The sequence below is a fragment of the Methanoregula sp. genome (assembly GCF_052325125.1).
In the GTDB taxonomy this organism is placed as follows: domain Archaea; phylum Halobacteriota; class Methanomicrobia; order Methanomicrobiales; family Methanospirillaceae; genus Methanoregula.
Genome location: NZ_JBKQWO010000002.1, coordinates 1 through 55,415, shown reverse-complemented (window position 1 = coordinate 55,415; position 55,415 = coordinate 1). Strand labels below are relative to the sequence as shown.

Annotated in this window: 57 protein-coding genes; 21 read left to right on the top strand and 36 right to left on the bottom strand. The window is 55.7% G+C overall.

Going from position 1 to position 55,415, the window contains the following annotated elements; genetic code table 11:
- The first annotated feature begins 42 nt into the window (after positions 1–42).
- Both ACLQMU_RS00860 and ACLQMU_RS00855 read left to right on the top strand, forming a co-directional pair.
- The gene (locus tag ACLQMU_RS00860) at positions 43–669 is read left to right on the top strand and encodes a flavodoxin family protein (protein WP_422149983.1); all 627 of its coding nucleotides are present in this window, start codon (positions 43–45) and stop codon (positions 667–669) included.
- Positions 666–1,271 (top strand): flavodoxin family protein, encoded by a 606-nt coding sequence (locus ACLQMU_RS00855; protein WP_422149982.1) that lies wholly within the window; start codon positions 666–668, stop codon positions 1,269–1,271. The genes ACLQMU_RS00860 and ACLQMU_RS00855 overlap by 4 nt, the downstream gene beginning before the upstream one ends.
- A gap of 74 nt (positions 1,272–1,345) precedes the next feature.
- Here ACLQMU_RS00855 and ACLQMU_RS00850 read toward each other — a convergent pair whose 3' ends face one another.
- Positions 1,346–2,008 (bottom strand): peptidase M50, encoded by a 663-nt coding sequence (locus tag ACLQMU_RS00850; protein ID WP_422149981.1) that lies wholly within the window; start codon positions 2,006–2,008, stop codon positions 1,346–1,348.
- A gap of 106 nt (positions 2,009–2,114) precedes the next feature.
- Between ACLQMU_RS00850 and ACLQMU_RS00845 the strand changes: the two genes are divergently transcribed.
- Positions 2,115–2,414, top strand: a complete 300-nt coding sequence (locus ACLQMU_RS00845; RefSeq protein ID WP_422149980.1) for a chorismate mutase — start codon at positions 2,115–2,117, stop codon at positions 2,412–2,414.
- 60 nt (positions 2,415–2,474) lie between these two features.
- Here ACLQMU_RS00845 and ACLQMU_RS00840 read toward each other — a convergent pair whose 3' ends face one another.
- From ACLQMU_RS00840 to ACLQMU_RS00810, 7 genes are all read right to left on the bottom strand, one after another.
- Entirely contained in the window at positions 2,475–3,341 is an 867-nt protein-coding gene (locus tag ACLQMU_RS00840; RefSeq protein ID WP_422149979.1) for a cytochrome c biogenesis CcdA family protein, read from the bottom strand.
- A gap of 218 nt (positions 3,342–3,559) precedes the next feature.
- Positions 3,560–3,961 carry a thioredoxin domain-containing protein gene (locus tag ACLQMU_RS00835; RefSeq protein ID WP_422149978.1) on the bottom strand — a complete coding sequence of 134 codons (402 nt, stop codon included), beginning with the start codon at positions 3,959–3,961 and terminating at the stop codon, positions 3,560–3,562.
- Between the two features lie 77 nt (positions 3,962–4,038).
- The gene (argB, locus tag ACLQMU_RS00830; protein ID WP_422149988.1) at positions 4,039–4,911 is read right to left on the bottom strand and encodes an acetylglutamate kinase; all 873 of its coding nucleotides are present in this window, start codon (positions 4,909–4,911) and stop codon (positions 4,039–4,041) included.
- A complete protein-coding gene (argJ, locus tag ACLQMU_RS00825) occupies positions 4,911–6,068 on the bottom strand; it encodes a bifunctional glutamate N-acetyltransferase/amino-acid acetyltransferase ArgJ (protein ID WP_422149977.1) in 1,158 nt (385 codons plus the stop codon). The genes argB and argJ overlap by 1 nt, the downstream gene beginning before the upstream one ends.
- Positions 6,069–6,113: 45 nt before the next feature.
- A complete protein-coding gene (locus ACLQMU_RS00820; RefSeq protein WP_422149976.1) occupies positions 6,114–6,590 on the bottom strand; it encodes a CBS domain-containing protein in 477 nt (158 codons plus the stop codon).
- A 12-nt stretch (positions 6,591–6,602) separates the two neighbouring features.
- Positions 6,603–7,589, bottom strand: coding sequence for an N-acetyl-gamma-glutamyl-phosphate reductase (argC, locus tag ACLQMU_RS00815; RefSeq protein WP_422149975.1), 987 nt, complete (start codon positions 7,587–7,589; stop codon positions 6,603–6,605).
- Positions 7,590–7,704: 115 nt separating this feature from the next.
- Entirely contained in the window at positions 7,705–8,616 is a 912-nt protein-coding gene (locus ACLQMU_RS00810) for an ADP-ribosylglycohydrolase family protein (RefSeq protein WP_422149974.1), read from the bottom strand.
- A gap of 217 nt (positions 8,617–8,833) precedes the next feature.
- Between ACLQMU_RS00810 and acs the strand changes: the two genes are divergently transcribed.
- Positions 8,834–10,732, top strand: a complete 1,899-nt coding sequence (gene acs, locus ACLQMU_RS00805) for an acetate--CoA ligase (RefSeq protein ID WP_422149973.1) — start codon at positions 8,834–8,836, stop codon at positions 10,730–10,732.
- A 73-nt stretch (positions 10,733–10,805) separates the two neighbouring features.
- Positions 10,806–11,399: an acetate uptake transporter gene (locus ACLQMU_RS00800; protein WP_422149972.1), complete on the top strand. Its 594-nt coding sequence runs from the start codon at positions 10,806–10,808 to the stop codon at positions 11,397–11,399.
- Between the two features lie 60 nt (positions 11,400–11,459).
- On the opposite strand, the gene ACLQMU_RS00795 is transcribed toward ACLQMU_RS00800, so the two are convergent.
- The 3 genes from ACLQMU_RS00795 to ACLQMU_RS00785 all read right to left on the bottom strand — a co-directional run bounded on the left by ACLQMU_RS00795 (position 11,460) and on the right by ACLQMU_RS00785 (position 15,067).
- Positions 11,460–12,557, bottom strand: a complete 1,098-nt coding sequence (locus ACLQMU_RS00795; RefSeq protein ID WP_443673490.1) for an ATP-NAD kinase family protein — start codon at positions 12,555–12,557, stop codon at positions 11,460–11,462.
- 16 nt (positions 12,558–12,573) lie between these two features.
- The gene (locus ACLQMU_RS00790) at positions 12,574–13,932 is read right to left on the bottom strand and encodes a TrpB-like pyridoxal phosphate-dependent enzyme (RefSeq protein WP_422149970.1); all 1,359 of its coding nucleotides are present in this window, start codon (positions 13,930–13,932) and stop codon (positions 12,574–12,576) included.
- Between the two features lie 265 nt (positions 13,933–14,197).
- Positions 14,198–15,067, bottom strand: a complete 870-nt coding sequence (locus tag ACLQMU_RS00785) for a TrmB family transcriptional regulator (protein WP_422149969.1) — start codon at positions 15,065–15,067, stop codon at positions 14,198–14,200.
- A 319-nt stretch (positions 15,068–15,386) separates the two neighbouring features.
- Here ACLQMU_RS00785 and ACLQMU_RS00780 point away from each other — a divergent pair, with 319 nt between their 5' ends.
- The 4 genes from ACLQMU_RS00780 to ACLQMU_RS00765 are packed head-to-tail and all read left to right on the top strand — an operon-like array spanning position 15,387 to position 19,336.
- A complete protein-coding gene (locus ACLQMU_RS00780) occupies positions 15,387–16,529 on the top strand; it encodes a hypothetical protein (RefSeq protein ID WP_443673489.1) in 1,143 nt (380 codons plus the stop codon).
- A 13-nt stretch (positions 16,530–16,542) separates the two neighbouring features.
- Complete coding sequence (locus ACLQMU_RS00775) at positions 16,543–17,214, top strand: ABC transporter ATP-binding protein (RefSeq protein WP_422148420.1); 672 nt, start codon at positions 16,543–16,545, stop codon at positions 17,212–17,214.
- Positions 17,211–18,416: an ABC transporter permease gene (locus ACLQMU_RS00770; RefSeq protein ID WP_424039416.1), complete on the top strand. Its 1,206-nt coding sequence runs from the start codon at positions 17,211–17,213 to the stop codon at positions 18,414–18,416. Before ACLQMU_RS00775 ends, ACLQMU_RS00770 begins: the two co-directional genes overlap by 4 nt.
- 56 nt (positions 18,417–18,472) lie before the next feature.
- Complete coding sequence (locus ACLQMU_RS00765; RefSeq protein WP_424039417.1) at positions 18,473–19,336, top strand: class I SAM-dependent methyltransferase; 864 nt, start codon at positions 18,473–18,475, stop codon at positions 19,334–19,336.
- 210 nt (positions 19,337–19,546) lie between these two features.
- Here the strand turns inward: ACLQMU_RS00765 and ACLQMU_RS00760 are convergent, their stop codons facing one another.
- Entirely contained in the window at positions 19,547–20,959 is a 1,413-nt protein-coding gene (locus tag ACLQMU_RS00760; RefSeq protein ID WP_424039419.1) for an MFS transporter, read from the bottom strand.
- A 98-nt stretch (positions 20,960–21,057) separates the two neighbouring features.
- Between ACLQMU_RS00760 and ACLQMU_RS00755 the strand changes: the two genes are divergently transcribed.
- On the top strand, positions 21,058–21,471 hold the full coding sequence (locus ACLQMU_RS00755; protein ID WP_422149362.1) for a pyridoxamine 5'-phosphate oxidase family protein: 414 nt from the start codon (positions 21,058–21,060) through the stop codon (positions 21,469–21,471).
- Between the two features lie 214 nt (positions 21,472–21,685).
- Here ACLQMU_RS00755 and ACLQMU_RS00750 read toward each other — a convergent pair whose 3' ends face one another.
- Genes ACLQMU_RS00750 through ACLQMU_RS00735 form a run of 4 tightly spaced genes read right to left on the bottom strand, consistent with a single transcriptional unit; the run spans position 21,686 to position 24,874 of the window.
- Complete coding sequence (locus tag ACLQMU_RS00750; protein ID WP_424039421.1) at positions 21,686–22,825, bottom strand: pyridoxal phosphate-dependent aminotransferase; 1,140 nt, start codon at positions 22,823–22,825, stop codon at positions 21,686–21,688.
- The gene (ribH, locus tag ACLQMU_RS00745) at positions 22,822–23,241 is read right to left on the bottom strand and encodes a 6,7-dimethyl-8-ribityllumazine synthase (RefSeq protein ID WP_325409073.1); all 420 of its coding nucleotides are present in this window, start codon (positions 23,239–23,241) and stop codon (positions 22,822–22,824) included. Before ribH ends, ACLQMU_RS00750 begins: the two co-directional genes overlap by 4 nt.
- Before the next feature lie 44 nt (positions 23,242–23,285).
- Positions 23,286–23,747: a riboflavin synthase gene (gene ribC / locus ACLQMU_RS00740; RefSeq protein ID WP_422149364.1), complete on the bottom strand. Its 462-nt coding sequence runs from the start codon at positions 23,745–23,747 to the stop codon at positions 23,286–23,288.
- The gene (locus ACLQMU_RS00735; protein WP_422149365.1) at positions 23,744–24,874 is read right to left on the bottom strand and encodes a pyridoxal-phosphate-dependent aminotransferase family protein; all 1,131 of its coding nucleotides are present in this window, start codon (positions 24,872–24,874) and stop codon (positions 23,744–23,746) included. The genes ribC and ACLQMU_RS00735 overlap by 4 nt, the downstream gene beginning before the upstream one ends.
- A gap of 55 nt (positions 24,875–24,929) precedes the next feature.
- Here ACLQMU_RS00735 and purE point away from each other — a divergent pair, with 55 nt between their 5' ends.
- Positions 24,930–25,322 carry a 5-(carboxyamino)imidazole ribonucleotide mutase gene (gene purE, locus ACLQMU_RS00730; protein ID WP_422149366.1) on the top strand — a complete coding sequence of 131 codons (393 nt, stop codon included), beginning with the start codon at positions 24,930–24,932 and terminating at the stop codon, positions 25,320–25,322.
- A 57-nt stretch (positions 25,323–25,379) separates the two neighbouring features.
- Entirely contained in the window at positions 25,380–25,817 is a 438-nt protein-coding gene (locus ACLQMU_RS00725; RefSeq protein WP_424039424.1) for an LEA type 2 family protein, read from the top strand.
- 12 nt (positions 25,818–25,829) lie between these two features.
- Here ACLQMU_RS00725 and thiC read toward each other — a convergent pair whose 3' ends face one another.
- Positions 25,830–27,116 carry a phosphomethylpyrimidine synthase ThiC gene (gene thiC / locus ACLQMU_RS00720; protein WP_422148637.1) on the bottom strand — a complete coding sequence of 429 codons (1,287 nt, stop codon included), beginning with the start codon at positions 27,114–27,116 and terminating at the stop codon, positions 25,830–25,832.
- 25 nt (positions 27,117–27,141) lie between these two features.
- Here thiC and ACLQMU_RS00715 point away from each other — a divergent pair, with 25 nt between their 5' ends.
- Genes ACLQMU_RS00715 through ACLQMU_RS00705 form a run of 3 tightly spaced genes read left to right on the top strand, consistent with a single transcriptional unit; the run spans position 27,142 to position 28,749 of the window.
- Positions 27,142–27,744, top strand: coding sequence for an MBL fold metallo-hydrolase (locus ACLQMU_RS00715; protein ID WP_424039427.1), 603 nt, complete (start codon positions 27,142–27,144; stop codon positions 27,742–27,744).
- The gene (locus ACLQMU_RS00710; protein WP_422148417.1) at positions 27,737–28,198 is read left to right on the top strand and encodes a GIY-YIG nuclease family protein; all 462 of its coding nucleotides are present in this window, start codon (positions 27,737–27,739) and stop codon (positions 28,196–28,198) included. The genes ACLQMU_RS00715 and ACLQMU_RS00710 overlap by 8 nt, the downstream gene beginning before the upstream one ends.
- A complete protein-coding gene (locus tag ACLQMU_RS00705) occupies positions 28,195–28,749 on the top strand; it encodes a flavodoxin family protein (RefSeq protein ID WP_422148416.1) in 555 nt (184 codons plus the stop codon). Before ACLQMU_RS00710 ends, ACLQMU_RS00705 begins: the two co-directional genes overlap by 4 nt.
- 11 nt (positions 28,750–28,760) lie before the next feature.
- Here ACLQMU_RS00705 and ACLQMU_RS00700 read toward each other — a convergent pair whose 3' ends face one another.
- Positions 28,761–29,180 carry a pyridoxamine 5'-phosphate oxidase family protein gene (locus ACLQMU_RS00700; protein ID WP_422148419.1) on the bottom strand — a complete coding sequence of 140 codons (420 nt, stop codon included), beginning with the start codon at positions 29,178–29,180 and terminating at the stop codon, positions 28,761–28,763.
- Between the two features lie 103 nt (positions 29,181–29,283).
- On the bottom strand, positions 29,284–30,372 hold the full coding sequence (gene cofH, locus ACLQMU_RS00695) for a 5-amino-6-(D-ribitylamino)uracil--L-tyrosine 4-hydroxyphenyl transferase CofH (RefSeq protein ID WP_424039429.1): 1,089 nt from the start codon (positions 30,370–30,372) through the stop codon (positions 29,284–29,286).
- A gap of 117 nt (positions 30,373–30,489) precedes the next feature.
- Between cofH (ACLQMU_RS00695) and ACLQMU_RS00690 the strand changes: the two genes are divergently transcribed.
- Positions 30,490–30,789 (top strand): YunC family protein, encoded by a 300-nt coding sequence (locus ACLQMU_RS00690; RefSeq protein ID WP_422148414.1) that lies wholly within the window; start codon positions 30,490–30,492, stop codon positions 30,787–30,789.
- A gap of 70 nt (positions 30,790–30,859) precedes the next feature.
- On the opposite strand, the gene cofH (ACLQMU_RS00685) is transcribed toward ACLQMU_RS00690, so the two are convergent.
- From cofH (ACLQMU_RS00685) to ACLQMU_RS00675, 3 genes are all read right to left on the bottom strand, one after another.
- The gene (gene cofH / locus ACLQMU_RS00685) at positions 30,860–31,948 is read right to left on the bottom strand and encodes a 5-amino-6-(D-ribitylamino)uracil--L-tyrosine 4-hydroxyphenyl transferase CofH (RefSeq protein ID WP_422148413.1); all 1,089 of its coding nucleotides are present in this window, start codon (positions 31,946–31,948) and stop codon (positions 30,860–30,862) included.
- Positions 31,949–31,975: 27 nt separating this feature from the next.
- Positions 31,976–32,935, bottom strand: a complete 960-nt coding sequence (locus ACLQMU_RS00680; protein ID WP_424039432.1) for a S26 family signal peptidase — start codon at positions 32,933–32,935, stop codon at positions 31,976–31,978.
- Positions 32,936–32,997: 62 nt separating this feature from the next.
- Positions 32,998–33,630: a LysE family transporter gene (locus tag ACLQMU_RS00675; RefSeq protein WP_424039434.1), complete on the bottom strand. Its 633-nt coding sequence runs from the start codon at positions 33,628–33,630 to the stop codon at positions 32,998–33,000.
- 132 nt (positions 33,631–33,762) lie between these two features.
- Here ACLQMU_RS00675 and ACLQMU_RS00670 point away from each other — a divergent pair, with 132 nt between their 5' ends.
- Positions 33,763–35,160 carry a DNA-directed DNA polymerase II small subunit gene (locus ACLQMU_RS00670; protein WP_424039435.1) on the top strand — a complete coding sequence of 466 codons (1,398 nt, stop codon included), beginning with the start codon at positions 33,763–33,765 and terminating at the stop codon, positions 35,158–35,160.
- A 175-nt stretch (positions 35,161–35,335) separates the two neighbouring features.
- Here the strand turns inward: ACLQMU_RS00670 and ACLQMU_RS00665 are convergent, their stop codons facing one another.
- Positions 35,336–37,750 (bottom strand): PAS domain-containing protein, encoded by a 2,415-nt coding sequence (locus ACLQMU_RS00665; protein WP_424039437.1) that lies wholly within the window; start codon positions 37,748–37,750, stop codon positions 35,336–35,338.
- A 400-nt stretch (positions 37,751–38,150) separates the two neighbouring features.
- Between ACLQMU_RS00665 and ACLQMU_RS00660 the strand changes: the two genes are divergently transcribed.
- The gene (locus ACLQMU_RS00660; RefSeq protein WP_422150032.1) at positions 38,151–38,636 is read left to right on the top strand and encodes a cupredoxin domain-containing protein; all 486 of its coding nucleotides are present in this window, start codon (positions 38,151–38,153) and stop codon (positions 38,634–38,636) included.
- Positions 38,637–38,888: 252 nt separating this feature from the next.
- Here ACLQMU_RS00660 and ACLQMU_RS00655 read toward each other — a convergent pair whose 3' ends face one another.
- Both ACLQMU_RS00655 and ACLQMU_RS00650 read right to left on the bottom strand, forming a co-directional pair.
- Positions 38,889–39,479 (bottom strand): acetate uptake transporter, encoded by a 591-nt coding sequence (locus ACLQMU_RS00655; RefSeq protein WP_443673488.1) that lies wholly within the window; start codon positions 39,477–39,479, stop codon positions 38,889–38,891.
- A gap of 328 nt (positions 39,480–39,807) precedes the next feature.
- Positions 39,808–41,292: an adenosine deaminase family protein gene (locus tag ACLQMU_RS00650; protein WP_422150030.1), complete on the bottom strand. Its 1,485-nt coding sequence runs from the start codon at positions 41,290–41,292 to the stop codon at positions 39,808–39,810.
- Between the two features lie 308 nt (positions 41,293–41,600).
- Here ACLQMU_RS00650 and ACLQMU_RS00645 point away from each other — a divergent pair, with 308 nt between their 5' ends.
- A complete protein-coding gene (locus ACLQMU_RS00645; RefSeq protein WP_422150029.1) occupies positions 41,601–41,810 on the top strand; it encodes a hypothetical protein in 210 nt (69 codons plus the stop codon).
- A gap of 35 nt (positions 41,811–41,845) precedes the next feature.
- Here the strand turns inward: ACLQMU_RS00645 and ACLQMU_RS00640 are convergent, their stop codons facing one another.
- The 11 genes from ACLQMU_RS00640 to ACLQMU_RS00590 all read right to left on the bottom strand — a co-directional run bounded on the left by ACLQMU_RS00640 (position 41,846) and on the right by ACLQMU_RS00590 (position 52,534).
- Complete coding sequence (locus tag ACLQMU_RS00640) at positions 41,846–43,528, bottom strand: PAS domain S-box protein (RefSeq protein WP_443673487.1); 1,683 nt, start codon at positions 43,526–43,528, stop codon at positions 41,846–41,848.
- 797 nt (positions 43,529–44,325) lie between these two features.
- Complete coding sequence (locus ACLQMU_RS00635) at positions 44,326–45,675, bottom strand: hypothetical protein (RefSeq protein ID WP_424039441.1); 1,350 nt, start codon at positions 45,673–45,675, stop codon at positions 44,326–44,328.
- 349 nt (positions 45,676–46,024) lie between these two features.
- Positions 46,025–46,324, bottom strand: coding sequence for a type II toxin-antitoxin system PemK/MazF family toxin (locus ACLQMU_RS00630; RefSeq protein WP_443673486.1), 300 nt, complete (start codon positions 46,322–46,324; stop codon positions 46,025–46,027).
- Positions 46,321–46,914 (bottom strand): hypothetical protein, encoded by a 594-nt coding sequence (locus ACLQMU_RS00625; RefSeq protein ID WP_424039442.1) that lies wholly within the window; start codon positions 46,912–46,914, stop codon positions 46,321–46,323. The genes ACLQMU_RS00630 and ACLQMU_RS00625 overlap by 4 nt, the downstream gene beginning before the upstream one ends.
- Positions 46,863–47,189 carry a transcriptional regulator gene (locus ACLQMU_RS00620; protein WP_422149231.1) on the bottom strand — a complete coding sequence of 109 codons (327 nt, stop codon included), beginning with the start codon at positions 47,187–47,189 and terminating at the stop codon, positions 46,863–46,865. Before ACLQMU_RS00620 ends, ACLQMU_RS00625 begins: the two co-directional genes overlap by 52 nt.
- A 223-nt stretch (positions 47,190–47,412) precedes the next feature.
- Positions 47,413–47,829 (bottom strand): 4Fe-4S dicluster domain-containing protein, encoded by a 417-nt coding sequence (locus ACLQMU_RS00615; protein WP_422149230.1) that lies wholly within the window; start codon positions 47,827–47,829, stop codon positions 47,413–47,415.
- Between the two features lie 8 nt (positions 47,830–47,837).
- Entirely contained in the window at positions 47,838–48,917 is a 1,080-nt protein-coding gene (locus ACLQMU_RS00610; RefSeq protein ID WP_424039444.1) for a hydrogenase large subunit, read from the bottom strand.
- A complete protein-coding gene (locus ACLQMU_RS00605) occupies positions 48,902–49,282 on the bottom strand; it encodes an NADH-quinone oxidoreductase subunit C (protein WP_422149228.1) in 381 nt (126 codons plus the stop codon). Before ACLQMU_RS00605 ends, ACLQMU_RS00610 begins: the two co-directional genes overlap by 16 nt.
- A complete protein-coding gene (locus tag ACLQMU_RS00600; RefSeq protein WP_422149227.1) occupies positions 49,283–49,771 on the bottom strand; it encodes an NADH-quinone oxidoreductase subunit B family protein in 489 nt (162 codons plus the stop codon).
- Between the two features lie 4 nt (positions 49,772–49,775).
- A complete protein-coding gene (locus ACLQMU_RS00595; protein WP_422149226.1) occupies positions 49,776–50,633 on the bottom strand; it encodes a respiratory chain complex I subunit 1 family protein in 858 nt (285 codons plus the stop codon).
- The gene (locus ACLQMU_RS00590) at positions 50,630–52,534 is read right to left on the bottom strand and encodes an NADH-quinone oxidoreductase subunit 5 family protein (RefSeq protein WP_424039447.1); all 1,905 of its coding nucleotides are present in this window, start codon (positions 52,532–52,534) and stop codon (positions 50,630–50,632) included. Before ACLQMU_RS00590 ends, ACLQMU_RS00595 begins: the two co-directional genes overlap by 4 nt.
- A gap of 488 nt (positions 52,535–53,022) precedes the next feature.
- On the opposite strand from ACLQMU_RS00590, the gene ACLQMU_RS00585 reads away from it, so the two are divergent.
- Both ACLQMU_RS00585 and ACLQMU_RS00580 read left to right on the top strand, forming a co-directional pair.
- The gene (locus tag ACLQMU_RS00585; protein WP_424039449.1) at positions 53,023–55,068 is read left to right on the top strand and encodes a sodium-translocating pyrophosphatase; all 2,046 of its coding nucleotides are present in this window, start codon (positions 53,023–53,025) and stop codon (positions 55,066–55,068) included.
- 136 nt (positions 55,069–55,204) lie between these two features.
- Positions 55,205–55,415, top strand: a 211-nt coding sequence (locus ACLQMU_RS00580; protein ID WP_443673485.1) for a hypothetical protein, incomplete at its 3' end; no start/stop codon positions are given.

Here is a 55,415-nt window from a genome sequence, read left to right as displayed (position 1 = left end):
CCCATCCAATGATTTTTCAGCCTCCATATCCAAGCATCATCTATGGCCGTGAAAGTCCTCGCATTTGCCGGGAGCCCGCGCCGGTTTGGCAATTCGGAGACCCTGCTCGACTGGATGCTTGCATCTATGGCGGAAGATCCTGACGTTACTATCGAGAAGGTCCCGATCACTGATGCCAATATCAATCCCTGCCGGGGATGTAATGCGTGCGAAAAACTCAATAAGTGCATCCAGCGGGACGGGATGGACATCTGGCACGATAAGATTGTCGAAGCGGACTGCATCGTCCTCTCTTCTCCCATCTTTTGCATGGGGCTCTGTTCGCAGGTCAAGGCTCTCGTTGACCGTGCACAGGTTTTCCGGTCCCGAAAATATGTTCTCAAACTGCCGATCGTCCCTCCCGAACGCAAGGGCAAACGCCTGGGAGTGTTCCTTGCGACAGCGGGACAGACCTGGCCGTACGTCTTTGATGCTGCGGTGCCCTCGGTCAAGTGCTTTTACCACGTGATCGACATAAAGGACGCAGACATCAGTTACCTGATGGTAAACGGCGTAGACGAGAAAGGGGCGATCGAGCACCATCCCACCGCCCGCTCTGATGCCGAAAAACTGGGAAAAACGGTCATTGCTGAGGAAAAAAAACGGCTGGGCGCAGGGATTCAGATATGACTATCTCGGTCCTTGGTATTTCGGGAAGCCCGCACCGGCATGGTAATACCGAAACCCTGCTGGACAGTTTCCTGGATGGTGCAAGAGCGGCGGGAGCCTCGGTGGAAAAAGTGGCGCTTGTCGATCTCGATTACACACCCTGTCGGGGATGCAACGCCTGCCACAAGACCGGTGAATGTATTGTAAAAGACGAGGCCCCGGCCCTGTACGACCGTATTCTTGCCGCCGACTGTGTTGCAATTGCCTCCCCCATCTACAGCATGGGGATCACTGCCCAGCTCAAGGGGTTCATCGACCGGGCACAGTACCTCTGGGCACGGAAGTTTATCCTCAAAACGTTGGACTTCTCCCCGGAACACATTAAAAAACACCGGGGCGTTTTCATCTCGACTGCGGGGCAAAACCTTGCACACGTGTTCGACAGTGCCTTCCCGGCAATTTCGGCCCTCTTCCATGGAACGGGATTTGACTATTCTGACAATATTGTCGCCAACAACATGGACCGGTATAACGGAATAAAAAATCACCCGACTGCACTCAAAGAGGCATATATGAAGGGCCGGCAGATCGTTCAGGAGCTGGAAACAATCAAAAATATGTGAAAACCCGGGATTGCCTCCCGCGGGATTCCGCGTCCATCTCCCATGCCATGCTTTTTTCGGGTTTTAAAAAATGATTATGCGGTGAAAAGATAGAACGATGCCACAAGAATACCAAACGCGGCGACAATCAGGGCAATAAACACCACCGGGTTCCACGCGAGCACCTTCCTGCCGTCGAGCACGCTGACAGGCAGCATGTTGAACGCAGCGATCATCGCGTTGACCTGGAGCCCGACTATTCCGACAAGGAATAAGAGGTTTGAGCCGGAACCGGAGGAAAGACCCCCATAAAGGAGCAACCCGGCAAATGGTATACAGAGGATCAGGTTCGTAATCGGCCCGGCAGCCGAGATCTTCCCGTTCTCCTCACGGCTGATCATCCTGCCATCAGCCCGGGTATTGTAGATAACCGTCGCACCGGGGGCAGCAAAAACGATACCCACAAGTGTGGCAAGGGCAACTGCGACAAGCAGCATCATGTTGTCCTTGCGGAACTCTGCCCAAAACCCGTATTTAATCGCGGTAAACTTATGCGCCATCTCATGGAGGATGAAACCGAAAAGGACCACCACCAGCGATACCCCGAAATATTCGAGTGCAGTTAAGGCACTGACACGGGAGGAACCAAAATTCAGGAGGCCGCCGGGCGAGATGAAAATAATTGCAAATGAGATGGATATTGCAATCCACGCGATAAAGAGGTCAGCTTCCTCGCGCCGGGTAATTCGTTCGAGCATGAAACCACCGGATCAGATAGGGCGTTTCTGTCATATCTGTTTTCGTGTGGTACGCCAAACGGCAGCGTGATCACGTTTATCCCTTTTTCCGGCGATGTACTTTCCTATGACTATTGAGGAAGTCCGGGCGGAGATCACCCACATCGACGAGGAGATCATCCACCTCATCGCACAACGGCAGAACCTTGCCGGAAAAGTTGCAGCAATCAAACAGAAAGAGGGCATACCGGTCCATGACAACCAGCGGAAGACTGACGTGCTGGAGTACGTGATGAAACTCGCAAAGGCAAACCGTATCGATCCCGTCCCGGTAAAAGCCATCTTTGAAACACTGATTTCGATGAACGAGAAAGAGCAGCGTGCCGCTATGGGAAAATCCGTGCCGCCGCGGAAGCTCGTCAGATAATTTGTCAAACTTCCTGCCTGATACTTTTTTATTATAAAAAAGGACACCGGGGCCGTGTGCCTACAGGAGCCCGGGCCCGACAATGATGAGTATTCCCACGAGAATCATCGCCAGACCTATCGCAAACCGGAGCATCCTGCGGTTTTCCAGTCTCCACGTATGGACGCGCTCCGGCGGGATGCCCAGCACTACCACGAGAAGAATCAGGATCAGCGGCAGGATAAAGATGAGGTTATAGAGGAGCAGGTAGGGGATCCCCTCCGAGAGCGTCATGGTGCTGCTCATCAGGCTGAGGATCGCAAGGTAGATCCCCCCGGTGCAGGGCAGCTCAAAGATCCCGACAAGGACACCCAGCACAAAAGCCGCTGGAAGCGTTGCCGTGCTGATATACCGTTCGATAACCGGTTTTTTCGACTCGGGGATGGCAAGAATAAATCCATCTTTCTTCCATGCAGCATCAATGATATTGACCAGACCGAGTACGATTGCGATAACCGCAGCCACCGTTGCGATCAGGCTCGAAACACCGGATAAGTGCACAAATGAGAAGATTCCGATACCGGAGAGGAAATAAAACAAAAAGACCGCCAGAATATAGGTGACTCCGACCATCATTACCTGACGGCGGCTCTGGAGCGCGATGATCGAGAGCAGGAGGATGATCAGAACCGAAAATGCGCAGGGATTTATGCTATCGATACCAGCGCAGAAGATCACCAGAGGAACTGTCAGGGTAGTAAAGGTGCCGGGGCAATTTTTGGCTGCTGTTACATTCACATTCCTGTCTGCTTCGCCTGCCGGGAGGGCCTGTTCTTCGAGAATCACCTGCTCCAGCTGGTCTCTTATCTGGTCCTCACCGACAAGCGTATGGTTCCCGATGATGATGGTGGGAACTCCTGCCGAGGTGAGGCCAAGATTCTGATCCATCGCAAGGAACTGGGCCTGGTTAGTGGCATTGTGGTAGACCTCGAGTTGCTTAAGATCGAAATCCGGGTACCGGGACTGTATCTCTGCAATGAACGGTTTTACAGCATCGCAATGGCTGCACCCCTCGCCGTAGAAAAAATACCCGGTAACAGTATGGTTTGCACCAGCTGAAAAAAGAGGAGCGATGGAAGAGTTGCCCGCCGGTGTCAGTTCAGGTGCTACTTTTTTTTTTCAATGGCCTGAAGATATCCCTCAAGTTTATCAGGTATGTCCTGTTGCCCGATAATTACCGTTTTTCCGATCACAACTTCCGGGACTCCCGGGGGAGAAATGCCTGCCTGAGCATTTACCTGTGTATAGACCTGCTGGTTGGTCTGGTTATACCAGACTTCGAGCATCCGGATATCGACATCGGGATATTTTGTTGTCATATTTTCCATAAATGGTTCGACAGCCGCGCAGTGCGGGCAACCCTGGCCGTAGAAATAGTAGACGATACTGTCGTTTGCACCCGATGACGCGGCTGCAGGGGCCGGCGCAGCAGCGAAAATAAGATAGGCAACGCTCGCTGCAGCGATGACAACAAACAGTGCAACAACAAATTTTATGACCCTGTCCATCCAGTGACTCCTGTCCGCAGTTCCCTGAAGCGTTTGGTTATTCTGTACTTGAATGTTGCCGCGGCGTGCAAAAAAACCTACTGGAGGGAGATCATCGTCCCTATGCCATCACGGGTAAAGAGTTCGAGGATGAGGTTGTGCTCCACGTTGCCATTGATGATGTGGGAATAACAGACGCCGTTTTCCACTGCTTTTATGACCGAGGTCACTTTCGGGATCATTCCTTCACCGATTGTACCTGATGAGAGGAGGGCGCGGGCTTCATCTATGGTGAGTTTGCGGAATACATGGGTTCTTTTCGCGTCCATCACGCCATCGACATCGGTCATATTGATCAGCTTGAATGCCTTGAGCGCCACGGCTATATCACCCGCCGCGGTGTCTGCGTTGATATTGAGGCTGCCCCCGAACCGGTCAATGGCAATGGGCGAGATGACCGGGATATAGTCGCGTTCGAGCAGGGTGTTGAGGAGCGCGGGATCGATCCATTCGATCTCGCCGACATGGCCGAGATCTACTTCCTGTTCGATTCCCTCCACCCGGACCTTCTGGAGATCCATCTTCTTGGCGATGATGATATTGCCGTCGCTTCCCGAGAGCCCGACACCCTTTGCGCCGCACTTTGCAATCAGGGAGATAATCCCCTTGTTGATCTTTCCGACGAGCACCATCTGGGCGATCTCCAGCGTTTCCTGGTCGGTAACCCGGAGGCCCCCGACAAAGACCGATTCCTTCCCGAGCGCCTTCATTTTCTCGGTGATCTCCGGCCCCCCGCCGTGGACCAGCACGACGCGGATCCCGACATAGTGGAGGAGCACCGCATCCCGTATGGCATTTTCAAGAACAACAGGGTCGACCATTGCGTGGCCGCCAAGTTTGATAACTATAGTTTTGCCATGGAACTGCTGGATATAAGGGAGTGCCTCCATGAGGACGTCCTCACGTTTCATCATGTGGTGTACCTCCCGTTGATCTCGACGTATTTCTCAGTAAGGTCACAACCCCACGCCGTAGCCTCTTCTTTTCCGGCCGCAAGGTCAATCACGAAGACGACCCGGTTCCCATGCATCGCTGCCTTGGCTTTAGTCAGATCGGCGATGATCTCGCCGGATTTTACCAGCGGGTACTGGTTGTTTCCGTCACTGATCCAGAGCGAAACCGCGTTCGGGTCAAACTTCACGCCGGCGCGACCGGCTGCCGCAACGACACGCCCCCAGTTGGGGTCTTCCCCGTACACCGCCGTCTTCACGAGGGGAGACTCGATAACGACCCGGGCGACCTTTGCGGCCGCTGCTTCCTTTGGGGCGCCGCGGACCGTGACTTCAAGCAGCTTACTCGCGCCTTCCCCGTCAGCCGCGATCTGCTGTGCAAGAGAACGGCAGCACGCTTCGAGCGCGGAAGAGAACTCCCCTGCGTTAACTTTCCCGGACTCGCCGGTCGCGATGCAGAGCGCGATGTCGTTGGTGCTTGTGTCACCGTCGACCACGACCCGGTTGAACGTCCGTTTGGCGGCCATTTTGAGCGCTTCTTTCAGGGGTTTTGCTTCGATCTGTGCATCGGTATAGATAAACGAGAGCATTGTACCCATGTTGGGGGCGATCATGCCGCTTCCCTTGGCAATCGCCCCGATCGTAAAACCTTCGTTTTTGATGAGCGCGTGTTTTGGGCGTTTATCGGTTGTCATGATTGCGTGCGCTGCGCGATCCTCTGCATCCGGAGTCGAGATGAGGTTGAGTGCCGCGTCGGCACACTGGCGCCGGATCAGGGAAAGATCGAGATACCGGCCGATGACACCGGTGCTTGCCACACCGACTGCCACGCTATCCACACCAAGGGCAGACCCGGCGTACTCCGTCATGGTGACGGCATCTTCGTATCCCCTCCTGCCGGTATAGGCATTCGCACAACCGCTGTTGGCGATGACCGCTTCAAGTTTTCCCGCTTTTATCTGCTTGCGCATCAGTTCGATCGGCGCCGCCTTCACGAGGTTCTCAGTGAACACGCCCGCCGCGGTTCCGCTTGCACGGATCAGGGCCAGCCCGAACTTTCCTTCCTTTACCCCGTACGCGGTGACACCTTTTACCGCACAGATACTCTTTATGACCATATGCCTGTTCCCTCCGATGGTAATCGTGATTGAACTTTGGATGAATCAGCCTGAATAGGAAGCGCCGACCGCCTGTACGATATCGGCACGGGTGAGAATCCCGACCAGTTTTTTTCCTTCGAGCACCGGCAGCCGCGCGATGCCCTCTTTAAGCATAAGTGCGGCAGCGGCTTCGATATCCATATTCCCTGTGGCAGTAACCACCCGGTGGGTCATCACCTTTTTTACCGGCAGATCTCCGATATTGCGCAGGGCGTCCTTCGTCTTCTCCCAGTTGATATATTCCCGGATAGGGATCTCAATAATCTCAAGGGGTGACGGGAGCCAGAGATCTTCGGATAATTTCTGGGTCTCAAGCTGTGCGATAACATCGGATTCCGTGATGATCCCGGCGAGGGCGTCGCCGTCAAGCACCGGCAGTCCCCCGATGTGGTGCTGACGCAGGATCGCAACTGCGTCGCGGAGCGGGGTATCAACAGTGCAGGTCAGGGGGTTTTTTGTCATTGCTTCTGAAACAAACATTGTGTATCACCTTTATGGCAGCATCCCGGCTGCAACAAGACCATCGGTCTCCTTGAAACCGCACATGATGTTCATGTTCTGGATGGCCTGTCCACTTGCACCCTTGACGAGGTTATCGATCGCCGACACCACGACAACCCGAAGCCCTTCGCTCTCGACCATGATGTCGCAGAAGTTACTGCCCCGGACCGCTGACAGCATCGGTTTCTGGTAGCGGATGAAGAACTCACCCTTGTAGAAATCCCGGTACATTTTTTCGACCTCTTTTGTCTCCATGGGCTCGTTTAAGAGGATGTGTGCAGTGGTGAGGATCCCCCGGTTGACCGGGACGAGGTGAGGGGTGAAGTAGCACGATGCCGGGGAGCCAAGCTTGGCCAGCTCCCGCTTCATCTCAGCAAGGTGGCGGTGGCTGGTCCACTTGTACGGGTTGACGTTGTCGCCGACATTGGGATAATGGGTTGTCGCCGAGGGGTTGTCGCCGGCTCCGCTCACCCCGGTCTTTGAATCAAAGATAACAGTATGCGCACGGCGTGCGAGCGGGGCCGCGGCGAGCGTTGCGCCGGTAGGGAAGCATCCGGGGTTTGCCACAAACTTCGCGCTGATGCAGTCCTTACGGTGCAGCTCGGGAATGCCGTAGGGGGCAGGGAAATAATCCGTGTGAGAAACACCATATACTTTCTCGAAGACCTCCTTTGGTAACCGGTAGTCGGCGCTGAGATCGACCACCTTAATTCCCCGCGAGAGGAGTTTTCCTGCGATCGTCATGGCAGCCGTGTGCGGAACCGCAAGGAATGCGACATCCGCATCAATGGCATCGGGCGCCGGGTTCTCGAACCTGAGCTCGGAAAATCCCCTGAGGTGGGGATGTACCTCAGAGAGCGGTGTTCCTGCAAGGCTGCGTGACGTGACACAGGTAACCTCTGCAGAAGAATGGTGGTACAGGAGGCGGACCAGCTCGCCGCCGGCGTACCCGGACGCACCGACAATCGCAACTTTCATGTATGAATCGTTTTATTCCTGAAAACTTAACCTTTTGCGGAGGTTCACGCAGGGATTCCGGCTATACTCAAAAATATTCTAAAAAACGGGTTTAACCGAATTTTAATCTGCATCATCAGGGTTCAAGTTTACGGGTGTAGATATCGAAGATTCGCTGGCCAAGGATCTCAATACGCTGCCGGTCCTCGAGACCCTCAATAAGATCGACCGGAACTGCACCGACACCCTTGCTTGCCCCCAGGTACGCCCCGCAGAGGAAACCTATCGTATCGGTATTCCCTCCGACATGGGCGGCGACGGTCAGGAGATCGGCCGGGCGCTGGTACCTGCTGATCAGGAAAAAAGCGATGGGCAGCGTCTGGTACAGGGAAACGTCGTTGCCGATCTTAAGGATGGCGGTTTCTGTCTCAATGCCCTCTTTTTCCAGATCGATCGCGTTATGGATCTTGCCACCCAGCACCTCGTCCTCGTTCTGGGCCTGGATTAACGCCATCCGGATAGGATCGGAATTTTCGTGGATGGCATAATACACCAGCGTAACAAACGTGGAGACCGCTGCGTGGGCAGCCGGGTGGGTATGAGTGACCGAGCAGGCCCGCACGGCACGCTCGATGGCCTCATGGATATCGGGATAGGCAAGAGCGAACGGGAGCGCAGCAGGGAGGCAGCCGGCGGTTGTTGACTTCACGCCACAGGAAAGTGCCCGCCCGGCAACCATATGATCGCAGGCTGCAGAGACCGACCCGTCCGGAAACCGGAGGATCTCGCGGGCATAGAGCTCTTTTAAGGCAAGGCCGTACCGTTCATCGGTATACCGGCCGTCTGCGAGGAGTGTTGCCACAAGGATCATCATCTGGGTATCATCAGTATACTGGCCTGGGGTCAGGCTATCGTTGGGATGCCCCTTGTACGCCCTGCGGAACCCGTACCGCATCTTCGCGAGGGCGGGCATCGTACTCTCGTTGGGCATGCCGAGCGCATCACCCACCGCCGCCCCGAGCATGCACCCCTTTATTCGTTCCAGCATTGATACAGTATTGAAAGAATCCGATAGATAATGATTCTTATATTTTTCTTTTTTTCATGAGAGCTACGGCACACCATAGGGTAACCTCCCTTAAATCCTGGCGGCCGTAGGGGATTTTTTATACCTTGAAATAAATTCATTGTCGTGCCGATTCCGGATCGCCAAAATTTATATAGAGATTTAACATGATTAATTATGTAGAATTTGGAGAGGGGAGATGAGCGAAAACTTTGATGTCAAGCTCGTGGAGAACGCAAAGTACTACACGCCGGATGCGGCGTACAAGCGTTCATCGTGGATAGGAGACTACCAGAACGCCTACGGGCGGTTCCTTGCTGATCCGGATGCCTTCTGGGAAACTATCGCACAGGAACTCGAATGGATCCATCCTTGGGACCGGGTCTGCGAGTGGAAATATCCCTATGCCCGGTGGTTTGTTAACGCACAGCTCAACATTACCGCCAATTGTCTCGATCGCCATGTGGCCGGAGACCGCCGCAACAAGGTGGCCCTCATCTGGAGGGGGGAGGAAGGCAAAGAGCGGGTATACTCCTACCAGCGGTTGCTGGGCGAAGTTTCAAGGTTTGCAAACGGCCTCAAGAATCTGGGCGTAAAGAAGGGTGACCGTGTCTGTATCTACATGCCCATGGTACCAGAGCAGCTGATTGCCATGCTCGCCTGTGCCAGAATCGGCGCCGTCCACAGCGTTGTCTTTGCCGGGTTCGGAACGACCGCACTGAATATGCGCATCAAGGACGCAGAGGCAAAAGTGGTGATTACCTCAGATATCTCAATCCGGCGCGGCAAGGCTATTCCCCTGATCACCATTGTCAAGGACGCAATAGTCAACGCGCCTTCCGTAGAACATGTCGTCATCTACCGGAGGCGCAAGGAGCCGCCGGTTGAGATCCGCCCGGGGCGTGAACATGATTTTTACGGGATTATGGAGAATGTGTCGGCTGAATGCCCCTGTGAAACGATGGATGCGGAAGACCCGCTCTTCATCCTCTACACGAGCGGTTCAACCGGCACTCCCAAAGGCGTCGTCCACACCTGCGGGGGCTACATGGTCGGAACGTATTACACCACAAAGATCGTCTTCGATCTCAAGGAAAGGGACATCTACTGGTGCACGGCAGATCCCGGCTGGATCACCGGCCACTCCTATATTGTGTACGGCCCGCTTGCGGTTGGCGCTACAGTGTTTATCTCTGAGATCACCCCGGATTACCCGGACCCCGGTAGCTGGTGGAAGCTCATCCAGGAGCAGCGGATCTCGGTGTTCTACACGGCACCGACTGCAATCCGGACCTTCATGAAGGTGGGGGAAGAGTGGCCTGACAGGTACGATCTCGGCTCCCTGCGCATTATCGGATCTGTCGGAGAACCACTCAATCCCGAGGCATTCGAATGGTATTTCCGGGTGATAGGAAAGAACAGGTGTCCTGTCGTCGATACCTGGTGGCAAACAGAGACCGGCATGCAAATGATCACCACAATGATCGGCGAGCCGATGCGGCCCGGGTTTGTGGGAAAAGCGATCCCGGGAGTGGAGGTAGATGTCACCGACAGGAATGGAAAACCAGTCCCCCCGGGAACAGGAGGATTCCTCGTAATCAAGAGGCCGTGGCCGTCCATGCTGCGCACGGTATACAAAAATGATGAGCGGTACCGACAATACTGGGAAACCATCAAAGGGGTGTATGCGGCAGGTGACCTCGCTGTCAAAGGGGAAGACGGGTATATCATGGTGATCGGCCGGGCTGACGACATCATCATCGTCTCCGGGCACAATATCGGGACAGCGGAGGTGGAGAGCGCGCTCGTCTCCCACCATGCGGTAGCAGAAGCTGCCGTGATCGGAAAACCCGACGCCATCAAGGGAAATGTGATCAAGGCTTTCGTCATACTACGGCTCGGGAACAAGCCGAGCGAGAAACTGACCCAGGACCTGATTTACCATGTACGCATGACGCTTGGGCCCATCGCGGTTCCCCATGAGATCGAGTACGTCGACAAGCTGCCCAAGACCCGCAGCGGGAAGATCATGCGCCGGGTCCTGAAGGCAAAAGAACTCGGGATGGATCCCGGAGATGTCTCGACACTGGAAGAATGAAGGGAAATGAATACTGGTGCCGACGATTGAATTACTGATTGATACGAAAAGACTACAACACGGAGATTTGACCATGCAGAATGAAACGATACAACAGGTAACAAGCGTGAAAAATCTGGATATATCTGCAAACCCCGCACCACTCGGGCTGCTCGGGTTCGGCATGACCACCGTGCTCCTGAACCTGCATAATGCAGGGTTCTTTGCACTCGGTTCCATGGTCCTTGCCATGGGAATATTCTACGGGGGCCTTGCACAGATCATTGCCGGTATCGAGGAGTGGAAGAAGAGCAACACATTCGGGGCGACCGCGTTCACCTCCTACGGGGCATTCTGGCTGACGCTTGTCGCCCTGCTGGTGCTCCCGAAAATGGGGCTTGCAGATGCGCCGGATGCGAGCTCAATGGCTGCCTACCTTGCAATGTGGGGGATCTTCACCCTCATCATGTTCATCGGGGCACTCAAAACGAACCGCGCCCTCCAGCTGGTCTTTGCAACGCTTGCGATCCTGTTCTTCCTGCTCGCAATAGGGGAGCTCACCGGAAACGGGAGCATCACCGTGGTTGCAGGATATGAAGGGATCCTCTGCGGGTTCCTCGCGGTCTATGCAGGACTTGCTCAGGTGCTCAACGAGATGTACAAAAAAACGGTTGCACCCCTCGGGTAGACCAGTCGATCTTCCCTTTTTAATTCTATTTCCTTGAGAAACGGAGATCTCATGTGTGCGTTACGGCGAACGGACGATTTTCCTGCGCTGGGCGATTCGGTAACCGGAGATCACCTGAATTGATTCCCCCAATTCCCGGTCGAGCACCGGATCGCCGGAATCCACATACAGTAAGGGTGTCTCCCGCAGCTTATGCGGTGTAGCGACCACGATCAGGTTATGGAATCCCGCTTTCCTGACCACTGCCGCGCTGATCTGCTGGTTCCCCCGGCCGAGAATAAACCCTTGGGCACCAATGGGGCTGAGGATAATCCTTGTTTCAGGATACCTACCGACAAGGTCGAGCAGGGTCTTTTCGTCAACGTCAGAAGCAATGAGGCTCCCGTCCCTGATCACATCCACGCCGAGCAGGGTTTTTTTAACCCCCAGCCGTTGTGCGATTGCGTCCGTTGTTGTGCCGGCCCCTACGATATACAGCACTCCCGGGAGCATCACTTCCTCAATGAAACGGGCAATCTCCTCTTTTGCACGCTCCTCATCTGCTTCCTCGAAAACCTGTTTGGCAACCTGCGTCATATGGGCACGGGCCGGTATGCGGGCGATACCGAACAGGTGTGTGGAGAGCACCCCCTTCCGGTACGCTTCCTCATCCACGTCCATCACCTCGGCGTCCCGAATCCCAAAAGGTCCGGAAACAAGTGCTGCAGCAGTCACCGGGTCGAGCGCGAATACCGCCGAGTACATCTTTACACCGGCAGGGATCCCGAGGATCGGGACAGTTCGCTGTGTGACATCAAAGACATCACGGGCCGTGCCGTCGCCGCCACAGAACAGGATCAGTTCGACGCCTTCCTGCAAAAAGGCGGACACCGCCCTTTTTGTATCTTCTGCAGTGCTGTTCCCCTGAAACGAGTAAGCAACCCGGTAGCTTGTTATCCCGCATTTATGAAGAACAGATTCCCCCATCTCTCCGGAACAGATAACAAAACACAGATCAGGACTGGCCGAAAGGTGACGGAGAGTGGTGGCGGCCCGGTCCTGCGCCCCGGGCAGAGCGCCGCGGCGGCGGGCTTCGTCCGCGTTCCCGTCAGTTCCCTTGAGACCCACGGATCCGCCCATACCGGCGACAGGATTGATAAGAAAACCGATGCGGCGCATAAAAAGGATAAATTTTTCAGGAAATTTTCGGGATCCGTCCGATTGCCTGCCGGATCAGCTCGTCCGGATACTCATAATCCACCAGCTCACCACTGTAGAACGCATCGTAGGCCGTCATATCGAAGTTGCCGTGGCCGGAGCAGTTGAAGAGGATTGTCTTATCCTCACCGGTCTGTTTGCATACGAGCGCTTCATCGATGGCGGACTTCACGGCATGGGATGTTTCCGGGGCGACAATAAGCCCCTCGGTACGGGCAAAGGTCTGGGCCGCCTCGAATACTTCGCTCTGGTGATAGGCCACTGCACGCATCACACCGTCGTGGACCAGACGCGATACGATCGGCGAGTCTCCGTGGTACCGGAGTCCGCCCGCGTGCATTGATGGCGGGACGAAATCGTGACCGAGAGTAAACATCTTGAGGAGGGGGGTAAGACCGGCCACATCGCCGAAATCATACGTGTACAACCCCTTTGTGAGCGTCGGGCACGAAGCCGGCTCGGCACCGATGATATCGGTTTCCTTGTGCTTTCCCGTCAGCTTGTCCCCGGCAAACGGGAACGAGATGCCGGCGAAGTTGGAACCGCCGCCCACGCATCCGATCACCACGTCCGGGTAGTCGTCGACCATGGCGAGCTGCTCGCGGCATTCAAGCCCGATCACCGTCTGGTGGAGACAAACGTGGTTCAGTACCGATCCCAGCGCGTAGTTGGTATTGGCGTGGGTGGCTGCATCCTCGACTGCTTCAGAGATGGCAATACCGAGAGCACCCGGTGTCTCAGGATCCTTTTCCAGGACTGCCCGGCCGGAATTCGTCTTTGTGCTGGGGCTGGGGATGCACTCCGCACCCCAGACATGCATCATCGATTTCCGGTACGGTTTCTGGGTGTAACTGGACCGCACCATGTAGATGGTGCACTCCAGATCGTAGAGCATCGTGGCAAAGGCGAGGGCAGAACCCCATTGACCGGCCCCGGTCTCGGTTGCTATCCGTTCCATCCCGGCCTTCATGTTATAGTACGCCTGCGGGATGGACGTATTGGTCTTGTGGCTCCCGGCGGGGCTTACGCCCTCCCATTTGTAGTAGATCTTTGCCGGGGTCTTCAGGAACTTCTCCAGCCGGTATGCCCGGTAGAGGGGGCTCGGCCTCCAGAGCCGCAGCACGTCCCTCACCTCTTCCGGGATGTCCACGTAGCGGTCGGTCGTCACTTCCTGCCGGATCAGGTCCATCGGGAAGATTGCTTTTAAATCATCCGGGCCGACCGGCTTGTGGGTGGCAGGATGAAGCGGAGGATCAAGAGGAGAGGGCAGGTCTGCCTGTACATTGTACCATTTTTTTGGTATCTGCTCCTCATCAAGGAGGATCTTGGTCTGCATGCCCGGTTATTCTGTTTTGTACAAATATATACATTGTGGAACAAATTTGTTTGCTGATGTTTACTAGTATACGTTTTTAAGGTGGTTTGAGGAGAAGTGGCAAGGCCCAAAACAGGCAGGAGCCACTCCAAGGATGTATCCCGTACCAACATCCGCGTAAATTCGGAGAATCAATGCATGCATACGCATTTATCTATCATACAATGTGACAGACAGGATATAGGCTCTCGCCTCTGGGGTCTGCCGTGCCCGGTGCTCCACTGCATTACTCCTTGGCAGATTTTACGTCCGCTTTTTTCTGCGGAGATGCAGGGGGGAAGGGGAATTCCTCGCCATCGATGATTCGCTTCCAGTTGAACTGGCTGAAGAGTTTCATCTGGAGAACAGCCCCCTTGTTCCGGGTATTAAGGACTGAGACTGTGCCGGAGAAAAACGGTGGTATCATGAGGAGTTCCTCGTCATCAACGATGAGTTCGAGTGTATTTTCAACTCTCATCAGTTTATGGATCTCCTCGAATTCAGGGGGAGCAAAGGGAGGAGGAACTGCAAATTTTTCCGAGGGGATAATATGGATATCCGCGTTCTTTCCCGGGAACTGTTCCCGCAGTTTTTTCTCAAGGCCCGGTGCGTCGGATATCACGATAAGCAATAGGGAAATATCCTTTATCTGTATATTTTCAATGAACGGAAGGTATCGCTCTCCAATCATGCACCAGATATGACTTTTTGCCTTTCCGAAAAGGTCACAGATCTTATACTCGATGCTCTTATCACCGTATATTGTCCAGAGGGCCTCCTCTTTCTCGGTTTTAACCTTCTCCTTTTCCAGTTTTTCCAGTGCCGCCAGTGCCAGATCGGCTGCCTTTTTATGGTTGCCCATAAGCAGGTTAATGGCCATCTGTGGTGAAACCGCGCTATACCGTGCCGGTTTTGAGACTCTTTTTACGGCCAGTCCCATTTCCGCCAGATGATCCAGCGCCTCGTACACACTTGGCTTTGAAATGGAAAGAAACTCTGTGAGATCTTTTGCGTCTGCGTTGTCATACACGACCAGGGCAGCGTACACATTCGCCTCATAGGTTGAAAGTCCGAGCTCGTTGAGCGATTTTACAAGAGGAGCCGGAATGTTTTCCATAGTGCAATAGTGCTCATTGAGTTGTTAAAAATTTTACTACTTTGTCGGCATTACACCAAAACCCCATTTCTGCACGTGAACTATGTGCAGATGGCACTGCAGGCGCACAGTTTACTTTACCAAATACCTTTTTAGGCCCCGGGTAAATACTTAGTAAAAAAAGTAGTAAAAAAATTTACTACCAGATTGAGGAATCGTAATGGTCAGAATGACGTACTCTCCAGCATTTCCGGATACGCCGGATTTTACAGCAGACCGCAGACCGGCTAAGCCAGGAGCAAGGAAAAGATCTTCTCCCGGGATCCCGCGTACCGCGTACGTGGTGCTCCTGTTCCTACTCACCGCCGTGGGATTTCTGGTTCTTCCGGCAAGTGCTGACACCACGACCTATCTTATTCAGGCTGCAAACAACGTATACGTATCAAACTATACGATAGATCCGGCAGTCCTCTTTACCGGGGATACCGCGACGGCAACGTTTTATGTCACCAACGGGAATGCAAACCAAAGCGTCATGGTCAACCATGCAACCTTTGGTGATAATGATATCCTTCTCACCAGCGGCTCGTACGACACCAATGTCAATATCGGGCCTCTCCAGACCCAGGCGTTCGTATTCTCCGTCGGAACCGACAAGTCTGTGGGTACCTATTATCCATCCTTTTCCTTAAGCTTCAGCGCCGGCAACGGCCTGTATTACCGGACTCCGGTCAAGGTGGACAATACGCCCCTTGTCATGACCATTGCTGACCAGCCGGATGCATTCGCCCAAGGGGTAAAGGAGACTATCTGTGTACAGATCTCCAACCCCCGCGACAACGACGTAAAAAATGTCATCTTAGAAGCCACCGGGAATGACGTCACCCTTACGCCTTCAAAGACCTACATCGGGTATCTGGCTGCCGGAACCAGTACTATGGTTAATTTCACCTCTACAGCTGATGATCCGACAACCCTCTTCCTGAATGTCAATTACGATAACGGGGATAATTCCCATACCATCAACGCGACCCTGCCAATCGTGTTTACGACTGACAAGCTGCAGGCTGACCCGGTGATGAGCAATATTGTTATCGCCCTCAACAACGGGACTTACGATGTCACCGGAGATGTAACCAACGCCGGTCTTTCGAACGCAAATGGTGTAACGGTCACATCGCTCTCTCCCGCCGTGCCGCAGGACCCGGAAAGGAATTACGTGATCGGTACACTCAAACCTGACGACTTCGGCAGTTTCGAGATCACCTTTACCGCCCCGGATGGCACGACGAGCGTTCCCCTCCAGCAATCCTACAAAGACAATGACGGCAATGTGATCACCTCCATCCAGAATATTGATCTGACCAAGGCTACAACAAAGACGGACTCACAGCCAAGCATGCTCCCGGCACTGGTCGTTGTCATTATCATTGTGCTTGGCATAGGTGGGTATCTCCACATGAAGAAGCGGAAGAACCAGTAAGGGATGGGGCGTTATGCAGCCGGTCATCCAGTTTTCTGATGTGGTTAAGATCTACCCGCTCAAGGCCGGAGATGTAACCGCACTTAACCACATCTCATTTGAAGTGGAACGGGGGGAGTTCATCTCGATCATGGGGCCCTCGGGTTCCGGCAAGTCAACGCTGCTGAACCTGATGGGATGCCTTGATACGCCGACCACCGGGGATATTTTTATGAGCGGGATCGGCGTGCGCGATATGAGCGATATCGAACTCACGAACCTGCGACGGGATCGCATCGGGTTCATCTTCCAGTACTTCAATCTCTTCCCGCTGTTAAACATTATCGAGAACGTCAGTTTCCCCCAGATGCTCAAATCGCAGGCAAGCGTTGACTCGAAAAAAGCCGTCGAAGTACTCCATGCCGTCCAGCTTGAAGAACATCTCTACACCCACACGCCGCTTGAACTCTCGGGAGGCCAGCAGCAGAGGGTTGCTGTTGCACGGGCGCTTATTAACGATCCGGATATCCTGCTGTGCGATGAACCAACGGGTAATCTCGATTCAAAGACCGGTGCGAGTATCATGGAGCTCATGACGGAACTGAACAGGAAAGGCTCGACCATTATCGTGGTGACTCATGACCCCCACGTTGCCAGTTACACGAACCGGACGATCCGGATCGTGGACGGGAGAATTGAAGAATGAGCACCATATTCTGGGAGATCTCCAAACGAAACATCCGAATCCACATGCTGCGCTCAAGCCTTGCGATGCTCGGGATCATTATCGGTGTCGTCGCCATCGCGTCCATGGGCATCCTCGGGAACAGCATGGTGCAGGTGGTTTCCGCGAGTCTTTCTTCCGTGGGAGACAGCGTGATTGTCACCCCCTACAGCGGGGGTGGAGGCGGTGGTTTTGGCGGCGGTGGTGGAGGGAGCTCGGCGAACCTGATGCTCACCGACCAGAATTACCAACAGATCAAACGCGTGGTCGCCCCGAACGTGGCGATTCCTGTTCATTCGACATCTGAGCACATGAAAGTGGGTGTCGGAAGCGACGACATTGTGGCAATCATTTACGGAATTCCGCCGGACCAGACCAAAGACCTGCTCCCCGACCTCGAAGCCGGAGATTACAACAACGGGAACTCCGGCTGCCTCGTGGGATCGACATTTGCAACGGATCATAACGTCAAGGTCGGTTCGCGGATTTCCATCGGGACCGGTGGGCAGTACGGCACGCTCAGGGTCACGGGCATTATCAAGGAGCGGGGGATGAGCTTTGATATCAGTACCGACAGTGCCATTGTCGTGACAAAAGACTGGTTTGAGAACACCTACAACACGGCTGACGAATACAATGAAGTAGTCGTGAAGGTCACCAGCGGCGATACGGCAGATGTGAAGACCACCATCGAAAAGCAGCTCAACCGGAACATCAAAGAAAAGACCGTATCCGTGATTGACAGCAAGGCAACGCTTGCTACCATCTACCAGACGTTTGGCACGATCACGACTTTTGTCACGGCAATCGGAGGTATCTCGATGCTTGTTGCCGGGGTATCCATCTTCAATATCATGATGATGTCGGTCAACGAGCGGATCAAGGAGATCGGGATCATGCGCAGCATCGGCACCCAGAAAAAGGAGGTGATGAGCATGTTCATCTACGAGGCCGCCATCATCGGAGTGATCGGAAGCCTGATCGGGGGGATCCTCAGTATCCTTGGCGGGTACGCCATCAGCGCCCTGATGCTCAAGACCACAGAGTACCTCTTCACTGTGTCGAGCATGATGTCAGTGGTCGAAGGAGTGAGTTTTGGGATCATCATCTCTATTCTCTGCGGAATGTATCCGGCGTGGCAGGCGGCAAACCTCAACCCGATTGATGCCCTGAGGCACGAATAATCTTCTTTTTTACCGGGGCATACGTCTATTATCGGCCAGGTGTACCCTTCTCCTGTATGGCCGGACCTGTCATTCATACCGAGTATGGCGATATTGACTGGAACGAAGTCTGGAAGGCCCGGCAGGACCGGAACGACGCCGCACGGATTGCCGGGGACACTTCGCATGACTGGGACAGGAAGGAGAACGCGGACCGGTATGCAGCACAGTCTGCCGGTGAATTCGAGAAACGTATCCGGATGATCCTTGACGGTCTTTCTGTCAACCGTACGACGAGGGTGCTGGACATCGGTGCCGGGCCGGGGACGCTCGCGATCCCGCTTGCCGGAAAAGTGCGGGATATCACCGCGGTGGAACCCGGCGCAGGAATGATCGCGGCGCTTGAAGAACGGGCAGAAAAAGAGGGAATCAAAAACATCACCTGTATCCGGAAATTATGGGAGGAGGTGGATCCGGCAAGCGACCTTTCCGGACCGTATGACCTGGTAATCGCCTCGCTCTCCCTTACGATGCATGATATCCGGGATGCAGTACAGAAGATGGATGCGGTCTCGTGCGGCGAGGTCTGCCTGTACTGGTTTGTGGACCCGCCGTTCTGGGAGCGGATGTATGCCGACCTCGTGATGCCGCTTCATGGAAGGCCCTATTATCCCGGACCAAAAGCGGACTGCCTCTGGAACGTCCTGTACCAGACAGGGATCTATGCAAATGTCGAGATGCTCCCGCTGGATAAGGAGTACCGCTTCCCTTCACGAGGTGAGATGACGAACTTTTTCCGGAGAAGATTTGGCGTGACGACTAAAGAGCAGGTGGTGATACTGGATACGTACCTGTCACCGCTTGTACAGCAGGCAGGGGATGAGGTTGTGATCTCGGGTAACTCGACGTTCGCGAAGATCTGGTGGAAGAAAGCAGAGTGAAGGCCCCTCGTCATGCAGCAGGTTTTCCAGGTAAATTACCTCAACAATTCTCAGATAGTCCCAAAAGATAACAGGTATCGTCTCCTCCGGGTACCGCTCCCTGTCCATAGAGGGAAAGGTGAGGTTGTCCGGGGATAGTGCAGGCACTCGATCTGCCGGAGATCATCTGCTTTGGGGAGCGATCGCCGAATGAATGCTTCCGTGAGGCACTCAGGGTGCCGACCCCCGGATCTCGTGCCCCCGCATCCAGGACAATACCCCGGCAATACCAATGATGATGACAGACGCCCAGAGAGCGGCGTCGATCCCCCGGATGAAGGCATCGGAAACTCCGCCCACGAGATTGGTGGTGCCGATAAAGACTTGGAAAGCCACATCCCTTGGTATTGAGGCAGCAGAAACGGTGATGGCAATCACGAAACTTCCCAGTATCCCGATATTCTGCATGGTCCGGAGGATACCCGATATCCCGCCATATGATCCCTGCGGGGCGTTTGCCATGACGGCACTGTTGTTGGACGGGAAGAACATCGCCGTCCCGAGGCCGGAAATACCCGATGCAACCAGCACCACCCAGAAGGGGGTGTCGACCCGGAACGTCAGGTAGACGAGCGTTGCAAGGATCAGCACCACGGTGCCCAAGGTGGCGAGCACCCGGGCCCCGTACCGGTCGGACAGCCTGCCCATGTAAGGCGAGAGCAGGCTGCCCACCACGTAGCCCGGCGTAAGGAGGAGCGCAGCATCGAGCGGGGAAAGTGCCCGAATGCCCTGCAGGTACATCGTGATCAGGAAGACCACCGAGAGGTACCCGAGGCTCAAAAAGAAGGCCGCCATCATGGAATACCGGAGGACCCGGTTGCGCAGCGCGGAAAAATCGATGATGGGTCGTGCCGTCCGCCGTTCGAAGAGCACGAAGAGAACGATGAAGACCAGACCGAGACAGAGCGCGACAATGTTTGCAAGCGCAGTCCCTTCGGTTGCAAAGTCCACCCCGGAAAAAGAGATAAAGGTGAGCGCAGCACCCAGGAGGACCATGCCCGTGAGATCGAGTTTCGCATGCACCCGGGGATTATCTGTCAGGTACAGGAAACCAAGCACGGTAGCCGCAATCCCGATCGGGAGGTTGATGAAGAATATGTATTCCCAGCTGACATAGGTCGTGATGACGCCGCCCAGCACGATCCCAAGCACGGCACCGCTCGTCCAGCCTAGTGATATATACCCGAATGCGGTCCCCCGTGCATTGGGCGGAAACGTGTCGGCAACTATGGCCCCGCTATTTGCCTGCATCAGCGCTCCCCCGATTGCCTGGATGCCCCGGGAGAAGATCAGCCAGGAGATGCCTGGGGAGAGGCCGCAGAAGAGCGACCCCATCGTAAAGATACCAAACCCGGCATTGAACATCCGGCTCCTTCCATAGAGGTCACCAATCCGGCCGAGTTGGGTGGTACAGATAGCGACAACAAGGAGATAGATCAGGATCACCCAGAGCGTGGCGATGAAGTCGGCATGCAGGGAATCGGAGATAGTGGGAAAAGCGAGAATAACAATAGTGGAGTCGATCGACCCCATGAGCGTACCGAGCATGAGGATGGAAATAATAATCTTCTGCTTCGTGTCCATGCGGTGTCTTATGAAAGATTACCATAGCCGGTTAATGTACCTGTCGAAGAGGTGCAAAAAGCAATATATTTATATTAATATAAGTGAGAATGCCTTCCATGCCACTCAAAGAGCAGATTATGGAAGTTATCGGGGGGCCCCATGTTGCAGCTGTCGCCACGCTGGACGGGAAGCTGCCTGCTGTTCGGTTCATGGTGCTTTCTGGCTTTCCCGACATGACCCTTGTCGGGGCGACGATGAAAGCTTCGGATAAGGTAGGCCAGCTGAAGAAAAACCCTGATGCGGCCCTTGCCATCTGGTCAGGAAAGGAATACTCTGATCCGTACGTCAATATCAGGGCAAAAGGAAAGATCCACGAGGATGTGGCGACCAAGAAGAAGTACTGGAACCCGATGTTCGAGCAGTTCTTCAAAACACCGGAGAATCCAGATTTTGTCGTGCTTGCGTTCACTGCTGGTGAGATCACGTACCACGGAAAGAATATGTCAAGCATGGAAGTCTGGAAACGCTGAAACTTTTCCAGCGTTCCTGATTATACGGATCGGCGATGCGTCGTACCCGGCTACCGCAGGTATGGATGGTTTCTTCGTAACAAACCAAAATATTGGTTAAGGTCGGCGCGACTTTGTTGTTCACTTCAAAAAATAGGAAAAATATTGGATACCGGAAAATTTTTTCGTTATCAGGAGTGCGCTAAAGAAGCGACGGTGTGACAGGACGGATCGTTCAGTTCCCGCCAACCCTTTCTATCCGTCCCATCGCCTCTTTGAGCCGGTCCAGTGATGCTGCATACGAGAGCCGGATCCAGCCGGGAGCATCGAATGAGCTGCCCGGGGTAACCGCCACGTGTCCCTCTTCGAGCCACCGGGCTGCGATTGCCATATCATCGCCATCTACTTTCACGAAGGCATAGAATGCGCCATCGGCGGGTGCGGTCCCGTATCCCATCCGGTTCAGTTCGGCGATCATGTATTTTCTCCTGCAGTCGAATTCCCTGCGCATCTCCCCGACACACTGCTGGTCTCCTTTGAGTGCCGCAACTGCACCCCACATGGCAAACGTTGTAGCCTGTGAGACCGAGTGCTGCTGCACCTTGGACATCTCTTTGATGATCGCTAAAGGCGCCGCCGCATACCCGAGCCGCCAGCCGGTCATTGCGTAGGCTTTTGAAAAACCGTTGATCGTGATTGTCCGCTGTGCCATATCGCCGATACTGGCAAGCGAGATATGTTCTTTCCCGTACACCAGTTTCTCGTAGATCTCGTCAGACATCGCGTAGATGTCGTGATCCTCGCAGAGATCGGCGACAAGTTTCATGGATTTCGCATCGAAGACTGCCCCCGAGGGGTTCGAGGGGGAGTTGACCACGATCATCTTGGTGCGGGCGTTGATTCGTTCGAGAATCGAATCGTCGAGCTGAAAGGTCTTCTGGTTGACCGCATGTTTCACGATCTTTCCGTTTGCCATCTGGACGCAGGGCTCGTACGAGACCCAAGCCGGCGTGAGGAGGAGGACTTCATCGCCGGGGTTTAAGGCCGCCTCCATGCCCTCGTAGATGGCGTCCTTCGCCCCGCAGGTGACAATAACCTGATCCGGCTTACAGGGGAACTTGTTCTCTTTCGCGATCTTGTCGCTGATCGCGGTGAGCAGCTCGGGAATGCCGTTGCTGGGCGCGTAATGCGTCTCTCCCCGGTTCAGGGCATCGATGCAGGCATCCCTGATGTGTTTCGGGGTATCGAAATCGGGCTCACCGATCGAGAGGCTGATGACGTCGATGCCCTCCCGCTGCATCTTCTTTGCCTTGTTGGAGATCTCGATCGTCGCGGAGGGGGCAATCCCCGCGACCTTCTCCGAGAGCTGCTTCATTGCAATCGTTTGACAAGTTTTACGGCGGATTCCACGGCGCGCTTTGCATAGTCGATCCGCTCGTTCGCCTCGAGCCGGCTCATGCCGGGCCCGGAGATACCGAGCGTCACGGGCTTACCGAACTCTAAGGAGAGGTCGATGATCTTCCGGGCCGCGTGCTGCACGACGATCTCGTCGTGCTGGGTCGCCCCTTCGATCACGCAGCCGACGGTGACGACCGCGTCGACCTTACCTGCCGCAAGCATCTTTTTAATGGCAAGCGGCATGTCAAAGGCGCCTGGCACGTACAGGCAGTCGGTTACTTCTGCTCCGAGGAACGCAGCATGCTCCCGCGCCTCGATCTCCATCATGTAGGTGATGTCGCGGTTGAATTCCGCGACGACAAATCCCAGTTTTATCGGTTTTGTGTCACACATAGCTGATCATCTCGTTTGGATCCACATAAATCTGTAGATTATTCTCACCGGCGGGCCGGGCCGGCATCCTCAAATCCCTGGCGCTGACCGGTGCCGGCGTCTTTGGTGAGGACCTCGGGGTGAAGGACGAGTTTTACCGCGTTCTGTGCGTGCTCACGGGTACGCCGTTCGGCCAGCCACGCAAGTTCCGCATCGTCCTTTGCCTCGTCCTCGTGCACGAACACCTCAATGATGTGGTGATTCGTCATGAGCTGGCACATGATAAGCCCCTGCGACGCCTCATGGGCGCAGAGCTTGTCCTTCTCCTTTCCGCCCGGCATCCCGAGAGCCATCACGATTTCGCACCGGCGTTCTTCGATCAGTTTCTTGCAGGCAACCGGCAGGTCTTTTATCCCCGGCACGGTCACCCGCTCGATCGCCACGCTCGCGTGCTTTTTGAGCTCGTCGATGGCGAACGCTCCCATGTTGACGCGTGAGAAGGTGGTGTCGGCAACACCAACCTTCATCCCAGCACCTCAGCAGCGGCCCCGACACCGTCGCCTTTGACCTTGTAGCCGGCTTTTTTCAGGCCATGCTGGGTCGCAGCGAGGGTCGCGAGGATCTCGGGAGCGCTCACGGCGCCCATCGTCCCGATACGGAAGATCTTGCCCTTAAGGTGGTCCTGTCCGCCGGCGATGATGATGCCCATCTTCTTTATCGTAGCCCGGACCTCGTCATCCCTGACACCTTCGGGATACGAGACCGCGGTGACGGTCGTTGCATACTCGTGCTTCGCATCGAGTTTCGGGAAGAGGGAAAGGCCCCATGCCTGTGCGGCAGCACGGACGGCCTTTGCCATCTTCTGGTGGCGGGCAATCCGGTTTGAAAGTCCTTCTTCCTCGATGATGAGGCAGGCCTCGCGGAGTGCCAAAAACAGCGGGACCGCCGGGGTATAGGGCGTCTCCATCGGTTTTCCGGCAGCGCTCTTTTTGTACGCGGCAAGGTCGAGATAGTAGGGCGGGTTTTTCGTGAGCCGCTCCCAAGCCCTGCTGCTTACCGCGACCGCAGCAAGCCCGGCCGGGGCGGCAAGGCACTTCTGCGAACCGACGATAGCGACATCCACGCCCCACGTATCGGCTTCAACCGTGTCGCCGCCGACCGAGGTGATGCCGTCCATGATAAAGAGTGCGTCGTGCTTGTGCGCCAGTCTCCCGACTTCCGCCGCAGGGTTCTTGATCCCGGCCGAGGTCTCGTTGTGCACGAGCGTGACGATCTCCGCACCCGCTTCGAGCCGTGCTTCGAGCGCTGCAAGGTCGAGCGGCGTCCCCCATTCTGACTTGATCTCGTGCGCCTTACCATAGCGCTGGCTGATCTTGTAGAGCCGCTCGCCGAACTTGCCGTTCACGAAGCAGGCGATCTCCTTATCCCTGCCGAAGTTTGCGACCGCGGCTTCCATGCCGGCCGTGCCGGACCCGCTGATCACAACGACATCGTTTGCTGTTCCGAATGCAGTCTTTAAGACCCTCACACAGTCCGCATAAACTGCGCCAAACTCGGCGCTCCGGTGGTTGATTGCCTGGCGCGACATTGCGAACCTGACCCGTTCCGGCATCGGTACCGGGCCCGGCAGCATAAGGAGTAATTCTTTTTCCATGTGGATCTGCCAATAGTATATTTATATAGACGGGATATAAGTTTGGATGGCTTATATGGCAGACGTGAGCATAATCTGCGGATCGGCATCCGATGCAGCGGTTGCCGACAAGGCAAAGAAGGTCCTTGACGATCACAAGGTATCCTGGGACTACCAGGTCATCTCCGCTCACCGTGACCCGGACACGCTGGATGCATATGTCAAAAGCAGCCCGGGCAAAGTCTTCATCGCGATTGCCGGGCTATCTGCGGCACTGCCGGGAGTTATCGCGTCAAAGACCGACAAGCCCGTCATCGGTGTGCCGGTCAGCGGGACCCTGAGCGGCCTCGATGCCCTGCTCTCGATCGTCCAGATGCCAAAAGGTGTGCCGGTTGCCTGCGTGGGGGTTGACAACGGCGACAACGCGGCGCACCTCGCGATCCGGATCCTGAAACTGGCAGAGAAGTAATACGCGAAGATAAACGCGTGAACAGGATTATCCCTTTTTCAGCCCTACACTGATGCCATGCCCGTCTTTTCCGACCCGGTCGTAACCCTTGAAGGGGTCTCGCTCCGGAAAGTTTCACTCTCGAACCTCGACCTAGAGGTGACGATCCGGGTGGAGAACCATAACCCGGTCGGTGTGACCCTGAAGGAATGCCCATTTGCGGTGCTGTGCAAAAAAGAGGGGGACAACCGGCAGATCGCCACGGGCAATACGGGAAACGCAAAAATACCGGCTCATTCCGTCACCATGCTCAACGTACCGGTCACCTCGCACAATGCGGCCCTGGCCGGGGCGCTCGTATCTTTTGTTACAAAAGGGGGAATCGAGGTAACCATCGAGGGCAAAGCGGTCGTGAAGTTCCTGATAGTCACAAAACCGGTACCGTTTTCCCGGACTGTGCCGGTCACCATGGTACAGATTGCCGGGATCGTGGCCGGGCAGGAGAAGCAGGACTGACAGGAAAGACGGCTATTTCTTCTCCGTCTTCTCTCCAAACAGCTCGTTCACCATCTTCACGGCGCACAAATCCCCGCACATCGAGCAGGTATCGGTCTCCCCATCACGGCAGTGGATTTCCCGTGCATGATCACCGTACAGGGCAAGCCGGAACTGGGCGTCCCAGTCGAGCCGGTGCCGGGCATCCGCCATCTGCACCTCGCGCTCCATCCGGAAACCTTCGTGGTGCCTGACGGTATCGCCAATATGCGCCGCGATCTTTGCGACCCGGGTCCCTTCGATGATGTCCTTCACGTCCGGCAGGGCGAGGTGCTCGCTCGGCGAGACCATGCAGAGGAAATCCGCCCCGTTCCGGCAGGCCTCCGCTCCCCCGATCGCCGCGACCACGTGGTCGTAGCCCGGCGCTATATCGGTGACAAGAGGGCCGAGCAGGTAGAGCGGGGCGTGATCGGTGATCTCCTTTATCATCCGCACATTGTAGCCCACCTGGTCGAGCGGCATGTGCCCCGGTCCCTCGATCATCCGCTGGACACCCCGGGCAAGGGAGCGCTTCGCAAGCGTCCCGAGCGTTACGTACTCCACGGATTTCGCGAGTTTGCCTGCATCCTGCAGGCAGCCGGGCCGCATCCCGTCCCCGAGGCTGATCGTGACATCGTGCTCCGCGAGGATGTCAAGGAGGTAATCGAACTCTGAATAGAGCGGGTTCTCCTCGTCCCGGAGCATCATCATCGCGCAGTGGAACGTCCCGCCCCGGCTCACAACCCCCATCAGGCGCGGGTCGAGCCTGAGGGCGTCGAGAGCCTGCCGGTTCACCCCGCAGTGGAGCGTTAAAAAATCCACGCCCTGTTCACAATGCTCCCGGATGACCCTGAAAAGCAGGTCGGCATCAACATCGGCGGCGTTTCCCGCCCGGCGCACCGCCTCGTAGACCGGCACCGTGCCCACCGTGGTATCGAGGGCAAGCATCTTTTTCCGTATCGCGACAAGGTCCCCGCCGGTCGAGAGATCCATGATCGCATCGGCCCCGTTATCGAGTGCTGCCTGCGCCTTCTTTTCCTCAAGGGCATAATCGCACCGGGTGCCGGATGTCCCGACATTCACGTTCACCTTGACCATGCACCCCTCCCCGATGGCACAGGAGCGGTGCCGGCGTTCCGGGTTGGCCGGAATTACGATCCGCCCAGCAGCTATACGACGAGCCATCAGTTCCGGGTCCATGCCCTCTGCCCGTGCAGCCTCAGCGACATAATCGGGAACAGAGGAGGCGCACCTGCGGACAAGCACATCCATAACAAACATCTGTTGGTATGCTTTATTATTGTACATGAAGGTCAGGTGGATACCCGAACAGGGGCCATTCGCGAACTCCTATATTTTCGGCACGGTCCTTGTGGATGCCGGCGTACTCCCGATGGCCGTCCAGCCGTTCAGAGATGAGATCGACACCATCGTCCTGACCCACTGCCATTTCGACCATACCGCCCATCTAAAAGAGATCTCCCACCTGTGCCGGGCGAAGATCGCGATCCACCGGGACGATGCCGGGGGGCTTATCGACGACGGCAAAAGCCTCTCTATGCAGTTTGGCGCCCGCTCGCCCGGCGTCGTGCCGGATATCGTACTTTCCGACGGGGACGTAATCGGGGGCCTGACGGTCATCCACACGCCGGGCCATACCCCGGGAAGCTGCTGCTTCTACTCGGCACCGGACAAGGTGCTCATCAGCGGAGATACCGTATTCACCGACGGGGCATTTGGCCGCTACGATTTCCCCGGGGGGAGCAGGCAGGCGCTTGAGAGGTCCCTTGACCGGCTCGCGCCGCTCGATGTCGAAGGGCTATACCCGGGACACGGGGAGCCGGTGGACTGCAGCGGGAAACGGCACATCGCGGCGGCGCAGCAGCTCATGAAGGGCGGGTATGGATAAGGGAATCTACTGTCTCGTTTTAAAAAATCCTGCCTGCACCGTCAGCATCGGGGCGCTGGGTGCCCTGCACTTCGAAGCCGGCTGGCATGGGTATATCGGGTCTGCCCTCGGGCCCGGCGGCCTGGCGCGGCTCGAACGACACCTGCATCTCGCGACCCGCCGCGACCGGCATCCGACGTGGCACATCGATTACCTCCTGACCGATCCCCGCTTCCGGCCTGCCTATGCCGCGAGCGCCCCGACAGAGGAGCGGCTCGAATGCCGGCTTGCCGTCGCCCTCGCCCGGGGAGGCACGGTGGTGGAGAAGTTCGGGTGCAGCGACTGCGACTGCCCGTCCCATCTCGTGTACCGGAGCAGGGACCCGAAAGGTGAGATCCTCGCGGCGTTTTCCAGCTTCGGGCTCTCTCCCCGGATCAAAACTATCATTACTCCTGAAACAAAGGGTAATCTATGAAAGTTCTCGGGTTATCGGGCAGCACGCGAAAGAACGGGAACACTGCTCAGCTCATCAAAGTGATCCTCGGGCAGTGCAGTGAGGCAGGAATAAAAACGGAATTTGTCTCCCTTGCCGGGAAGAAGATCCTTCCCTGCACCGGCTGCGGGAAGTGCAAGGAGAAGAAATGGTGCGTAATCGAGGGGGATGACTGGGGGGGCATCGCGGAGAAGATGCTGGAGTGCGAGGTGCTCGTGATCGGTTCGCCCACGTATTACTACGATGTCTGCGGCCACCTCAAGAACTTCATCGACCGCACGTACTCGCTCTATCATGACCGCAAGCTCCTCGGGAGAAAAGGGATCGCGGTTGGCGTCCAGGCATCGGCCGGTGCGGAACGCACGGTGAAAACGATTGAAGGGTTCCTCAGCACCCACGAGTTTGCATCGCTCGGTTCGGTCACCGGCACGGGAACCGACGAAGGAGATATCATGAAGGATGCAAAAGCCGTGGCGCATGCAAAAAAGACCGGGGACAAGATTGTCAGGCTGCTCCTGCCCCACCATGACTAGGAGGGGGGCGATCAGTACCCGTACTGTTTCCCGGTCATCCCGTCAAGGGAGATCTTCACGATACAGACCCGTTCCAGCTCTTTTTCTGAAAGCCGGTATTCCGGGCCGCCGTAATGCCGCATGATGCAGTTCATCGCGGCACATTTTTTTGCATAATCATCGAGAATGCTCGCAGTTCCGGTGCAGATGACGCTTGTGTACCGCATCTCCCACTGGCAGGGATCATCGCTTCTGACCGGCCCGTCGGTGTTGTCCACTTCGATACAGCAGCGCGGGTTTTTTGCAAGCATCCCGATCTTTTTTCCTGCCGGCGCCGAGTGGATATAGATTGTATCGTCCCTGTACCCGAAACAGACCGGTACCACGTAGGGTTCGTTTTCGTCGGCGAGGCCAATCCTACACACCCCGGCCCCGTTGAGGATAGATTCTATCGCGCTCTTGTCCGTGATCTCCCGGTCTTTCCTTCGTATATGAGCGGCTTCCTGCTACCGGTTTAACCCGTCCCGATAAAAAATGCCCGCGGAACGGGTGCGGTCAGGCCCGCCTGTAGAGGGTCGTGCGCCTGCACAGCGTTCTGCCCAGGTCTTCTGCCACCCGCTGCATCTCGGCCGGGTCGAGGAAGTCCGTGTTTGTCGCCCCGGCCCCCTTGGAGATGCTCTCCTCGAACATGGTACCGCCGAGGTCATTGGCACCGGCAAGAAGGCCCAGCTGCGCCATCTTGATCCCTTCCTTGACCCATGAGACCTGGATGTTTTTGAAATTGTCGAGGAAGAGCCGGGCGACGGCGACCATCAGGGTGTCCTCCCGGCCGGTCGCTCCCGCCCGGGCCTCGCCGTTCCGGAAGATCGGTGTGTTCATGTGGATGAACGAGAGCGGGACAAACTCCGTAAAGCCGAGGGTTTCGTCCTGGATCTGCCGGAGCAGGGCGAGGTGACGCACCCGGTCCTTCTCACTTTCGCAGTGGCCGTACATGATCGTCGCCGTCGTGGGAATGCCGAGGTGGTGGGCCTCCCGGATGATACGCATCCATTCTTCGGTAGAGATCTTCTGCGGGCAGATCTTCTCCCGGACCGTATCCACCAGGATCTCTGCCGCCGTCCCGCACATCGAGTTGAGCCCGGCGGCCTTCATCTGCGAGAGCACCTCTTTTGTGGTCATGCCGCTCTTCCGGGCTGCATACGCGACTTCCATGGGGTTGCCCGCGTGCAGGTGAACGCCCGGCGCCGCCTCGCTGATCCAGCGGTAGACGTCGAAATAAGACTGCGCGGTAAATGCCGGGTGCAGGCCGCTGACCGTGCAGATCTCTGTCACCCCCCGGGACTTCGCGAGCCGCGCCTTCTCTTCGATGACCGGCTTGTCATGGAAGTAGATTCCCTCATCGCCCGGCTTTTTCGAGAACCCGCAGAAACCGCAGGCGTTGACGCAGAGATTGGTCACGTTGATGTTCTGGTTGCGGACATAGGTGACCGCATTGCCGGCGACCTTTTCCCGCTTTTCATCGGCGGCGGCGGCGATCTTCCAGACATCCCTGTCGCGAGTCGTAAAAAGGCGCAACGTGTCTGCTTCGCTGATCCGGTGTCCACCTGCTGCATCGGAGAGGATTGCTGAAAGGCGACTGTCCATACCTGCACTACCCATCCTGTGTGTCACACTGTGTCATACTAAACATAAAACCTATCGCTGGGCCGCCTGCCCGTCATGATTATAATACCACGACACCAATGTGCATCGTAGAGCATTATGGAGAAGATCACCGTTCACCTGCCCCACAAGGATGCAGAAGGCATCGTCATTCCGCTTGGGCCGGCAAACCTCGTAGCCATTATCACCGATGTCGGGCTGGTCGGGTGCGGAGCCTTCGATGTGGCGGCACTGGACTCGTTCAGTTACCCCGCGGCAAAAGTCCGCCCCGCAACCGGGCCGTCAATCGTGAATACCAACGATATCCTCACCGGCATCGTTAAGGAGACAAACCGGGGGGCGATGGGGCGCGGGATCACCAACGGCATGACCGGGAAGCAGGCGCTGGAACGGCTCTGACCGCTGCCTGTCTCCAAAAAAGCAAGGGGAAAAATCGTTTTTAAAAAGGGTTACCTGCCGTTTCGGCGGCTTACGCCAGCTCGTACAGCGTCGTCCGCTGCCGGAGGACCCGTCCCAGGTCCGTTGTCATCCGCTCCATGACCACCGGGTCGAGGTAACTGGCGTCCCCTGCACCCGCATCCACGGAGACTTCATCGGTAAACATCGTGCCCGCGAGGTCGTTTCCCCCGCAGAGGAGCGCGAGCTGCGTCATCTTGAGCCCGAGCTTGCCCCACGAGACCTGAACGTTGTCGAAGTTATCCAAAAAGAGGCGGGAAACGGCGATCATAAGCAGGTCCTCCCTGCCGGTTGCCCCGGGCCTTGCGATCCCCTCGGTAAAGAGTGGGGTATTGGGATGGATATACGACATCGGGATCCACTCGGTAAACCCGTGTGTCTCGTCCTGGACCTGACGGATGATCGCCATATGGTCCACCTGGTCGCGGGCAGACTCGTAAGAGCCGTACATGATGGTGGCGGAGGTGCGGATGCCCAGCTTATGGGCCTCTTTGATGATCCGCACCCATTCGGCACCGGAGATCTTTCGCGGACAGATCACCTTCCGGACAGACTCGATCAGGATCTCTGCGGCGGTCCCCTGCAGTGACCCCAGGCCGGCGTCCCTGAGCGCGGCAAGTACTTCGGCGGTCGTCAGTTTGACTCTCTTTGTCGCATGGGCCACCTCGTCCGGGCTGAAGGCATGGACGTGAATCTCCGGGGCGATCCCGTGCACCGCGGCGACCAGCCCCGTGTAACTGTCGAGGTCAAAGGCGGGGTTGACCCCGGAGAGAAAACAGATCTCGGTGACATTGCGTTTCTGTGCCTGCCGGACGCCTGCCTGGATCGTGTCGCGGTCGAGGCAGTAGGCCCCGGGATCGGTCGCTTTTTTGCCAAAGCCGCAGAACCCGCAGAGGTTCTTGCAGATGTTGGTCACGTGCAGGTTCTGGTTCCTGACATAGGTGACGATATCCCCGACCTTTTTTTCGCGCATCTCGTCAGCAGCCGCGGTAATCCGGAAGACGTCCCGGCCGGTCGATTTCATGAGGAATTCGCCCTCCCCGGGGGTGAGCCGGTGGCCGGCCAGACAATCGCTCAGCAAAGGGATAAGTGCGGGTGCCATGTTCATTACCACCGGGGACGAGCCGTGTTATTTATTTTTCCGGGAACCTTTTTTCGGGGCCTTTACTTTTCCCGCTTTCCTGCCGGTGGCCGCTTCCTTCTTCGCGTACCAGTCCCAGAGAACCATCGCCACGATCACGACGATAATTACCCACCATATGTTAAGCGGGAGCAGGCCGACAAGGGGGATGGTAAAGAGGGCTTTTCCCACAACCCACTGCTTTTCCACCGGCTCGATCGTCTGGTTGTTGTTCACAGTGAGGTACCCTTCATCGCTGACCGGGTTATTGTCTCCCTTGGTGATGTAGCCGCCGTGGGTGGTCGGGGCGGAGTACCGGACATACCCCTGGTTTGCGACCACGTACTGCTCGGGAAGGAAGTACTTCGCATCTGCTGTACTGAATGCCATCCCCTGAGCGTTTGCAGTGATATTTTCGGGGGCCGTGGCGTTTTCGGGATACAGGAGGTAATACCCGAACACGGTCGTGTTGCTCGTCGCAAGCGGAATATATTCGGCAGGTGTTTCCTGCCCGCGGTACGGGTTAAGATACGACGGCTCCGGCTGCCCGGCATCGACCCAGCTCATGGCCCGGTGGATGATCGGGTGCTGGCTGGAGAGCGGGAGCAGGCCGATCGATGCCCAGAAATCGGTATCACCGTCAGGGCGGTAGATGATCACGTCACCGTAGTCGCCGAACTTCTGGTACCCGATTGCCTGCGCCTCTTCCCACGTCTGGAGGGGGCCGAACCGGTCCTGCTGCACTACGAAAACGAGGTCGCCGATATTCATGTGGGGCTCCATACTCCCCGATTCAACGGTAACAACCGCCGGCCACGTCCCGCAGATCAGGTAAAGGGCAAGCGCTATGCACCCGACGACAACCACGACCCAGAGAATATCGCGGGCAAGGGAAACCACCCAGTGCTCGCTTGTCCGGAACGCCTTGATCATAGTGCGGATATCCCGCGATGGTTCTTTGTCTTCCATTCCTCAGCGCTCCTTATTGGCGTTTTTCGTTAATATACCGCACCCATTCGCAGGCGTCCCCCTTATGCCGGGGGAAAAACGATCCGCGCGAGGTAATATACCCCGAAAAAGACAAGGAAAAGCCCGCACGCCATCATAATACGCTGGTACGTGATATCGGAGAGGATGGTTGTTCCCCGCGAAATGCCTGTCGAAACGAGGGTAAACCACCCGAGATCCGCACACCAGTGCCCGGCCATGAAAACGCAGGCTAGGAAGATCCCCCCGGCGAGCCCGGCGATCACCATCGCGCTCCCGACCGTCAGCCACCAGATCCAGAAGTACGGGTTTGCGACGCTTGTAAAAAAACCGGCAAAGTACGGGTTTGCCGTGACGACTGCTGCCCCGCTGCCGGTCCGGGCGAGCGTTACCCCCCGGCTCCCAAGGATCGTGAGGAGACCGAAGATCACGAGTGCCACACCCCCGATGACCGCGACTGCCGTCGTGTACCGCAGCGCCACGGTCGCGAGGCCGGCCACGATTAAAATGACGATGAGGAGCTCGGAGAGCATGTGGCCGAACGTCACCCGCGGGCCCATCGTCCAGCCACCCGATATCGATGCGTTGATGGTGGCAACCAGCGTGGGGCCGGGCGCGAGGGCGCCGGTCAGCCCGAGGGCAAATGCGAGGATAAACATCTGGGGCGTATCGAGCATGATATCAGGGAGGGCCAAGGGATGCCCCTAAAGTGAACAGGGTTTGGCGGACGATGATATCAAGGCATCCCCGCGGGGATCCGCGTGCAGGATACCATGATCTTTTTTCCCGGTACAGCTCTATACTATTCTATGCTCGATGCGCAGCAGATCACCCTCCGGTTTCTTGATACCCGGCTCCAGGTGCACCCCGATGTCGTGCGGTACATTCAGGAGCAGGACAACCCGGAGCTGATCGACCGCATCATCGCCGCCGTCCCGGGGGATGCCGTGGTGGTCTCGGCAAAGCATATCCCGGGCATGAATGCCACCCGGGACGGGATGCGCTTTCTGACCGACCCGACGGTCGAGATCGTCTCGGGGGGCCCCGGTACATCGGGAAGCATCAACGGCACCGCGGACTACCTCCACTATTTCCGGGACCGGTACAGCCGTCTCGGCGGGATGATCCGGGCACGGTGCGGGGCGATGCCCATCGAAGGGCTCACCCGCTCGCCCCGGTACCGGCAGGAGGAGTGCACCGTGATCGGGATGGTCTCTGATGTCAAGACCACTACAAACGGCCACCGGATCGCCGAACTGGAGGACACCACGGCAAACCTCACGGTGCTCTTCCGGAAGGACCGGCCGGTCTTTGCCGATGCCGAGCGCCTGATCCCGGACGAGGTAATTGGCGTCAAGGGCAAGCTCTCAAACGACGGGAAGCTCTTCTTTGCCGAGCAGATGTTCCGGCCCGATATCAGGATCGACAACAAGCCGTTTTTGAGCGAGAAGCCGGGAAAAGCGGTCTTCATCTCCGATGTCCACGTGGGGAGCAATACCTTCCTTACGGACTGCTGGAACCGGTTTGTCGACTGGATCGCGGAGTCCGATGCCTCCTACCTTTTGATCGCCGGCGATCTCGTGGACGGGATCGGGGTCTTCCCGGGGCAGGAACAGGAACTGACCATAAAAAACATCTACGAGCAGTACGATGCGTTCGGCGAGATGATCAGCGCGATCCCGCACCGGATCAAGATCATCGCTGCCCCGGGCAACCACGACGTGGTCCGGGGCGCCGAGCCCCAGCCGGTGATCCCGGAGCAGTTCACGAAAAAGTTTCCTGAGAACTGCATGCTCGTCGAGAACCCGGCGCTCGTGAACCTGCAGGGCGTGCGGGTGCTGATGTACCACGGCCGGTCGATCGATGACATGATCGGGCTCATCCCGGGGGCCTCCTACGAGCAGAGCGGGCGCATGATGGAAGAGATCCTGCAGCGCCGGCACCTCGCCCCGGCCTACGGGAGGCGCACGCCGATTGCCGCGGGAAAGTCCGACCGCCTGATCATCGACCCGCTGCCGGAGATCCTCCATACGGGCCATGTCCATATCAAAGGGCTGACCACCTACCGCGGGGTGCTGGGCATCAATGCCGGTACCTGGCAGTCCCAGACCGCGTTCCAGAAGCAGATGAACGTGAACCCGACCCCTGCGCAGGCCGTGATGGTGGATCTCCAGACGCTGGTACCGGAAACGTTTTCGTTTTTGTGAGGGGGAAAAATCCGGCACAGAGTGTTATTTTCCGAAAGGGACTGATCGCCCGGATCCGGTTTTTACCGGGGCACTCCGGTGCGGGAGGTAGGCAGTTTGAGGCTTGGGTATTCTGCCGGGCCGGATATCAGGTCCCATACGTGAGTGCCCTGTCGGGTGAAAAGGCTCCCGGCAATTACTCCTCCGCCGGATTGACAAACCGGTATGCTTCTTCTGGCACGACAATCTCGAACCGCGCCCCCCTGCCGGGCTCTCCGGTCTCTCTGATCGTGATACCGGTAATGTCGAGAATTTCCCGGGAAATGGCCAGTCCGAGCCCGGTGTTCTTCCCAAACCCTCTTGTGAAGATCTTTTCCTTGTTCTCCTCCGGCACACCGCTGCCATCGTCTTCACACACAATGATCCCATGCCCGTTGCCTGCTTCAAACGAGAACCGGATGGTCGTGGTCCTGTTCCCATGCCGCAGGGCATTATCTATCAGGTTAAAAAAGACCTTGACGATCAGCGGGTCAGCGAATACTTCGGTGCTGGCGGGAAGATCGTTTTTGAGCGTGACCTGTCCGAGCGTGGCACCCTTTACCGCACTATTCATGAGGGCGTGAAGGTCCTGCCAGAGCGCAGCATGTACACCGATCTCCTCGTATTCTTTGGTGAACCGGATCATGGTAGTAATCCGGCTGCTTGCCTCCATGATATGGGAGAAATGGTCTTCAAACGAAGGATCTGGCACGGTCATGTGCAACAGATCGATATACCCGTTCAGTACCTGGAGCTGGTTGTTGATGTCATGGCGGGTGATGCCTGAAAGAAGGTTGAGCTTCTTGTTTGCCCGCAGGATCGCCTCCTCCATGTGTTTCCGGGAAGAGATGTCCTTCATCGAGATGAGGATGGCGGGCAAATTCTGGAACAGGATCCGCTTCCCGATGCACTCAACCCAGATCCGCCGTCCGGTGGCAGTGATGGCCCGGTAAGTCATAGGGTAGCTATCGATCCCCTGCGCGACCTGGCTGAAGTCGCTGAGAACCTGGGATCGTGATTCAGGAGCAATATACTTCATGACGTTTGTCGTACCGGACCGATGAGATTTGCCCTCCGCATCGAAAATGTTCGCCAACGCCCGGTTACCAAAGAGAATCTCGCCGGTCATGGAAACAATCAGGATGCCATCAAGGGTATTCTCGACGACCGTCCGGAATTTTTCCTCGCTCTCCCGGAGCGCCTCTTCGGCTTTCTTGCGTTCGGTGACGTCAAAGAAAGATTCTACCAGTACCTCTCTTCCCCCAAGCATCGTTTTTATAACACTCTTGAGAATGGGAATCTTTTGCCCACGGGAGGTGAGAAGGATTCGTTCAGAGGAATCAATCGCCTGCCCCAGATCCATGACCGGGCATTTGCCTGATTCAGCGGGGCAGATAAAGTTGTGACAGACCGCGCCAACAACCGATTCTTTCATTTCCCCGATCATTTCGAGCGCTTTAGGATTCACGTCAAGAATTCTGTGAGTATGGGAATCGATGATGACGATGCCGGATTGCATTGAATTGAGGATAGTGCGGAATCGCTCCTCGCTCTCCCGGAGTGCTTCTTCGGCTTTTTTACCTTCGGTGATATCCGCAACGCTGGAGAGAACGTAGGGTTTTCCTCCCATCAGGGTAATGCTGGATGAAAACAGGCAGGTCCGGATCTCTCCGTTTTTTATCCGGCACCTGACTTCCATGCCGGACACGCCCCGGTGGTCCCGGAGCAGGGAGATCATCCGCTCAAGATCTTTCCTGTCGGCTACCAGCCCCAGAGATTCTGCCGTTCTGCCAATCACTTCATCGCGGGAATACCCGGTATTTTTCACGAAGGCATCATTGACATCAAGGAATGTTCCCTCTGTTACCGATACGAGCGAGAGCGCAACCGGGCTGGTCCGGAAGACCGTGGCAAATTTATTCTCGGACTCCCGCAATACCATCTCCGCCCTCTTCTGCTCGGTGATGTCCAGCGCAGTGAAGGTAAGACCAGAGGAGATGTCCGAAGGATCGACCGGGGTCGAAGAAAGGAGGACATCAATAATCGCTCCGTCTTTCCTTCGCCACCGGGTCTCGATCTCACCGGACCCGTCCTGTGCGATCTGGGCGCAAATCTCCCTGCCGACAGAGTCATAGTCCTCCTGCGCCGGGTAAAGGAGACGGGTGGAAGTGCCGGTGAGTTCTTCAGCAGTGTACCCGGTTATAGTGCAGAGCTGGTCGTTGACCATCTGGATGATCCGGTCGGATACGGCACAGATACCGATGGGGGCGACACGGATGATACTGCCGAGGCGTGATTCGCTCTCCCGTAAGTCTGTTTCCACCCGGTGGCGTCTCTCCATCTCCGAGAATACCCGGGCACTTTCGGTATAATAGGCGTTGAGGGGAAAGTAGGCAATGATGACGGCAAGCGCGCTCGCAAAGAGGCTTGTGATCAGGTTTGAGCGCCAGTCGGGAGGATGCGGATAGAAGAACTGCCCGGCAAATTCGAAGGCCGTCATCGTTGCGAACGTTACGATGAAGATCAAAAAGAGTCGCTGATCAAAAGGTGTCGGTTCGATCTTCTCGTTCATGGGTTGATGAATATAAAACCTTAACTTTTAAAGACTTCGCTACGATCATGACTGGATGAATGCACTCCTTTTTCCCAGGGCCGCACGAGCCTGTTCAAACGTGGCAGGGGGGAGCGGATGTTGTGCGGTGTAACATCATGCCCCATCCCACCTGTTGAACGGTACGGTGATTATAGTTGGAGTTAAACACCGCCGTACCCGGATTATAGTTTTAATTTCCTTCTTGCTCCGTGAGTGGTGTGCGCTAGAAGGGAGAGACTACGGTGGCCTTGCCGGTTCTAAAGTGCCTGGCATTTGATGAGAGATTTTTCCTGCGAGATATGTAATCGTGATTATTGCCGTAAACGCCAAAAACATCAGCTCCGGTATTATTATATACCGGAAGAAATGAGTCCAACGTATGCATGCTCATGCGTATCCTGTACCCGGAGCGGCTCTTACCCTTATCCTGATTGCCGCCCTGTGTCTTGCCGGATGTGTATCTTCTTCATCGTCACCGACTCCGGCAACCTCCCCGGCACAGACCGTACCGCCGACTACGGCAGCAACACCTGTCCCACCGGCTGTCACGACGATGGCGATGACGGCACCCGTCACGCCGGTTGTAACGGCATCCTCCTTTTCAGGACAGGCGTCAGTGGCCATACAGAATTATTCCTATATCCCTGCATCGATAACGGTGACCCCCGGGACCACCGTGACGTGGACGAACCTGGACCCTGTAGATCATACGGTCACCTCGGTAGCACCATCGCCCGCGACACTCAATTCGCCCCTACTGCATCAGGGAGATACGTTCCAGTTCACGTTCAACCAGACCGGGAAGTACACGTACCTATGCACCATCCATCCGTTCATGAGAGGAACGGTGACGGTAGCCCAGTAAAACAAATCTTTTTTATGGTGTTTTGGGAAGTGCCCCTTCATCACTCCATGAACCTGTAAAAAACATTGAAAAAATAATTTTCGGGCAAAGAAGGGAGAATGCAGCCATTATCCCGGAAAGGACACGATGCCTCCACACGACCGGCAGGAGGCACGAGACTCTGGGGAAATGCCTGCAGGAGAGGATACCGGGGATCAGCCGGGCACCGTAAAGAAGGGGGACAGAAAAAAGCTTATGTAAGGGAAAAAACGATCAGACCGGAAATATTTTCCGGTTGTGGACTTCATTAATAACCTGGCCAATGCCGATGTAGAGCGCAAGGCCCCCGGCGATTACCCCCATCACTCCGCCAGCCAGTTTGATGAGGCCGCTTCCCGTCAGCTCAGCTGCAACAAGAATTACAATCAACAGGAAGACCGCAAGGACGGTCACCTGAAGGCTTCGGTGCATATTCAGGGTACAGATCAGGAGACCGAGCGCGACGATCCCCCACACCGCGAGGAACGCGGCAAGGTCAGCAGGCCCGGGGGCTTTGGCAAGGCCAAGAACCGGGAGCATCAGGACGCCGGCAAAGGTCATCCAGAAGAACCCGAAACTCACGAAGGTCAAAAACCCGAAATTATTGTTTTTCTTCCATTCCATGAGCCCGGCAATGATCTGGGCTATTCCGCCATAAAAAATTGCCATGGCAAGAATCGGACTGGAGAGACCGATGATCCCGGCATTCCAAAGGCTCAGAAGAATGGTCGTCGTCCCAAATGCGCAGAGCCCGAGCGGTGCCGGGTTTGCGGTCTTATCCATGAGGAAAATGTTGTTCCTGTTTGTTTCTTCATTGTTCACCATGAAATCACTCAAACTGAATAATCCGGCGTATAAGGACGGCTGTTCGCATTTTTGGCACAGGCTCGAGTTTCCCCGATATCGGACAGGATACTTGCGATATCGATCCAGATAATCAGTGCATTGATCTCTTTGTCACTTACCTTAACCTTTCGTTTATGATTCCGGTGGTGGATGCCTGTTCCCGGATCACGAGTCTCCTGACAGGTGCTCGTGCAGCAGTTTGTGCAGGATTCATAGTCTGATCCCGGGTATGCTGTTCGACTGCCTTTTCAGGACTAGGGGGATACCGGCCACGCGAGGAAAAGGAATGCCCGTGCCGGCACGATTCTTATGCGGTCTGGGGTTCGCCGGAAATAATGCTGTACGGGGCAGGAACCTGCCCGACCGCAAAGGACCGTTCGAACTGATCGAGTTTGTTCTCAAGATCCCCGAGCATCTCTTCTTTCTCCGGTCCGGGAAGGAAACTGTACCTGATGCCGTTCTCGTTTATCTCGCGGATCTGTTCATAGGAAATATCCGGGTGCTGGAGAGCGAGCAGGACATATTGTTCGGTCAGATCGGTCCGCTCGACACCCGGGTCATCGGTCCCGAGCACGACGGGTACGTCGTGGCTCAGGTACACCGACACCGGGTGATCGGCTCCGCTGACATGGAGGATCTGGTCGTTACTGGTGAGCAGGATCTCGATGGGGATTTTTTCTTCTGCCATGGTATCCAGCGTCTTCTCCGAATCGTTCTCCTCCATGATGTCGACGCCGTGTCCGATACGCGAGGCGTGGGCCGTGGCAATCGCATCGGCGATGTGGAACCGGAGGTCTTCGGGCGGGACAAGTCCGGTCGTCTGTTCCCCGGCATGGAGGGCAATGGGAACGTTCGGGTAGACCGTGTGGAGGTAGCCGATCATCTCCATGTGGAGGTGGTAATCGGTCCGGGCGTAATAGGTGTCCTCTTCGCCGACAAAATTGATCCCGACGACGAGCGGGGACTGGTTTGCGGTCTCAAATGCCTGGACAAGATCGGTATAGACATCTTTCTTCGGGTTGATCCGGACTGCCTCGTAAAGATACCGTACCGTGACATTTTTCCCGGCAGGGTTGCTCAGGGTATATCCCGTCGCGTCGAGGGATGCGAGCTTCTCCGCATTCTCGCGGCAGATATCCCGGAGTCCCGCATCGAGAAGCTCTTCCCGCATCACGCTCAGGTTGTCGTTCCAGGTGACGTTCGCTTCGACCTGCTGGACCTGCGCCGAATTTCCCGGCACGTGCATCATCGTCTCGATGTAGAGGAGATTTTCCTGTGCGGCCCGGTTGCGGACCGCTGCGATCATCTCTCCCATGTAGCTCTTGGCCGGCCCGATCAGGCCGAATGTCTTGAAGAACCACTGGCTCCCGGAGCCGGTGTTCTCCGGGTAATCCCGCATGGACCAGTCATCGACGAGCATGGAGTACAGTGTCGCGTTGCTGTACGCGACGGAAACCGGGATGAGAGCCGGGGCAGTGTTGCTGGCATAGAGTTGCCCGGAGGCCGGGTCCACGTACAACCCGTGCCGGGCGGCAATGTCGATGGTGTCTTCGGGGTAGACGGCGCCGGTCAGGTGGTTATGGAGGTCGCCGCCTTTTGGCATGGCAAGGAAAAATGCATACAGTTCGTTGGGATCGGACCGTATCGATGCGAAATGCGCGGAGACTGCGGAGATGCCGGGGCCTGAAAAAAACTGGCCCGGTGTCCCGTAGCCGGATGCGCCGCAGGGTGCGACCCAGAGGAGAAGAAGAACGATCAGTACGATGAGGGGCAGGATGCGGCGCGAATCCATAGGAGAATCCCGTGTATGGTTTCCCTTTTATTCCGTTTCTCTTATGTATGTTGCGGAACTGCTGCCGGTGATTTTTCCGCGGGACGGCTCGCTGTTTCGCATGGAGGGGGTCTCCCTCAGGGCCCATGGGATGATGAAAAGAATACCCTGCCACAAGTGGCCCAAAAATAATTTTGAAATTGGCCGGCATTCAGTAACTCACAGCGTTGCCCAAATTTTTAAAAATTATGCTGCAAAAATGGGCACTTCCCTGTTTTCACCCCGGTGAAGTTATTTATTAATAGGGTCTTTTGTCCCATTTTTAACCTATGAAAGAGAGTGAGCCAGACTCATTAAAAATCGTAAATATCGTCGTTTCCGGATCGATTGCTGATTCCTTCGATCTGAAATTCATTTCAAACGGCATAACAGACTGCGTACTCAACACAAAGAGGTTCCCCGGTGCGGTATATCCTATGCAGAACCCAAAATCCGTTGCACTCATTTTTGTATCCGGCAGATCGATACATGCTTACTGATAAAAAAGAATGGTTTTCCAGGCTTTCTGCCAGTATCATGACTGTCCGAACCGGTACGCTCCTTCCGGCACGTTCATCTCGAAACGTGCCCCTTTCCCCGGTTCCCCGTTCTCCACGATGGTGATGCCGGTTATCGAAAGGATCTCGCGGGAGAGGAAGAGGCCAAGTCCCGTATGCTTCCCGAACCCACGCTCGAACAGGTGTTCTTTGTCCTCTTTGGTAATCCCGACACCATCATCCTTGCAGATAAGGACGAGCCCTTTGTCGGTTTCATTGCAGGAGATGGAGATCTTCGTCATGGTATCTCCACCATACCTGAGGGCATTGTCGATCAGGTTATAGAAGACTTTCTCGAAGAGGGGATCTGCATAAATTGCGAGATCCGACCGGACAACCTCCACCTGCACATCCCGCATGGGCAGGGCTGCAACCGCCCGCCGGACACTTTCATTGACATTCTGCCAGATGGGCGCGGTTGTTCCCATATCCTCGTAGATTTTCGTGAAATCAATCTGGTGTCCCATTATTTCAGCAATCGTCATTTCTTTTTTGAGATACTCTGATGCGGTGGGAACAGTTTCGAGTTCTTCTTTGGAAAGCTGAAGATATATCGAGAGGGCCATGAGCTGGTTCTTGATGTCGTGCCGGGTTATTGATGAGAGAATGGTGAGTTTGTTATTTGCACGGGAGAGTGCATCCTCTGCTGCCTTCCGCTCGGTGATATCGGTAATGACCGATAAGCCTGAAGGGAGCCCCTTGTCTTCGATCCGGACGGTCTTGATCAGGCAGTGGCGGACCGTGCCGTCCCGGAGCTGGATATCAATCTCGCTGAGATATTCCGGGAAACCTCCACTCCGGCTTGCATTGATAACCGCTCGTGCAGCCTCAGCGCTCGCCGGTGTCAGGAAGGAATAGATCGATTGCCCGGCAAGGGTTCCCTGTGCGGGTCCCAGGAGCCGGGTCGCTGCCGGGTTGGCGTAGTGGATGAACTCCTTGTCGTGGATGACGATATAATCGGGGAGGTTGTCCACAAGGTTCCGGTACCGCTCTTCGCTTTCCCGGAGCTCGGTCTGGGTCCGGGCCATATTGAGTAACAGGAAGAACACCGTGGCGACGATATCCATGAGGATCGTGACGATGAAGAAGATTGAATTTAGGGGATCCGGGTTTGAAAGCGAGTGATTCCCGGGGGTGATAATCGCTGCAACGATTATCACGGTCCAGAGGAGGGCCGTTACCAGGAGGGCCATGGCAAAGCCGTACCTGAGCGACCGGGTTTCCTGTTCCCGGAACCGTATCGCGATGAAAGCGGTCGCAACAAAACAGGGAACAATGAGCAGCCCTACGATCACGCCGCGGATGACCACTGAGTCGACACGATACGTAAACCAGAGAAACAGGAGAGCGGCTGGAATAAGGATGCTGTAAATGATCGGGGAGAGCGCCTTTGTCCGAAAATACTTCCCGGTACTGTCAAGCCGCATCATGACCGAGAGCGCGATCAAAAGATCTGCAACAATGGTGGAGAGAAAAACGGGCAGGGATCCACCGGTCATGAGCAGGAAATACCCGCAGGAAATGACGAGCAGGGAGAGCATCCATGTCCTGAACCCGTCATAGGTCCTCTGGGACTTCCAGAAGGAAAAAAGCAGGAGCGTGAGAAATACGTTCACGAGAAAAAGGATCAGAAAAAGGGTTCTTATATCGGGGATCCACATGGTCTTACACTCCGCCCGGTGTTACCCCGCCGGACAGTGCTCTCATATTATGAACGGGAATATTTTCATTCTCATGTAATGAATATTTGTAATCGATATTCCCGACCAGCTCCTGCTCCTTATTTCCTGCCAAAAAATGTAGTGGGGGGGGGAGGGGGATCACCACCCGGATCTTTTTTTGAGATCCGCAGCACGCGGGCCGGGCGATGCCGAACTTTTCTAAGAATCTTCAGCAACTCGATCGAACCTTTTTTTATAATTGCCAGCTCGGGACCTGAACTTTTTTAGGATCCGCAGCAACCGCATCGATCTTTTTTGTAAATTGCCGGCTCGTGATGCGATCTTTTCTACAAATCTTCAGATCGCGACCCGGTGTTTTTTTTTTTAGTGCGGTTGGTCATGCAGGTCTGCCGGATTCCGGAAAAATGGGGGTGGGGGGTGACCTCTTGTAATAATCGGCCGGCCCGACCGGTTTTTTTGCGGTGCGGGTGGTGGGGGGAGGGGGGCTGCCTCAGATCCGCGGGGATCGCAGGTCGACCCGACCAATGTGTACGATCGGTCGGATCGACCGATCCGTGACTATGGTCGGGGCGACCACCCCCGCTCGTCTGAAACTCCAGTGGAAATGAGGGGCACGGCACTGGAGAAAGAGAGGGCACCCCGACCGATTTTGAAAATGATCGGTCCGACCATATTTTTTTTTGAGGGCAAGGCAGGGGGGAGGGGGGTTACCGATTTTTTTTGAGGAGAGGGTCACCCCCCACCCCCCATCGTTATTTTTGGGGAGAGAAAATTAACTACCTCAATTTCAGTTCCTCTAAGTATTCTTGTAAATCTTTTTTATCCTTTAAGGGGATTGTCTTATTTAGCTTAATCAATTTAAAAATTGTATTTTGAACAATCCAACTCAATTGACCAAGATCCCAAGGAGTGATGATACTTTTTCCGTGGTGAACAATGCCACTTCTTTTAGTGTAGAGTTCCTTAATTATTCTTTTAACTTTTTTCCTTCCATTAAAACAGTTTGCTAATAAAAATGCTGTTCTTTCAGCGATATTATTTGTGATTGGTTCATTTTCATCGAATAGTAGAATTGATTCTAATGCCACCATTAATTTTAAAAATTGTTGATTTAAATTAAAATATTGTAAATGTGTGAAATCAGAACTTGATTCAAGATTGTCTTTTGAATCGAAATGAATTTCAGTATTAATCGCTTCACCATACCAATATATTGAGGTCAATAATCTTTTTTCAAAATCGGTTTGCTTTTTTGCTACAAAGATGGATTCAAGATCGCTAAACCCATTTTCTTTCATAAATTGTAATCTTTTTTCTGTAAATTCAAAAGGTAGTACAAATCCAGTTCTTTCCATTCTTGGGCGGAGTGAAGGTTTTCCCGATTCATACCTCATAATATACCGAAGATTCGATCGAATTACCTCTCCGCAAATACCGAAATACATCCTGCTTGATCCATCATAGGGAAGATTATAAAGTCGAGCGATATTTAAAGACATTCTGATTTTATTCATTGCTTCATTTTGAGCAATTTCAATAATCCCTTTGGTTTTAACTTCTGCAAAAGTTACGAGACTTCCTTTTGCGGAATCTCTTAAAACCGTCAATTGATCATTAATTAACGCTTCTTTTTGTTCGTTCGAGTAATGCGTGTTTTCTTTAAGAACTTCCTTAAATAAATCAACTATTCTATCAAAATTTTGGTTGTTATCAGAGGGATAAAAAATCACATCCCCAATTGTAAATTTTTTTTCGATTTTGAGGTTGTCTATTGGAACAATTATTGTCCATTCTTTTATGCTTTTTTTCAAATTATCGGGAAATTCTTTAATTTGCTCAACAAAGAATTTGGGTCTTTCTTCTAATGGTAATTTAAATGAGAGTGAAATCATTCGGTTAATCTGGTCTTCAATGAAAGGAACAGGAAAGTTATTTTTCACAAAGGGATCTTGAAAAATCTCCCGAAGAATCTCATTCTTATCTTTTACAGACTCCTCATCTAATTCGACGATGATTCCTTCATTCATCCACCAATGGTTAAAATGTTTTAAGTGATCTGAAGAGTCTGTTTTTGTATTCGTCGTAATTTTGAGTAAATGATTAATAATTTTTTTTGAATTGACCATAACAAAAAATAAACTCCTTTATTTCATTACCATATCTGTTAATTTATTAAAATATATTGAAATGAAAATTCAATGTACTTATGTGACTTCACCAATTTACACCGAAGAGAGGTGGAGAAATAATTAAGATACAATGAATGGTAAAAATTCGAATTCCACTTATTCTCAAAAAATTATTCATTCTTCTTCGGCCTAGTTACCGTCACCTTGTAGATGCCACCCTTTAAGGTTGTCAACCGAGGTATTGCAGGTTCATAAACAGGTATTATATCGAGCAGGTTCCGGCACCGCATTCGTGGACGATGCAGCGGAGCCGGGAAAAATCATTCCATCCCCATCAAATCCCGGATCAGGGCCACAATCGCGAGCCGGTGCTGTTCGCCCACCGTGCCGATCCGATGCCGGAACCGCTCCCGGTCGAGAGCAACGATCTGGAAGACGAGGGCGATGCTCTCGGTATCGAGGCCGTTATGCAGATCCGGGGAGAGCAGGTACGTATGAGAGAACCGGGCGCTGCCGAGGTTACTTGTGAGCGGGACGACAAGGACAAGACCGTTTGCACCCCAACAATAGCGGCAGGCCGTTCGCCCCGCTGCTCATGCCCCTTCGCATCGGAGAGATCCACGAGCCAGATGTCGCCGTTTTTCATCCGTTTTTACGCCCCAGGGAAGTGAGCGATGCCCGCTGCCAGATCCCGGTCTCCTCTTTTAAGGCTTCGAGATCCTTTTCTGTCGGGGTAAAGAGGAATTGCTTTGCCTTCGATACCCCAAGCGCAATCTGCGCCTCGGAATAGAACGGCTTGAGCCGTTTTACCTGCCTGACGGCTTCGAGCGGATCGCTTCCCTGGCGCAGGGCATAATAGCCGTACGTTGCGCCGACTTCGAGAGGGACGGGTCTGAGACCGAAGATCCTGCCGAGCTCCCCTGCCGCCTCTTTCTCTGCGGCATTCAGCCGGGAACCGGTTTCAAGGGTCTCGAACTCGCGGGTGAAGGCGTACAGGTCCTGGGTCAGGTCCGGAGAATAAGGTCCACGTACATACAGGCTGCACGAATACCCGAAATCGATGCCCCTGAGGTCAAGCAGGCAGACAAGTTTTTGGGCGATAAGCCGGTCGTCGAACCGGGAAATGTCAAACTGAAAGCCCAGTTCCTTAAAGAAGGCTATTACTTTCCGGTATTTTTCCATCGTCATACTCCGCAGCGGAGGAACCTGCATAGCCAGGCCCTCGTTCTCTTCCATTCATCCTGCCCTTCAGGTGTGATCGTATAGAGTTCGAGTTCTTTTCCCTCCGAAGTGATCTTCCCCGAAGTGAGATAGCCCATGTCTCTTAAGACGTTGAGGTTCGCAAACAACACGCCGTCATTAATGTCGAGCGCCGCCTTGAGCTCGCGGTAGGTTGCCCCGTCAGGCCCGGGTGCGGCAAGGCTTGCAAGCAGTTTTAAGCGGACGAGCGAGAAGACTTTCGCGTTGAGCCCTTCGGATTCATTCAGGATGGAGAGGATATCATTCTGCATACGGGTGTCCTCCCTTGTTTGTTGCATGATGATAGGTGGCCCGGATTATTTACTTTGTTATTTACTTAAAGTTTAAAGTAAATGAAAGCAGGGGTCGGTGCAACAAGGATTCATCGCGATGCGTCCCGTCCCCCTCAGGAGACGAATTGGCGCGAAGAAGAGGGCTGTATTTTAGGAGAGAGAATTGGTTGTTTAAAACACGACTTTTAAAAATAGATGGTGATTAGTCCTTCTTCTCCGGCTTCGCTCCATCCACTGCAGCCCCATCCGCCGCCGGTGCCGGCTCCTTCTTCTTTGGCCCGGCTACCGGCACCTTGTACAACCCGGCATGAGTGGTCGTCGCCGGTGAGTACTGGGTGTCCATCGTGAGGCACTTCGTGGGGCAGACCTCGACACAGCAGTCGCAGACAACGCAGCGCAGCCGGTCGATCTGCCAGGTCTTCTCCTTGACCTCCACGCAGATGGCCTGAGCCGGGCACTTGCGCTGGCAGGACCGGCAGGTGATGCAGCCGTCCGGGTTGATCGTGACGTGCCCCCGGGAGAGGGGGGTCTTCTTCGCCGGTTTTGCCGGGTACATCAGGGTGGCCGGGCGGGAGAACAGGCTTTTGACCATCGTTTTTGTCATCTCGAAGTAGGTCATGGCCTCGTTCACCTCTCCGAACAGCCGATACAGGGGTCGATCGACAGCACGATGATCGGCACGTCTGCCAGTTCGCAGCCCTTCAGCATTGTCAGCAGCGGCGGGATGTTCGTAAACGTCGGTGTCCGCACCCGGTGCCGGACGAGGTTTCGCTTGCCGTTCGCCTTGATGTAGTGGACGACCTCGCCCCGGGGCTGCTCGGCGCGGGAGAAATACTCGCCGTTCGGGGCCCCCACCACTTTTGCCTCGACCGGTCCCTCGGGGATCTTCTTTACGCACTGTTCGATGATATCGATCGAGGTGAAGAGCTCCTTTGCCCGCACCGCACACCGGGCGTAGCTGTCCCCGGAGTGCTCCACGACGGGTTTGAAATTGATCTTCCCGTAGGCCGCGTAGCCGGTCTGGCGGATATCGATTCCGACCCCGCTCCCCCGGGCGGTCGGGCCGACCGCCCCGAGGTAATAGGCGTCCTCCTTCCCGAGCACTCCGATCCCTTTGAGCCGGTGGCTGACCGATGCGTCGTTCAAAAACACGTTCGTGAGGTCGCGGAGCTGCGGCTCCATGTCCTTAAGCCCCCTGAGCATCCCGTCCAGTTTCTCGGGGGTTATATCCTTCCTGACACCCCCGACTTTGCAGACGCCCTGGATCACCCGGCCGCCCGTGGTCGCCTCCATGTCATCGAGGATGTGCTCCCGGAGCTTCCACGCGGTCATGAACAGGTTCTCAAAGCCCATGCCGTCCGCAAAGAGCCCGAGCCAGAGGAGGTGGGAGTGCAGCCTCGAATACTCCGACCAGATGGTTCTGAGGTACTGCGCACGCTCGGGCACCTCGACCTTCATGATCTGCTCGATGCCCTCCGCATAGGTGTTGCTGTGGATGTAGCTGCAGATCCCGCAGATGCGTTCCGCGACGTAGATGTACTCGGGGTATTCCCGTTTCTCCACGAGCTTTTCGAGGCCCCGGTGGACGTACCCGATCGAGGGGATCACGTCCACCACCCGCTCGTCTTCTAAGACGAGGTCGAGGTGGATCGGTTCCGGGAGCACCGGGTGCTGGGGCCCGAACGGGACGGTTATTTGTTTTGACATGAGGTGTCCTCCTTTGTTATGGTGACCGTGAACGGATGCCTGACCGTCGTCCGTATGAATACCCCTTTAAAGTCGACATTGATCCCGGCAACCGTGATGCCGAACAGGTCGTGGATCTCGTTCTCGTAGACAAACGCCCCCCAGTACACCCCGCTCACGCTGGGAATGACCGTGTCCTGCTTTGCCGTGGTGCGCAGGTTGGTGAGCACGAAGTCCTTGTCGAACGTATAGTTGATCTCGAAGTCGTCGCCGACTTGCGCGCAGCCGATCTGGACAAGCCGGCAGCCGTCCTTCTTCATCTGCGCCGTGCGGATGACCAGTTCATCCATGCCGATCGGGATGGTGGTCTGCTGGTCGAGAGTCATTCATGCACCTCCTGCGGGTTTTTCCCCGGCGGCAGCCGGGGCCGGGTGCTGCTGGAGGGCACCGGTTGCCATGGCGGTGCGCTTTTCCTCAAGGATGCCAAGGGCCGTCACGATCCCGTCGATGATGGACTCGGGGCGGGCAGCACAGCCGGGCACGTAGACGTCCACCGGTATGGTCGTATCGATCCCGCCCGCGACATTGTAGCACTCCCTGAAGACGCCTCCAGACGTGGCGCAGATCCCCACGGCCACGACCACCTTCGGGTCCGGCATCTGGTCGTAGATGTTTTTTATCACGTACTTGTTCTGCTCGTTGACCGATCCCGTCACGACAAATACATCGGCATGCTTGGGATTGCCGGTATTGATGATCCCGAAGCGCTCCACGTCATACATGGGCGTGAGGCAGGCAAGGACCTCGATATCGCAGCCGTTGCAGCTCGATGCATCGTAATGGATGAGCCAGGGGGATTTTTTCAGGTATGCCATTGTTTCAGACCCTCCCGAGGAGGTATAAGACCGCGATGTTTGCCGCGCCGAGGATAAGGGCGATTGCCCACGAGCTCTTCACGGCAAGCTGCCACTTTACCCTCGCGTTGGTGTTGTCTATGGCTAGTTCGAGCAGGTAGACGATGATGATTGCGATGATACCAATGACCGGGCTTGCCGCAAAGAACAGGTAGACGAAGCCCAGCAGGAAGACCACTTCGTACCAGTGGGTGAGCTCGATAAAGCCAAGCGCCGGGCCCGAGAACTCGGTCGTGACTCCCTTGACGATCTCCTGATGGGCGTGATGCGAGGTCGAGATATCGAACGGGGACTTGCGCAGCTTGATCGTCAGGATGTAGACAAAGCCAAGGAAAACACCCGGCAGCAGGACGAAAACCAGCCCCGAAAAGCCGGCGATATCGCTCACGTTGAAGGATTTTGTGACCACGTACATCCCGACCGCAGCAAGGAGGAACATCGGCTCGTAGGCCATGATCTGGAGCAGTTCCCGTTCCGCCCCGATGTGGCTGTACGGGGAGTTTGCCGCGTAGGCGCCAAGGACCAGGAACACCTCGGCAAGCGTGAGCGCAAAGATCACCAAAAGGAGGTTCCCGCCGGCAAAGAAGAGCGCTCCTGTGAAGATGGCGAAGATAAAGTAACTGAGCACGTAGAAGCGCTGCGTCTCGTTCACCACGGCATCCTCTTTCTCGAAGAGCTTGCCCACATCGTAGAACGGCTGGAAGATGGAGGGGCCGACCCGGCCCTGCATATGGGCGGTTACCTTGCGGTCGATACCTGCGATGAGGCCGCCGATGACCGGTGCGAGCAGGATAAAGGCAACAGCCCCGGCAAGGGAGATCATAGGAACCCCCCGCCGACGACTGCTGCGGCAAACATGATCACGATAAAGGCCGTGCAGAGCCAGACTCCGGCCCGCGCAAGCCGGGGCTCACCGAACCACGGGCCGACGTAGTAGTTGGCCAGTTTCATCTCCGTCTGCACGCCAAGCGAACTCGCAAAATGCATATCGGGCGTCGTTGCCACCCCGCCCATATAGGGAGGGAGGTTCCGGTGTTTCCGGTGGGGGAGGAGGATGCTCAGGGGTAAGAGGACGATCAAAAACAGCATCATGACCATGATGATGATGTTATCCTGCGAGAGCAGGGCCACGCTGCCGTAGTTCGCCCGCAGGAACGGCTCGATGAGTACGCTGGAGATGACCGGGAAGATAAACGCGGTAACTGTGGTAAGCCCGGCGAGCGAGACGAGCGCAATCCACTCGTTTTTGTCAACTGCCCCCTCGACATTCTCCACGTTTGGCGTGATGACGAGCAGTTTTCCCATCCATTTCGCCCAGAAAAACAGGGTGAGGGCGCTCCCGAAGATCAGGATCACGACAAAGGCGAGGCCGAACGGTGCATCGATGAAGGCCTGGATCGCCGCCCACTTGGAGATCAGCATACCGAACGGTGCGAGGAACATGCCGGCGATCCCGATCACCATCATCGCGGCAACCCGGGGCATCCGGACGATAAGGCCATTCATGTCCTCGATCTCCCTGCTCCTGATCCGGTGCTCGACCGTCCCCACGGAGAGGAACATGAGCGACTTTGAGATCGCGTGGAAGATGATCAGGAGGATCGCCGCCCAGATCGCCTCGGCCGTCCCGATCCCTGCACAGGCCGTGACAAGGCCGAGGTTGGCAATCGTGGAGTAGGCAAGCACCCTTTTCGCGTTGGTCTGGGAGATGGCGATCCCCGACGCAATAAGGAAGGTAAACGCCCCGACAAACGCGAGGGTATAGCCGATAACGGTCCCCTGGAAGATCGGCGCGAACCGGACCAGGATATAGACACCGGCCTTTACCATCGTGCTGGAATGCAGCAGGGCCGAGACCGGCGTCGGCGCCACCATGGCACCGACCAGCCACGAGGAAAATGGCATCTGGGCGGCCTTGGTGAGACCGGCAAACCCGACGAGCGCCGCCGGTATGAGGACGAGTGCTTTTCCGGAGACAAGGACCTGGTCAAGGCCGAGCATGCCCGCCGGCTGGTAGGTAAGGTAGACGATGGCTGCAGCGAATGCAATGCCGCCTAAGAGGTTCATCCACAGGGCGGTAAACGCGTTCTTTGTCGCCTCCTCGGTCTTCGTAAACCCGATCAGGAGGAACGAACAAAGCGTGGTCACTTCCCAGAAGAAGAAGACCCACACGAGGCTGTTTGAAAAGACCAGCCCGAACATTGCGGAGATGAAGACAAAAATGACGAGAAAGAAGGTATTGGTCCTGTCAGGGATTCCCGTATGATTCAGGTAAAAATGCCGCATGTACCCGAGGGAGTACACGCAGATCAGGCTCCCGATGATGCCCACGATAAGGGCCATGATGATCGAGAACTGGTCGATAAAGAGGGGGGACTTTACCAGTACCGCGGGAGTTAATGCAGCCTCGAACCAGATGATCAGCGCAGTCTCGACAATGGTGAGGGCCATCACGAGGTAATTGCGGTACCTGACCGCGAACCAGAGGATCAGGAGCGATATCCCCATCTCGAGGACAAACATGAGCTGGTCGACAGGTTCGGCGTTGAGCCCGTAGTAGAGGGTTCCCTTGTCAAACTGGGTCGCCAGAAGCACAACGGTCACTGCACCTATCAGCAGTGCGGAGATTTTTACGATCCACCTCCGCTCGTAATCCCGGCGCACCGCGAGCATGAAGAACGCCGTGATCAGCGGAAACAGGATAAGAAAGAGTAATAGCTGCACGCTTACATCCACCCACCGGAACTATGGGGATTTTTCATTATTAATCGTATTGAATCGATCACCGTAAGCCGGTCCCGGTCAGGGCACTCCCGGAAAAATCCGCCGGTTCCCCGGTATTGCCGGGATCGCAAATCCCCCGCACGCCCCCGCCGGCAGTGACCGGTGCCACCGGAGCGTTGCACGGGGATTGCCCGCGAACCGGACCGGAATAATTATGATAAATGTTTAATGTAACAAAAATGCAGTAATACTGTCCTGATGGCGGGTGGCCGGCGTGGCAGGGACCATTTCACGTCCCACAAAGAACATGGCACCATCCTGAAGGGGTATCAAACACACGGAGCTGGAACAAAATCCTGCCGTGTGATCGTCAAACCTGATATGTTATGGCCTTACTATCGGACCGGCTGTTCTGGAGAAGAGGTGTGTTTAAAGCCAGGTCGCAGTCTGTTTACCGGGGTTCCATAACATGACAGGGAGGTCAGGGAATGTTTGAAATTGCAGTTGTCGTTGTCATAAGCATCATTGCACTGATCGTCGCGGGCCTTCTCGCCAGGAGTGTCCTCTCGCAGGATGAGGGGACACCCAAGATGAGGGAAGTCGCCGACGCAATCCGGGTCGGTGCGGAAGCATTCATAAAAAGGCAGTATTCGACCATCGCAGGCCTGGCAATCGTTCTTGCCATCGTTATCTTCTGCGTGTATTTCCTCACCGGCCAGCAGGGGTATGCCGTAGATACAGCGCTTGCGTATCTCTTCGGTGCGGCCTGCAGCGCCCTTGCCGGGGTCATCGGCATGTCGGTCGCCGTCCGGTCAAACGTCCGTACCGCTGCCGCTGCCCAGTCGAGTGCGGTAAAAGCTCTCGAGACCTCGTTCCGGGGCGGTGCGATCTCGGGCCTGATCATTGTCGCAATGTGTCTTCTGGGCATCTCGCTGAGCTACTACGCCATGGGGGCGAATCCCCAGACCACCCCGTTCATTATTATCGGCTACGGCTTCGGGGCCTCGTTTGTCGCCCTCTTTGCCCAGCTCGGCGGCGGTATCTACACCAAGGCCGCTGATGTCGGTGCAGACCTGGTGGGTAAAGTCGAGGCAGGTATCCCCGAGGACGATGTCCGGAACCCCGCTGTCATCGCAGACCTTGTCGGGGACAATGTCGGGGACTGTGCCGGCCGTGGCGCTGACCTCTTCGAGTCCACCGCAGCCGAGAATATCGGTGCGATGATCCTCGGTGTCGCACTCTTCCCGGTCTTCGGTGAGAACGGCGTACTATTCCCCATCGTGATGTGCGCATTTGGCCTTCTTGCAAGCATCATAGGTATCCTCACGGTCAGGGGCTCCGAGCACGGTGACCCGATGGACTCCATGAACAGGGGGTACTACATCACCGCAATCATCAGTGCTGTCCTGCTCTACGTTGCTGTGACCTGGCTCCTGGGGGGCAATATGTGGTTCTATGCCGCCGGTCTCGTCGGTATCGTCCTTTCTGTCCTGTTCCTGAAGGTCACGCACTACTACACCGACAGCCATTTCCGGCCGGTACAAGAGATCGCCGACGCATCCGAGACCGGCGCCGCCACCAACATCATCACCGGTTTCTCGGTGGCCCTTGAGACCACGGCAATCCCGGCGATCCTCATCGGTGCATCCCTGCTGCTCGCCTACTGGTGCGGCACCAATACCGGGATAGAGTTCGGTGGCATCTATGGCACGGCAGTTGCAACGATCGGCATGCTCTCGGTATGCGCCTACGTCCTTGCCATGGACGCATTCGGCCCCATCGCCGACAACGCCGGCGGTATCGTCGAGATGAGCCAGGCCCCTGAAGAGGTCAGGAAGCGCATGGACGCCCTCGATGCAGCCGGCAACACCACCAAGGCCCTGACAAAGGGATACGCAATCGGCAGCGCCGCGCTTGCCGTGTTCCTGCTCTTCAATGCCTACATGTCCGATATCTCCCGGCTGATAGGAAAGACGTTTGATATGGTCAACATCGCCTCAATCCCGGTCTTTGTCGGAGGGCTCCTTGGCGCGATGCTCATCTTCCTCTTTGCAGGCTTTGCCATCCGGGCGGTTTCGAAGACCGCCCAGACCGTCATCAACGAAGTCCGCACCCAGTTCAAGGACCCGGCCATCATGGCAGGCACGAAAAAGCCTGACTACGCCCGGGTCATCGATATTACCACACGCGGGGCACTCTGGAACATGGTGATACCCGGTGTTCTTGCGGTCGCATTCCCGATCTTTATCGGCGTGACCATGAAATACGAAGCGCTCGGCGGGTTCCTCCTTGTCGGGACCATCACCGGTATCCTGCTCGCCCTGATCCTCAACAACGGTGGCGGCGCATGGGACAACGCGAAGAAATACATCGAGAGCGGTGCCCACGGCGGCAAGGGCAGCGAGGCCCACAAGGCAGCGGTCATTGGCGACACGCTGGGCGACCCGTTCAAGGACACGGCAGGACCCTCGCTCCACGTGCTCATCAAGCTGCTGGCGACACTCTCGCTCGTGCTCGCGCCGCTGTTTATCTGAAAATTCCTCTATCCTTTTTTACTGCCGGTTTTCCGGAGTCATACCTAAGAAATCCTGCTGCATAAGAGCGGCCGGGATCCGGAGTTCCCCACAAGCCCGTGAAGATTTTCCCGTTTCCCGGGCCTGATGGTCCGGCATGAACACCCGGCAAAACGAAAAAAAAACATATATGCTCCCCGATCCCGGCCGGGAAAAATCCCTGCCGATCCGGTGGGACCGGTGCACGCCATGCCGGAACTTCCCCGATCCGGTGACCGGATCTTCCGGTTCCCGGACCATCATACATCCGGGCAGATCCCTGCACAACCCCGTCTATGCAAAAGGAATACAAAGACTAAAAAAGCGCC

What these genes read in the sequence shown, in the direction of transcription:
- ACLQMU_RS00860 (WP_422149983.1), top strand. Translation starts at nt 43, where the DNA reads ATGGCCGTGAAAGTCCTCGCATTTGCCGGGAGCCCGCGCCGGTTTGGC.
- ACLQMU_RS00855 (WP_422149982.1), top strand. Translation starts at nt 666, where the DNA reads ATGACTATCTCGGTCCTTGGTATTTCGGGAAGCCCGCACCGGCATGGT.
- ACLQMU_RS00850 (WP_422149981.1), bottom strand. Translation starts at nt 2,008, where the DNA reads ATGCTCGAACGAATTACCCGGCGCGAGGAAGCTGACCTCTTTATCGCG.
- ACLQMU_RS00845 (WP_422149980.1), top strand. Translation starts at nt 2,115, where the DNA reads ATGACTATTGAGGAAGTCCGGGCGGAGATCACCCACATCGACGAGGAG.
- ACLQMU_RS00840 (WP_422149979.1), bottom strand. Translation starts at nt 3,341, where the DNA reads ATGGATCAGAATCTTGGCCTCACCTCGGCAGGAGTTCCCACCATCATC.
- ACLQMU_RS00835 (WP_422149978.1), bottom strand. Translation starts at nt 3,961, where the DNA reads ATGGACAGGGTCATAAAATTTGTTGTTGCACTGTTTGTTGTCATCGCT.
- argB (WP_422149988.1), bottom strand. Translation starts at nt 4,911, where the DNA reads ATGAAACGTGAGGACGTCCTCATGGAGGCACTCCCTTATATCCAGCAG.
- argJ (WP_422149977.1), bottom strand. Translation starts at nt 6,068, where the DNA reads ATGGTCATAAAGAGTATCTGTGCGGTAAAAGGTGTCACCGCGTACGGG.
- ACLQMU_RS00820 (WP_422149976.1), bottom strand. Translation starts at nt 6,590, where the DNA reads ATGTTTGTTTCAGAAGCAATGACAAAAAACCCCCTGACCTGCACTGTT.
- argC (WP_422149975.1), bottom strand. Translation starts at nt 7,589, where the DNA reads ATGAAAGTTGCGATTGTCGGTGCGTCCGGGTACGCCGGCGGCGAGCTG.
- ACLQMU_RS00810 (WP_422149974.1), bottom strand. Translation starts at nt 8,616, where the DNA reads ATGCTGGAACGAATAAAGGGGTGCATGCTCGGGGCGGCGGTGGGTGAT.
- acs (WP_422149973.1), top strand. Translation starts at nt 8,834, where the DNA reads ATGAGCGAAAACTTTGATGTCAAGCTCGTGGAGAACGCAAAGTACTAC.
- ACLQMU_RS00800 (WP_422149972.1), top strand. Translation starts at nt 10,806, where the DNA reads ATGCAGAATGAAACGATACAACAGGTAACAAGCGTGAAAAATCTGGAT.
- ACLQMU_RS00795 (WP_443673490.1), bottom strand. Translation starts at nt 12,557, where the DNA reads ATGCGCCGCATCGGTTTTCTTATCAATCCTGTCGCCGGTATGGGCGGA.
- ACLQMU_RS00790 (WP_422149970.1), bottom strand. Translation starts at nt 13,932, where the DNA reads ATGCAGACCAAGATCCTCCTTGATGAGGAGCAGATACCAAAAAAATGG.
- ACLQMU_RS00785 (WP_422149969.1), bottom strand. Translation starts at nt 15,067, where the DNA reads ATGGAAAACATTCCGGCTCCTCTTGTAAAATCGCTCAACGAGCTCGGA.
- ACLQMU_RS00775 (WP_422148420.1), top strand. Translation starts at nt 16,543, where the DNA reads ATGCAGCCGGTCATCCAGTTTTCTGATGTGGTTAAGATCTACCCGCTC.
- ACLQMU_RS00770 (WP_424039416.1), top strand. Translation starts at nt 17,211, where the DNA reads ATGAGCACCATATTCTGGGAGATCTCCAAACGAAACATCCGAATCCAC.
- ACLQMU_RS00765 (WP_424039417.1), top strand. Translation starts at nt 18,473, where the DNA reads ATGGCCGGACCTGTCATTCATACCGAGTATGGCGATATTGACTGGAAC.
- ACLQMU_RS00760 (WP_424039419.1), bottom strand. Translation starts at nt 20,959, where the DNA reads ATGGACACGAAGCAGAAGATTATTATTTCCATCCTCATGCTCGGTACG.
- ACLQMU_RS00755 (WP_422149362.1), top strand. Translation starts at nt 21,058, where the DNA reads ATGCCACTCAAAGAGCAGATTATGGAAGTTATCGGGGGGCCCCATGTT.
- ACLQMU_RS00750 (WP_424039421.1), bottom strand. Translation starts at nt 22,825, where the DNA reads ATGAAGCAGCTCTCGGAGAAGGTCGCGGGGATTGCCCCCTCCGCGACG.
- ribH (WP_325409073.1), bottom strand. Translation starts at nt 23,241, where the DNA reads ATGTGTGACACAAAACCGATAAAACTGGGATTTGTCGTCGCGGAATTC.
- ribC (WP_422149364.1), bottom strand. Translation starts at nt 23,747, where the DNA reads ATGAAGGTTGGTGTTGCCGACACCACCTTCTCACGCGTCAACATGGGA.
- ACLQMU_RS00735 (WP_422149365.1), bottom strand. Translation starts at nt 24,874, where the DNA reads ATGGAAAAAGAATTACTCCTTATGCTGCCGGGCCCGGTACCGATGCCG.
- purE (WP_422149366.1), top strand. Translation starts at nt 24,930, where the DNA reads ATGGCAGACGTGAGCATAATCTGCGGATCGGCATCCGATGCAGCGGTT.
- ACLQMU_RS00725 (WP_424039424.1), top strand. Translation starts at nt 25,380, where the DNA reads ATGCCCGTCTTTTCCGACCCGGTCGTAACCCTTGAAGGGGTCTCGCTC.
- thiC (WP_422148637.1), bottom strand. Translation starts at nt 27,116, where the DNA reads ATGTTTGTTATGGATGTGCTTGTCCGCAGGTGCGCCTCCTCTGTTCCC.
- ACLQMU_RS00715 (WP_424039427.1), top strand. Translation starts at nt 27,142, where the DNA reads ATGAAGGTCAGGTGGATACCCGAACAGGGGCCATTCGCGAACTCCTAT.
- ACLQMU_RS00710 (WP_422148417.1), top strand. Translation starts at nt 27,737, where the DNA reads ATGGATAAGGGAATCTACTGTCTCGTTTTAAAAAATCCTGCCTGCACC.
- ACLQMU_RS00705 (WP_422148416.1), top strand. Translation starts at nt 28,195, where the DNA reads ATGAAAGTTCTCGGGTTATCGGGCAGCACGCGAAAGAACGGGAACACT.
- cofH (WP_424039429.1), bottom strand. Translation starts at nt 30,372, where the DNA reads ATGGACAGTCGCCTTTCAGCAATCCTCTCCGATGCAGCAGGTGGACAC.
- ACLQMU_RS00690 (WP_422148414.1), top strand. Translation starts at nt 30,490, where the DNA reads ATGGAGAAGATCACCGTTCACCTGCCCCACAAGGATGCAGAAGGCATC.
- cofH (WP_422148413.1), bottom strand. Translation starts at nt 31,948, where the DNA reads ATGGCACCCGCACTTATCCCTTTGCTGAGCGATTGTCTGGCCGGCCAC.
- ACLQMU_RS00680 (WP_424039432.1), bottom strand. Translation starts at nt 32,935, where the DNA reads ATGGAAGACAAAGAACCATCGCGGGATATCCGCACTATGATCAAGGCG.
- ACLQMU_RS00675 (WP_424039434.1), bottom strand. Translation starts at nt 33,630, where the DNA reads ATGCTCGATACGCCCCAGATGTTTATCCTCGCATTTGCCCTCGGGCTG.
- ACLQMU_RS00670 (WP_424039435.1), top strand. Translation starts at nt 33,763, where the DNA reads ATGCTCGATGCGCAGCAGATCACCCTCCGGTTTCTTGATACCCGGCTC.
- ACLQMU_RS00665 (WP_424039437.1), bottom strand. Translation starts at nt 37,750, where the DNA reads ATGAACGAGAAGATCGAACCGACACCTTTTGATCAGCGACTCTTTTTG.
- ACLQMU_RS00660 (WP_422150032.1), top strand. Translation starts at nt 38,151, where the DNA reads ATGCATGCTCATGCGTATCCTGTACCCGGAGCGGCTCTTACCCTTATC.
- ACLQMU_RS00655 (WP_443673488.1), bottom strand. Translation starts at nt 39,479, where the DNA reads ATGGTGAACAATGAAGAAACAAACAGGAACAACATTTTCCTCATGGAT.
- ACLQMU_RS00650 (WP_422150030.1), bottom strand. Translation starts at nt 41,292, where the DNA reads ATGGATTCGCGCCGCATCCTGCCCCTCATCGTACTGATCGTTCTTCTT.
- ACLQMU_RS00645 (WP_422150029.1), top strand. Translation starts at nt 41,601, where the DNA reads ATGAAAGAGAGTGAGCCAGACTCATTAAAAATCGTAAATATCGTCGTT.
- ACLQMU_RS00640 (WP_443673487.1), bottom strand. Translation starts at nt 43,528, where the DNA reads ATGTGGATCCCCGATATAAGAACCCTTTTTCTGATCCTTTTTCTCGTG.
- ACLQMU_RS00635 (WP_424039441.1), bottom strand. Translation starts at nt 45,675, where the DNA reads ATGGTCAATTCAAAAAAAATTATTAATCATTTACTCAAAATTACGACG.
- ACLQMU_RS00630 (WP_443673486.1), bottom strand. Translation starts at nt 46,324, where the DNA reads ATGAAAAACGGCGACATCTGGCTCGTGGATCTCTCCGATGCGAAGGGG.
- ACLQMU_RS00625 (WP_424039442.1), bottom strand. Translation starts at nt 46,914, where the DNA reads ATGGAAGAGAACGAGGGCCTGGCTATGCAGGTTCCTCCGCTGCGGAGT.
- ACLQMU_RS00620 (WP_422149231.1), bottom strand. Translation starts at nt 47,189, where the DNA reads ATGCAGAATGATATCCTCTCCATCCTGAATGAATCCGAAGGGCTCAAC.
- ACLQMU_RS00615 (WP_422149230.1), bottom strand. Translation starts at nt 47,829, where the DNA reads ATGACCTACTTCGAGATGACAAAAACGATGGTCAAAAGCCTGTTCTCC.
- ACLQMU_RS00610 (WP_424039444.1), bottom strand. Translation starts at nt 48,917, where the DNA reads ATGTCAAAACAAATAACCGTCCCGTTCGGGCCCCAGCACCCGGTGCTC.
- ACLQMU_RS00605 (WP_422149228.1), bottom strand. Translation starts at nt 49,282, where the DNA reads ATGACTCTCGACCAGCAGACCACCATCCCGATCGGCATGGATGAACTG.
- ACLQMU_RS00600 (WP_422149227.1), bottom strand. Translation starts at nt 49,771, where the DNA reads ATGGCATACCTGAAAAAATCCCCCTGGCTCATCCATTACGATGCATCG.
- ACLQMU_RS00595 (WP_422149226.1), bottom strand. Translation starts at nt 50,633, where the DNA reads ATGATCTCCCTTGCCGGGGCTGTTGCCTTTATCCTGCTCGCACCGGTC.
- ACLQMU_RS00585 (WP_424039449.1), top strand. Translation starts at nt 53,023, where the DNA reads ATGTTTGAAATTGCAGTTGTCGTTGTCATAAGCATCATTGCACTGATC.